Here is a 57,671-nt window from a genome sequence, read left to right on the forward strand (position 1 = left end):
CCGCGCCGGTGTCGCCCGTCCTGCGGCGCGCGGCGCGGCCCGGCTCCGACACCACCGGGGTCAGCTGGGTCGCCGCGTCGGCGAACGAGGCCGCCGCGACCGGGGTCCAGCCGGCCGAGACGGCCGCCCGCACGCCCGCCAGCAGCGCCGCCGTGACGGGCACCAGGGCCAACCCGGCCAGCAACCCCTCCGCGGGCACCAGTCCGTTCCACAACCCCGAGCAGCGCAGGCACTCGCGGGCGTGCCGGGCTATTCGCTTGCGCCACAGCGCCGAGGGGCGCCCGTCCCAGCCGGCCGTCATCGCGCGCAGCCCGTCGCACGGGGGCTGCGCCTCCAGTGCCCGCTCCACGACCCGGGCGGCCTCCAGCTGCGCCTTCATCCGCTGCACCCGGACGGCGGTGTGCTGCGGCGTCAGCTCCAGCGCCGAGGCGACGTCGGCCCGCGTCACCTCCCCGGCGCACTCCAGCCACCACAGGGACAGCAGCGCCCGGTCGTCGGGCTCCAGCCAGCGCGTCGCCCGGGCGGTCTCGCGACGCTGACCCGACAGGTGGAGGCGTACGACGGTCAGGTCGGCGAAGTCGGCGCCCGGGTCGGCGACGTCACCGGCCTCCTCCAGTCCGCTCTCGCCGGGGCCGTTGCTGCGGGCCTGCCAGTGGGCCCGGATCCGGTTCATCGTGATGGCGACGAGCCAGGAGCGGAAGCTCTCGTCCGACCGCAGGGCGCCCAGCCCGTCGAGCGCGCGCAGCATGGTGTCCTGCACCACGTCGTCCACGTCGCAGGACCCGTTCAGGGCCCGACCGACGATGTTGTAGACGAGCGGCAGGTGGGCGCTGACGAGCTCGTCCTGCGCGCGGGGATCGCCCGCGCGGGCCGCTGCCACCAGTGCTGCCGTGTGCTGTGTGCTCATGTGAAAGTCCCTGTCCGTACCGGCGGTCGATGATGCCCAATAACTGGGAGACCGTCGAGAGGGGCCCCGATAACACTTATCCGGAAGAAGTTTCCGGCGCCACTTCCGCGACCCCCGCCGGGGCGTCCCCGGCGGGCCTGGGCCGGTCACAGCAGGGGTGTCAACGCCTCCGCGGCGGCCCGCAGGGCCGGGGCGTACGCCTCGATCTCCTCGCGGGAGACCAGGAACGTGACGGTCGTCACCGAGACACCGCCGACCGGGCGACCGTCGGCGTCGAGTACGGCCGCGCCGATGCAGCGGATCGTCGGCTCGTTCTCCTCGTCGTCCACGGCGAAGCCGCGTTCCTGCACCGCCTCCAGTTCGGCGGCGAGGGCCCGCGCGGTCGTCAGCGTACGGGGCGTGCGCGCGGGCAGCCCGGTGGCGTCGAGCAGCTCCCGCAGCTCCTCCGGGGGGAGGTGGGCGAGGACGGCCTTGCCGATCGCCGTGGTGTGCAGCGGCACCCGCATGCCGATCCGGGAGGCGGTGCGGAAGGGCTGGCCGCTCTCCAGTTTGTGGATGTAGGTGATGGTCTCGCCGCTGTGCAGGGCCAGGTGCACCGTCTGGCCCGTCTCCCGCCGCAGCTCGTCCAGGATCTGCTGGACGCTCGCCGGCTCCCCGCCGCCAACCATGGCGGACAGCCCGCGCAGCCGCGGGCCCACCCCGTAGCGGCCGTCGCCGTCGGAGCGTACGAAGCCCTGCTCCACCAGCGCCGCCAGGATGCGGAAGGTGCTCGACTTCGGGACCGCCGCCGCCGTCATGACGTCCGTCAGCCGGTGCGGACCGCCGGGCGCCGCGACGGCCTCCAGGATCCGCAGCGACTTCTCCAACGCGGACCCGGCCGCCGACGTCCGGCCACCGGACCGGGGGGAGGGGCCGCTCGGGTCGCCGGGGCCGGCGGGCCCGCCCTCGTGTGCCGGGTCCGCCGACGGTGCTCGCTCCGTTGACACGCGGGCTCCCTGGGTGTGTAAGGTCTGGACCACTGAGTTCCATTACACGATATGCAGTTCCGCTACGTGGAACAAATCGGGGGGTCCGATGTCCTGCCATCCGTACGCGGTGATGGCCGCCCAGCGCCTGCTGCCGGTACTGCGCGACCCCGGCCCGGACGAGGCCGTCCGACGCACCGGCGCCCTGCTCGCCGCGGGATGCCGCGCGGTCGAGCTGACGACATCCACCCCCGGCTGGGCCGCGGCCGTCGCCCGTACCGCCCCGCTCGGCGACGCGCACGGCCGCCCCGCCCTCATCGGCGTCGGCACCGTCACCACCGCCGCCCAGGCGGAGGAGGCCCTCGCCGCGGGCGCCGGTTTCCTGGTCTCCCCCTACCCGGCCCCCGAGGTGCGCGAGTTCGCCGCACGACACGACGCCGTGTTCGTCGAGGGCGGCTTCACCCCCGGCGAGATCGCCGCCGCCGCCCGCCACGCGGGAGCGGCGAAGGTCTTCCCGGCGCACGTGGGCGGCCCCGGGTTCATCCGCTCCCTCAAGGCCGTCCTCCCCGACGCACTGCTCGTCCCGACCGGTGGCATCCGGCCGGGCGAGGTCCGGGAGTGGCTCGCCGCCGGAGCGAGCGCAGTCGGCATCGGCAACGGCCTGCCCGACGACCCGGACGAACTGGCGGCCGTCTTCGCGGAACTGGCCGGACCGTGCTGCGCCGACTGCTCCCCGGAGCGCTGACCGTGCCCCCCTCCCCGCACTACGACGTCCTCGTCCTCGGCGAGGTCCTGGTCGAGATCCACACCGACACCGCCCCGCGCGAGGCCGTCGACGGCACCCCGGCCCGCATCTCCTACTCCGGCGACGCGCTCAACGCCGCGGCCGCGGCGGCGGCCGCCGGAGCGCGCACCGCCCTGCTCGCCGTCGTCGGCGACGACGACCTCAGCGTCCCGCTGCTGCGCCGCGCCATCGAACTCGGAGTGGACGTCTCCCACGTCCGCCGGGCCCCACGGCCCAACGGCGCCTACCTTCTCTGCGCCGACACCGAGGGCGAGCGTGAGTTCGTCTACTGGCGCACCGCGGGCGCCGGCTCCACCCTCGCCCCGGCCCACGTCGACGGCTGGCGCACCCTGCTGACCGGTACCCGCTCCCTCATCACCAGCGGGATCACCGGAGCCCTCTCCCCGACCGCCCGCGAAGCCGTGCTGGACGCCGCCCGCACCGTCCACGCGGCCGGCGGGCACCTCACGTACGACCCCAACTACCGCGCCCGGCTCACCGGACGGGACGAGGCCCGGGAGCTGTTGGCCCGGATCGCCCCTCTGACGGGGCTGCTCAAGACGTCCTGCCCGGGGGACGCCCTCGCCCTGGTGGACACCGACGACCCGGCCACCGCGGCCGCCCGCTGCCGCGCCCTGGGTGCCCGTACCGTCGCCGTTACGGCGGGCGCGGGCCGGCTGCTCCTGGACGACGGCGGCGGGCCGACCCACCACCCCGTCCCCGTCAACCCGGATCCCGTCGACGCGACCGGTGCCGGGGACTGCTTCACCGGCACCACCACCGCCCGCCTCGCCCTCGGCGACACCCTCGCGGACGCGGTGGCCTACGGCACGGCCGCGGCCTCCCTGTCGGTGTCGGGCCGGGGCGGCACGGGCCACGTCCCGGCCTTCACCGAAACGGCGGCCCTGGCGGCGGCCCACCGGAGAGATCCGAAAGAGACGGCTCAGGGCATGTCGTGAGAGTCTCGCCCGGCCCGCGGTCAGGACCGGTCGGGACGTGCGGCGGACCGTGAGGAAGGCGCCGTGGGCCGGTTGACCGTCCGTGGCGGCGAGTTCCCCGTACGGGCGGGCCACGTGGTGGGCGCCGCCGGGCCGGTGCGATTTTCGCGGCCCGGCGGCGCCGGTAGGTGGGGCCCGGTCGGCTCGTGGACCCGGAGATCCGTCGGCCGGATCGAACCGTCAGCGGCCGCGCAGACCCCGGTCGACGGCCTTCGTCAGCTCGCCGTCGGCGGTGTCGCCGTCGAGGGACCAGAACATCGCGCCGCCCAGGCCCTCTTCGCGGACGTACTCGGCCTTCGCGCGCAGCACCTGCGGGTCGTCGTACGTCCACAGGGTGGTGCCGTCGAAGAGCCACGCGTGCCCGCCGCGCCGGTCACGGTGGACCTCGTAGGTCCCCGAATCCGCCAGCTTCTTCAGGGCCTTGTAGTCCTCGTACCCTGCCGCCCACGTCGCCGGCGCCGGCCCCGTCGCGGGCTGCCCGATGCCGTCCCCGCCGCCGCGGACCCCGGTCCAGCCCTGACCGTAGAACGGCATGCCGACCACCAGTTTGTGCGCCGGCGCGCCCCGGTCCCGCCAGGCCCGGACCGTGCCGTCCACGCTGAAGTCCTTCCGCGCGTAAAGCGCCGACTGCTGGGCGGTGTTCTTCTCGCCCGACACGTGGAAGTCGTAGCCCTGGAGATTGACGAAGTCCAGGTCGCGCATGATCCGGCGGCAGTCGAAGCCCGCGTCGATCTTCGCGGGCGCCGTCGGGACGAAGGCCGTCAGCTCGTACTTCCGCTTCTGCGCGCGCCCGTAGGCGTCGAGCTGCGTACGGAACTCCTTGACCAGCTCGGTGAAGTTGCGCTTGTCCTCGGGCCGGAACTTCGTGCCGGCGTTGGCCTCGGACCCGGGCCACTCCCAGTCCAGGTCGATGCCGTCGAAGACCCCTGCCGCGGCCCCGGCCCCGCCCCGCGCGCCGTCCTGCGGCAGGTTCCCCTTGATGTACAGGTCAATGCAGGACCGCACGAAGGCCTTGCGGGAGGCCGGGGTGAGGGAGGCGTCCGAGAAGTGGGTCGACCAGCTCCAACCGCCGAGCGAGATGAGCACCTTGAGGTTCGGGTGCTTGGCCTTCAGCTCCTTGAGCTGGTTGAAGTTGCCGGCGAGGGGCTGCTCGGCGGTGTCGGCGACCCCGTCGACGGAGTTCGCGGCGTCCAGGGGGCGCGCGTAGTCCGCCCAGGCGTCCGCCTGGCCGGCCACGTTGCCGGTGAAGCACTTCCCCTCGGCGCTGACGTTGCCGAAGGCGTAGTTGATGTGCGTGAGCTTGCCGGCCGTGCCGTTCGCGTCGAGGTCCTGGACCTGGAAGTCACGCCCGTAGACGCCCCATTGGGTGAAGTACCCGACCTTCTTGTACGTGCGACCGTGACCGGCGGCGTCGTCCGGCGCGCCGGTGGCGGCGGGCGCGAAGGCGGTCAGCAGGGAGAGGGAGCAGGCGGCGACGGCGAGTCTGCCGATCGTGCTGCGGCGCATGGGCTTCCTTTGCGGATCCGGGGAGTGGTGCTCATGGGCCGTGCGTAACGCGTGCGCTGTGCAATCCGGAAACTATTGGTCTGGACCATCTGGGTCAAGGGGGTGTCCACCTCGGATTACGCCCGTCGGGAGGTCCGTCCCAAATTCATCGTTCACGGCCCTGGGCACCTCATGAGCTCCTCGCTACCCTCCGCGCATGATTTCCACGGTGGTCTGGGGCACGGGCAACGTAGGCCGCGCGGCGATCCGCGCCGTCGAGGCCCACCCGGCGCTCGAACTCACGGCAGTGATCGTCCACAACCCCGACAAGGTCGGCCGCGACGCGGGCGAACTCGCCGGACTCGACAACCCGTTGGGGGTGGCGGCGACCGACGACGTCGAAGCGGTGCTCGCCGCCCGACCCGCCGCCGTCGTGTACGCGGCGTCCGGCGACGTCCGCCCCGACGACGCGCTCGCCGACCTGGTCCGCGCCGTGTCCGCCGGCGCGGCCGTCGTCAGCCCCGCCCTCTACCCGCTCTACGACCACCGCAACGCCCCGCCGGAGTTCCGCGACCCGCTGCTCGCCGCCGTCGAGGAGGGCGGAGGCTCCCTCTTCGCCTCCGGCGTCGACCCCGGCTGGGGGAACGACGTCCTGCCGCTGCTCCTCAGCGGCCTCGGCACCACCATCGACGTGATCCGCTGCCAGGAGATCTTCGACTACTCCACGTACGACCAACCGGACTCGGTCCGCTACCTGGTCGGCATGGGCCAACCGATGGACTTCGAGCCCATGATGCTCATGCCGTCGGTCCCCACCATGGTGTGGGGAGGGCAGGTCCGCATGATGGCCCGCGCCCTGGGCGTCGAACTCGACGAGATCCGCGAGACCTCGGACCGCCGGGCCCTCGACACCACCGTCACCACCCGCACCATGGGCGACTTCGAGGCGGGTACCCAGGGGGCCATCCGCTTCGAGGTGCAGGGCGTCGTCGAGGGCGAGCCCCGCATCGTCATCGAACACGTCACCCGCATCCACGCCTCCTGCGCCCCCGACTGGCCCACCCCGCCCGACGGCGCCGGCGCCCACCGCGTGGTCATCGAAGGACGCCCCCGCATCGAGGTCACCATCGAGGCGACCGACGAGGGCGAGAACCGCTCGGCGGGCGGCAACGCCACCGCCGTCGGCCGGCTGGTCGGAGCCATCGACTGGCTCGTGGCCGCCGAACCCGGACTCTACGACGCGCTCGACATCCCGCTGCGTCCCGCAGTCGGCAAACTCGGAAGGAAGCAGCCGTGAACATCGACATTCCCGAGGGCCAGCACCCCATCGAGTACGTCTGGGGGGACATGGTCCCCGGCATCGGCATGGCCGCCGCCAACTTCTCCCTCTCCGTGTACGCCCACACCACCCTGGGCCTGCGGGAGTTCGAGGCGGCTCGGCTGCGCATCGCGCAGATCAACGGGTGCGTCTTCTGCCTCGACTGGCGCACCGACCGGGACGGGGAGAAGGTCGAGGAGGAGTTCGCCGACGCCGTCACCGAGTGGCGCACCACCAAGGCGTTCGACGACCGCACCCGGCTGGCCGCCGAGTACGCGGAGCGCTACGCCCTGGACCACCACAACCTCGACGAGGACTTCTGGGAGCGGATGACCGCGCACTACAGCCAGTTGGAGATCGTCGAGCTGAGCATGAGCATCGGCTCCTGGCTCGCCTTCGGACGCCTCAACCACGTCCTGGGCCTCGACAGCGTCTGCATGCTGCCGGGCAGCTGAGACGGCACGGGGCGATCGACATGGTGCGGGGCCGGCCGGAGAGTCCGGTCGGCCCCGTCGTCGTCGGGCCCCCGCTAGAGGTCCGTGGCGATGATCTTCTCGATGTTGCGCTCCGCGAGCGCCGTGATCGTCACGAACGGATTGACGCTGGTGTTGCCGGGGATCAGCGCTCCGTCGATCACGTACAGGCCGGGGTGTCCGTGCAGACGGCCGTAGTTGTCCGTGGCCTTGTTCAGCACCGCACCGCCGAGCGGGTGGTACGTGAGGTGGTCGCCCCAGATCTTGTTCAGGCCGAAGAGGTCGGTCCGGTAGATCGTCCCCTCCTTCGAATTGATCTTGTCGAAGATGCTCTTCGCCATGTTGATGGACGGCTGCTTCCAGGAGGTCTGCCAGTTCAGGCCCACCTTCTGTGCGGCGGCGTCCCAGGTGAACTCGGCGCGGTGCGGGTTCTTCGTGATCGAGAGGTAGAACGAGGCGTACGTCTCGATCCCGGTCGGCAGCGGGGCCACTTCGGCGAAGGCGCCGCCGGCGTCCCAGTTGTCGATGCCCCCGCAGGGGATGGAGGCCTGGACCTTCCCGGTCGCGTCCCACATGTGGTTGGCGCGGCCGCACATGACGTTCCCGTTATCGCCCCAGCCCTTGCCGATCTCGTTGTTGAGGTTCGGCAGGGCTCCCGTGGCCTTCAGCTTCACGAGGAGCTTGCTCGTGCCGACGCTCCCGGCGGCGAAGAACACCTTGTCGGCGACGACGCTCTTGGTGGCGATCGTGGCGCCGGTGGTGTTCAGCTGCTCGATGACGACCGTGTAGCCGCCACCGGCCGAGGGGGAGACGGTGGTGACCCGGTGCAGGGGCGAGATGCTGACCTTGCCGGTGGCGCGGGCCGCGGCGATGTACGTCTGCTGGAGGGACTTCTTGCCGGCGTTGTTCCCGTAGAGGATCTCGCCCGCCACCGCGGACTTGGGGACGGTGCCGGCCACCTCCTTCTTCATGTAGTCCCAGTCGTAGACGTCCGGGACGAAGACGAAGGGGAAGCCGGAGCGCTGGGCGTGCTTGCGGCCGACGCGGGAGAACTGGTAACAGTCCACGGTCTCGAACCAGTTGGGGTCGATGAGGCCGACCCCCAGGCCGGCGTTGGCCCGCGGGTAGTAGGTGTCGTACATCTCGTCGGCGTTCACGGACGGCAGGATCGAGGCGAAGTTCTGCCGCTTGGGGGTCACCGCCATGCCACCGTTGACGAGCGAGCCGCCGCCGACGCCGCGCCCCTGGTAGACGATGATCCCGCCCATCTCCTCGGCGTCCAGGATGCCCGTGTACTTCGGGACGTCCTTGTCGATCGGGAAGCCGAGGAAGTTGCTGAGCGGGGCCTTCGTCCGCGTGCGCAGCCAGTAGGAACGGTAGTCCGGCTTGGTGGTGTTGGCGAAGATCTTCCCGTCGGTGCCCGGGGTGTCCCACGCCATGCCCATCTCGATCATGTGCACGTCGACACCCGCCTGGGCGAGGCGCAGCGCGGCGACGGAGCCGCCGTACCCGGTGCCGATCACGAGGGCCGGGACGTGGGCCCCGGACTCGATGGGTGTGTTCGCGACGGCGGTTCCCACGGCGGCCCTCGCGTGGGCCGGAGTGGCGTTGACCGCCAGGGCCATGGCCCCAAGAATAGAACCAGTTCCAGCGATAAATCCACGACGTGAGACACCGTTGGATACCTTGCTGTTCAGGCCTTTGTCACTCATGTGACGTTCCTCACTCTCGACGGAGTGAGAACAAGTTCTACTGCCGGGGGGCTGGTAAGTCACTACATACGTCGAGGTAACTTGTGACTGATTCCGGTTGCTGCGGCGTGCCGGGGCCGGGGAACCGGAGGCTCGGGGGTTCGAGGAGTCGGGGTCTCGGGGGCTCAGGGGAGACCCCAGTGGCCGACGTCGTCGGCGAGGCCGGCGTCGAGTGCGAACTGCACCGCGGCCGGGCGGGCGTCGGAGGGCAAGCGGAAGGTGACGGAGCCGTCGGCCGAGTCGCCCGGGGCGAGGACGAGGGGCGCGGGGAAGCCCGCGCCGGCCGGGGTCGGCTCGTCCGTACCGGTGAAACGGCGGCCGTCGGTGTCCAGCAGGTGGGTGGCGGGCGCGGGGGAGTCCTCGTAGGGAACCGTGCCGGTGTTCTCCAGGCGCAGCGTCACGGACACCAGGCGCTCGGCTCCGGTGCCGGTGCCGTCCGTCGCGGGCACGGCCGGGTCGACGACCCGGGTGAGGGTGACGTCGAGGCGCGCGCCCGACCGCTGCCCGTCGAGAGGGATCGTCTCGCCCGAGCCGCCGGGCTCGGCGGCCAGCAGGATGAGCGCGAACGGGGCGCAGAGGAGGCGCGGGAGGAGAGCGCGGCGACGGGGGCGAGGATGGTGGCGGCCGGGGCTGTGGTGGTGCACGGCGGGACCTCACTCCCTCCCCCCTCACGTCCCACGATCCTCCGCGCCCGCCCCTCCTGCCACCGCCGGCGCCCGCGCGGGAGCCCGTAGCCTGGACGGATGCTGCCACTCGAATCGGACGACCCACGGGCCATCGCCGTCACGGCCGCCATTCGCGGCGGAGACCTCCCGGCGCTGCGACGGCTGTTGGACGCCCATCCCGGGCTCGCGACCACCCGGATCGTCCGGCGCGGCGAGGCCGCGGGGGAGCGCGGCCTGTTGCACATCGCCACCGACTGGCCCGGCCACCACCCTCGCACCGCGGAGGTGATCCGGACCCTCGTGGCAGCCGGCGCGGACCCCGCGGCGCGTTTCGTGGGCGCCCACGAGGAGACCCCGCTGCACTGGGCCGCGAGCAACGACGACGTTCCCGCACTCGACGCCCTCGTCGCGGCCGGCGCCGACATCGAGGCCCGGGGCGGCGTCATCGGCGGCGGCACCCCGCTCGCCGACGCCCGGGCGTTCGGTCAGTGGCGGGCCGCCCATCGGCTCCTGGCCCACGGAGCCGAACCCGACCTGCACGACGCCGCGACCCTGGGGCTGCTCGACCGCGTCACCGCCCTCCTCGCGGCCTCCCCCGCACACCCGGACGACATCACGAGCGCCTTCTGGGGGGCCTGTCACGGTGGGCAGCTGTCCACGGCCCGGTACCTGCTGTCCCAAGGCGCGGACATCAACTGGATCGGCCACGACGACCTGACCCCCTTCGACGCGGCTCTGACCAGCGGGGACACCTCCCTGACCGACTGGCTCCGCACGCGTGGCGCTGTCACCCGGGCCGAAATTTCATCCGGTTGAACCCCCAAAACATGTGGATCTTCGGGCGGCGCCGTGTCATGGTTGGTCTCGCCGAAGGGGTGTAGCTCAGATGGCCAGAGCAACGGTCTCCAAAACCGTAGGTCGCAGGTTCGACTCCTGCCGCCCCTGCCAAGCGTGAACGACGCAGCAACAGGCAACACGAACGCCCGTGCGGGAGGTACTCCCGCACGGGCGTTCGTTGTTGGCCGTTCCGTGCCCATCGGGCACCTTCCGGTCCCGGACCGCCATGACCGGGCACACGGGGCCGTTCGCGGTCGCACGCGCCGATAGCCTGGCCGCACACCGAACCGGGGGATCACCATGAGCGACACCACCGCGCTGGGCGACCGCATGAAGCGGTACGAGGCCGCACACAGGACGGTCCTGCCGCGCTCCACCTACACGATCCTCCGCCTGGACGGGCGCGCCTTCCACACCTACCTGCGGGACGCCGACAAGCCGTTCGACATGGCGTTCGTGGCGGACATGGCCGCCGTCACCGAAGCACTGTGCGCGGAGGCGGCGGGTGCGGCGATCGCCTACACGCAGTCCGACGAGATCAGCCTGCTCCTCACCGACTTCGCGACACCCACCACCGAGCCGTGGTTCGGCGGGGTCGTGGCCAAGCAACTGTCCGTCTCGGCGTCCTTGGCCACGGCCGTTCTCAACGAGCGACGCCCGGGGCGTCGGGCGCTCTTCGACGCGCGCGTGTTCACCATGGCGGACCCGGTGGAGGTGGCGAACTACTTCCTGTGGCGCCAGCGGGACGCCGTCCGCAACAGCGTCGCCATGGCGGCGCAGGCCCACTTCCCGCACGAGCGCCTCCACCGGGTGTCCACCGGCGAGATGAAGGGGCTCCTGCGGTCGGAGAGGGGCGTGCACTGGAACGACTACCCGGACGCCTGCAAGCGCGGCCAGGTCGCGACCAGGTCCACCGGCGAGCGGACCGTCGAGTACGTCGACAAACGCACCCGGGAAACGATGCGGACCACCGCGGTCCGTTCGTGGTGGGAGGTGTCGGGGGCCCCGCGGTTCACGGCCGAGCCCACGGGGTGGTTGGCCGGGATGATCCCCGACCTGCCGGCCCTGTCGGTGACGGGCCGGTAGAGGCTGACGGGCCGGTGGTGCGGTGTCGGGCCGGTGGTGGTCGGTATCGGGCCGGTGGTGCGGACGGGCCTGTGGTGGTCGGTGTCCGGCCGGCCGGGCGCTGGTGGAAGGCCCGCCGCCGCCGGGTGCGGTGACGGGCACCGGCGGGCCGCCGCACTCCGTACGGCGGCCCGCCGGACTACCGGGGGGACGGGGTCTGCTGGGTCACCTCGTCACGGATGAGGTAACGGTGCTGCTCGTAGACGAGACGGGCGTCGTCGCTGGGAAGCGGATCGCTCCGCAGGCCGCAGGCGCAGGTCACGGTGGTGAGGCCGGACAAGGGCTGGTGTGCCTGACCGAGGCTCTCCGGGTAACTGTCACCCTGGTGGTTTTCGAGGCGGAGACGATGACGGGAGGCAGGGGGCTTGCTCATGGACCCATCATCGCTGCTGGGACGCCCGGGTACCGGCTGCGGCTCGGTCGTGCACGCCGAGCGGCGGCACCATCCCCCTCCGCGGACGGGGTCGGCGAGGCCCGCGCCGGGGAGGCCGGTCCCGGCGAACGGGAGGGTCGCGGGGGACCCTGACGGCGCGGGCTCGACCGAAATGGCTCGAAGACGACGGCTCAGCCGCCGTACGGGCGGGTGATGATTTCCATCCAGTGGCCGGAGGGGTCCGGGAAGTAGACGCCGCGGCCGCCGTCGTTGTGGTTGATCTCGCCCGGCCGCTTGCCGTGCGGGTCGGCGAAGAACGGAATTCCCGCCGCTCGGATCCTCTCGAACGCCGAGTCGAACTCCTCCTCCGGGATCAGGAACGCGTAGTGCTGCGCCGCGATGGACCCGGCGGGGATGGTCGCGAAGTCCAGGGTGACCCCGTTGCCGGTTTCCACCGCGATGAACGGGCCCCATTCGGCGCCGACTTCGAGACCGAGGATGTGCGCCAGGAAGGTGGCGGACTCCCGGTTGTCACGGGAGTGGATGATCGTGTGATTGAGCTGGACCGACATGAGTGAATGCCTCCGCAAGGCATGTCACGGACACCTCCATGCCTCACCCGGTCGGTGACCGACACGCGATGCCGTCGGACCGACCTTAGGCGGCACCTCCAGGTGAAGTCCAGGGATATCGATCCGTCGAACCCCTCCCCCCCCAGGGCCTCCGTGTCGCGCGGACATGATCCAAGCCGTCCGTGCGCAGGCCCCGACGTCGGAGCGACGCCTAAGCTGCCCTCCGTACGGATGATCGCCAACTGCCTTCGGGGGGACGCAAGATGACATCTGGAACGCCGCCGCACGAAGGGGCGCACACGCCGGCCACCATCCGACAGCTGTGGCAGCTGCTCGAACCGATCCATGCCCTCGTCTACTTCGCTCCAGAGTCCTACGACGAGGCGGGCTCCCTCGGCTACGACACCGCTGAACGGTGGCCCCTCTACTTCGCCTTTCGCGCCGCGCCCCTCGGGGAGGTGGCCCCCGCGTTGGTCACCTCCCTCTTCTACAGCTTCACCCCGTCCATGGTGGAGACCTACGTGGCTCAGGCATGGCACACCGCCCCGGCCGAGCGGGTCCTCACGGCTCGGGCGAGCGCCGTCGACAGGGCCTTGCGCTCCGTGCTCGGTGGCCGGATCGACTCCCCGGAGCTGGCGGAGGCCGCCCAGCTCGCCCGCGGAGCGGCCGAGGCCACCCCGACCGCGGGCTGGCCGCTGGCCGCGGCCAACGCCGCACTGCCCTGGCCGGAGACCCCGCACGGGGTGCTCTGGCACGCGGCGACGATCCTTCGCGAGCACCGCGGCGACGGCCACCTCGCCGCCCTGCAGGCGCACCACCTCGACGCGGTCGAATCGTTGGTGCTCCAGGCCGGCGTCGGTGCTGCCCCGGTGGCGGCCTTCGAGAACCGGCGCTGGTCCGCGCGGGAGTGGGGCGCGGCCCGGGACCGGCTCGCCGCCCGAGGGCTGCTGGCCGAGGACGCCTCGGCCACCGAGGCGGGTCTCGCCCTGCGCACCGCCGTCGAGCGGCTGACCGAGGAACTCGCCGCCGCTCCGTGGGCCGGGCTGACGGCGGGAGAGACGGCACGACTCGCGGAACTGCTCCTGCCTCCCGTACTCGATGTCGTGGGGACCGGACTGCTGCCGACCCAGGGCACCCTCGGCATCGGAATGAAGTACGACTACGCGAACTGACCCTCCGCACGGCCCTACCCGTCCCTTTCCCGCCTGAGCCGCGCCGTGACCGTTACCCCAGACGGACCACCACCTGCTGAGTGGACCCGGCTGTCGCGTTGAGGCTCCCGAACTCGATCCGCAGCCGGGTTCCCGTGACCGCCGAGACCACGCTCGGCGGCCGGGACAACACCGCCGCGACCGGCCGGTGCCACACGAGGGTCAGCGCCCCCAGTGTCCGGGTGGGGTCCGCGACGCACAGGGAGGCGGTGCCGTCGCCCCTCAGCCGCAGCACGACCGAACAAGGACCGTCGACCTCCAACGGGCCGACGGCGCCGGCCTGCCAGAAGTTGACGCCGGTGAAGCCGAGCGAGGCGACGGACACCCCCTGGCCCGCCGCGGAATTGGCGAGCGGCGTCAGCCATGCCGACGCGGCGGACCGTGCCGCCGTCTGCGCCGCGCTCGCCCCGGGCAGCAACTGGTACAGGTACCGGGCGTCGACCGGGTCCCTGCCGTGGTCGTACCAGAGGGTGGCGTAGCGCCGGGTCAGCGAGGTCGTCGACCCGCCCCGGTTGATGTCGCTCCACCGGCCGCCGCGGTCCTCCCGCAGGGCCTTGAAGGAACCCGGCCCGTGCAGGACGTACCCGCCGAAGCCGGCCAGATGGGCCCAGCCCGGGGCCGCGAAGGCCCCCGACCAACCGGACCGGGCCGGCTGGACGATGCCACCGATGGTCAGGGCGTGGGTGCCCGCCGCGCCCAGGTTGCGATTGTCGACCACCGACTCCACCGGGACACCGTCGGACGCGCGGATGCCCGCCCCCAGGCAGACGACCGTATCCGAGAGGAAGAACCAGGACTTGCGGGCTTCGAGCGTGCTGCCCAAGCCCCGCAGGTGCTGACCCACCGATGCGAACTCCCCGTCGGTGCTGCCGCCCACCCAGGTGGCGTCCGGCCGTGGGGAGCCCCAGTCACCTCCCGCCCCGTCGGCGAGGATCTTGCGGACCACCGTCGTGCCCGGCAGCCGGAGGGGATCGACCGTGGGCCAGAAGGCGTCGGAATACTGGCCGTTGCCGTACGTCGAACCCCACCAGGAGAGCATTCCGCTCCCGGTGTGCCAGCCTCGCAGGTGCTCACCGTTGCCCGTTTCGTAGTGGGCGATCCGCCGCGAGGCCATGGACAGGGAAGCGGCCCAGCCCGGCCGCCGGTGCGTCACCCGGTCCATCGAGGCGAAGATCCGGTGACCGACCGGCTCCGGCGCGGCCGGCACCGTGGCGTCGGCCTGGAGTTCGGCGAGCCGGGCGAGAGCGGACAGCCCGAGCGTCCTGTCCGCCAAGGGACGGCTGTAGTAGGCGCGGTCCGTCCATCCCTTCACCAGTCCCCGCCAGCGGATCCGCTCGGTTGCGCTCGCCCCCTCGGCGAGCAGCAGGATCCCGGCCAGCACGGCGTGGCCCCGGGTGTGGTCGTCCTGCTGGACCTGCCGGGCGTCCGCGACGAGCAGCCCCCGGCTCACGGCCCGCCCCGATACGGAGTCCATGACCAGCCCGTTGAAGAGGAAGGGCGCCCAGGCCCGTTCCACGGCATCCAGGACGGTCCGTGCCCCGGGATCCGTGATCTGCCACGGGGTGTCCTTCAGGAGGGCGAACAGCATGCCCAGCCCGCCGAGGAACACCGCACCGTACGTGCCCGTGTAGGGCACCCACGTGTGCTGGACGAAGGAACCGTCCCGGTACAGTCCGTCGCCCGTGGTGACGTACGGGAAGACGGGGGAGAGGGCATCCCGTGCCAGGGCCGTCTTCGCGTCGTCCGCGCCGACCACCCCGCGCAGGGCCAGCACCCGGCACAGGTCCACCCGGTTGGCGCCCGTGCTGGTACCGCTGTACGAGGCGACGGCGGAGTCCGGCACGAAATGGTCCACGGCCGCGCAGGACCGGGCGAGGCGGTCCGCGCCCAGCCGCTCGTACAGCAGGACGCACAGGTCCAGCAGCGCCTGAGGGGCGCCGATCTGCCAGCAGTACCAGTTGCCGTACCGCACCTGACCCGCGTGGTAGACCTCCGAGTGCAGGTGGTCCACTCCGGCCAGCAGAGACGACAGCAGCCCGCTGTCCCCGGTGAGACCGGTTCCGGGACGCAGGAAGGCCTCCGCCATCGTCCGGAGCCGGTAGTAGCTCTGCATCATCTTCTCGGGGTCGGTGGCGAATCCGAGATCCGGCCAGAGCGAGCCGGGCGAAGGCGCCATGGTGGCGGCCCACCCGCCCGCCTGTTCACCGAGCTCCGTGAGCCGTGACCGGAACGACTCCTCCGCGGCGGGGAATCCGCCACCCAGGAGGAGGCCGCGCCAGGTCGCACGCATCGTCTCGTGGACGTCACCCGCGGGCCCGGCACCCGCTCGTTCCACGGGCCCGCCGAACACCAGCGCACCCCCACCCGCCGCAGAAAGGAAGGAACGCCTGCTCCACACCCTGTTCACCGCAACCTCCTCGTCCTGTCCGTACCGTTCCCGGTGTCACCGCACGGTCCCGCTCGCCGCCTACTCGACGTGTCGCCGATAGCGCTCGACCACCTCCTTGAGCACCTCGGAGCCGTCCCGCGCCCACAGACCCGGATGGAAGATCTCCACCTCCACCGGTCCCCGGTAGCCCGCCGCGTCGGCCAGCTGCCGGAACCCGCGCAGGTCGACGCAGCCGTCGCCCAGCTGCCCCCGGCCGAGCAGTGCCCCCTCGGGGAGCGGGGTCACCCAGTCCGCCAACTGGACCGACGCGAGCCGTCCGCCGGCACCGGCCCGCCGCAGATCACCGGACAGCCGCTCGTCCCACCACAGGTGGTAGGAGTCGGCGACGACCCCCACCCGCTCCGCGGGGAACTCCTCGGCGATGTCGAGGGCCTGGCCGAGGGTGGAGACCACGCAGCGGTCGGAGGCGAACATCGGATGAAGCGGCTCGATCCCGAGCCGCACACCGAACCCGGCGGCCCACGGGGCCAGATCGCCGAGCACGTCGACGACCCGTCGGCGTGCTCCCACCAGGTCACCGTCCCCTGCGGGAAGACCCCCCGCGACCAGGACCAGGACGTCGGCCCCCAGCTCGGCGGCTTCCTCCACCGCGCGCCGGTTGTCCTGGAGCGCCGCTGCCCGGCCCGCCGGGTCGGCGGCGGTGAAGAAGCCGCCCCGGCACAGCGAACTGACGCGCAGCCCCGCCCCGGAGACGAGCTTCGCGGTCTCCCGCACGCCGAACCCGCGTACCGGCTCCCGCCACAACCCCACCGCGCCCACTCCCGCCGCCGTGCACCCGGCGACGAGATCGGGTAGCGACCACTGGCGGATCGTCTCCTGGTTGAGGCTGAGGCGGGCCGGAGCCTTCGCGCCGGTCACGAGGTCACCCCGTGCAGGTGGAGGAGTCGGCGCATCCGGGCCTCGGCGAGTCCGGGATCGGGGAACAGGCCGAGCCGATCGGCCAGTTCGTAAGCGGTTGCCAGGTGGGGGAGGGAGCGGGCCGAGTGGAGCCCGGCCACCATCGTGAAATGGTTTTGATGTCCCGCCAACCAGGCGAGCAGGACCACCCCCGTCTTGTAGTAGCGGGTGGGTGGTGCGAACAGGTGCCGGGCCAGGGGGACCGTCGGGTCCAGCAGTGCGCGGAAGCGCGCCGGGTTTCCCTGGTCGAGGGCCATCACGGCCCGGGCGGCGATCGGGGCGAGGGGATCGAAGACCCCCAGCAGAGCGTCGCTGGCCAGCTGTCCGTCCCCCGCGATGAGCTCGGGATAGTGGTGGTCGTCGCCGGTGTAGCAGCGGACCCCTGCCGGCAGTCGCCGCCTGATCTCCACCTCCCGTTCCGCGTCCAGCAGGGAGACCTTGATGCCGTCCACCTTCTCGGGAAACTCGGAGACGATCTTCAGGAAGACCTCCACGGCCGCGTCCTGGTCCTCGTGGCCCCAGTAACCCGCCAGCTCGGGGTCGAACATCGGCCCCAGCCAGTGCAACACGACCGGTTGGGCGCTCTGCCGGAGCAGTGAGCCGTACACCTCCAGGTAGTCCTCGGGGCCGCGGGCGGTCGCGGCCAGGGCCCGCGACGCCATCAGGACGGCCCGGGCGTCGCACGCCTCGGTGTGGGCGAGCTGTTCCTCGTACGCACCGGTGATGGCGGCGAGGGAATGCGGTTTCCCCGGGGGGAGCTGGTCCGTTCCCGCCCCGCACACGATCCGGCCTCCCACGGCGTGGGCCTCGGCGGCCGAGCGCCGGATCAACTCCGCCGCCACCGGCCAGTCGAGGCCCATTCCGCGCTGGGCGGTGTCCATGGCCTCCGCCACTCCGAGCCCCTGCTCCCACAGGCGGTGCCGGAACGCCAGTGTGCCCTCCCAGTCGATCACCGGGTGGCTGTCCGCCGACGCGGCGAGCGGGTCGGCCACGACATGGGCCGCCGCGTGGAACACACGGGTGCGGGCCGGGCCCGAGACCAGGGGTGGCAGCGGCGCGGTGTTGGGCCGGTGCAGCCGCAACGCACCATCCGCGGAGGGGAGCCGGATGCCGTTCACAAGATCACCTCGGGCACCGCGAGCCGCCGCCCTTCGGCAGAGGACCGTAGGCCGAGCCGGGCCAGCTGTACCCCGCGGGCTCCCGCGAGCAGGTCCCACCGCCAGGGCTCGTCCCGCACGACGTGACGCAGGAAGAGTTCCCACTGGGCCTTGAATCCGTTGTCCGGTGGGCTGTTGTCCGGAACCTCCTGCCACTGGGCTCGGAAGGGTTCGGCCTGTGGAAGATCCGGATTCCACACCGGCTTCGGCGTCGCGACGCGGTGCTGGATCCGGCAGCCCCGGAGGCCGGCGAGGGCCGATCCGTGCGTCCCGTCGACCTGGAACTCCACCAGCTCGTCGCGGTGCACCCGCACCGTCCAGGAGGAGTTGATCTGGGCGACGGCGCCGCCCTCCAACTCGAAGATGCCGTAGGCGGCGTCGTCCGCGGTGGCCTCGTACGGCTTGCCCTCCTCGTCCCAACGGCGGGCGATGTGGGTCCGGGCGAGAGCCTGCACCGTACGCACCCGGCCGAAGAGTTCGTGCAGCAGGTACTCCCAGTGCGGGAACATGTCGGCCACGATCCCCCCGCCGTCCTGCGACCGGTAGTTCCAGGACGGGCGCTGCGCGGTCTGCCAGTCCCCCTCGAACACCCAGTAGCCGAACTCCCCCCGCACGGAGAGGACCTCTCCGAAGAAGCCCCCCTCGATCAAGCGCTTGAGCTTCAGCAGGCCCGGCAGGAAGAGCTTGTCCTGCACCACGCCGTGCTTGACCCCGGCCGCCTCGGCGAGCCGGGCCAGCTCCAACGACGACTCGAAGGTGAGCGCGGTCGGCTTCTCGCAGTAGACGTGCTTCCCGGCGGCGATGGCCCGGCGGACCGCCGGCTCGCGGGCGCCGGTCACCTGGGCGTCGAAGTAGATCTCCACCGCGGGATCCGCCAGTACGGCCCCCAGGTCGGTGCTGAAGTGTTCCAGGCCGTGCCGCTCGGCGATGGCACGCAGCGCCGTTTCCCGGCGGCCGACCAGAACCGGCTCCGGCCAGATCACCGACCCGTCCCCGAGGGCGAGTCCGCCCTGCTCGCGCAGCGCGAGCAGGGACCGGACCAGATGCTGCCGGTATCCCATCCGTCCGGTCACGCCGTTCATGGCGATCTTGATCGTCCTGCGTTTCACGGGGCCCTCCGTCGGTTCGTCGCTGTTCCCATCGACATCCGCGCCACTGTAGAAAGCGCTTTCTCATCCACCAGGCTAGGACTCGCATCCATCTGCTGACAACCCTCGTTCGAGTGATAGAAAGCGCTTGCTGAATCCGTCATGATGGAGATCCACACCGGATGAGACGATGACCGGGGGCGGCCCGCGAGGGCAGAAGGAGAGGTTCGGCATGGCGGTCACTCTGGCCGAGGTCGCGGCGCACGCAGGTGTATCGCCGGCCACGGTCTCGCGCGTACTGAACGGCGGCTACCCGGTGGCGGGCGGCACCCGAACCAGGGTGGAGCAGGCCGTCGAGCAACTGGGCTACGTGGCCAACGGCCCCGCCCGGGCGCTCGCCGCGGCCACCTCGGACCTGGTCGGCGTACTCGTGCACGATGTCGCCGACAGCTTCTTCGGTGTTCTGGCGGGCTCCCTCCAACGGGCCCTGGACCCGGCCGGCCGCGCGGAGCCGCGCCGCCTGGCCGTCGTCTGCAATACCGAGGGTGCCCCCGCCGCCGAGATCGCCTACCTCACCCTGTTGGAAGGGCAGCGGGCCGGGGGCGTGGTCCTCACCGGCGGGGCCGTCGAGGATCCGGACCACATCGCCGCGCTCGCCGCCCGGGTCTCGCGGATAGCGGCCACCGGGGCGCCCGTGGTCCTCTGCGGCCGCCCGCCCCTGCCCGTCGACGCGGGGCTGCCCGTGGCCACCGTCGTGTTCGACGACCGGGGAGGAGCCTTCCGCCTCGCCGAGCACCTCCTGGCCCTCGGGCACCGTCGCATCGCCTACGTGGCAGGTCCGCCGGGTCTGAGCACCTCCCGTGAGCGCCTCGCCGGACACCGGGACGCGCTGGCGCGCCACGACCCGGCCCTGCCCGATACCTGCGCCCCGCTCACCGTGCACGCCGGATTCGAACGGTCCGCCGGCTATGACGCCGCCCGGGAGTTGCTCCGGCGCGCCGAGCCCTTCACCGCCGTCGCGTCCGCCAACGACGCGGTCGCGACGGGTGTCGTGGCCGCGCTGCGCGAAGCGGGCCTGCGCATCCCCGAGGACGTCTCCGTCGCCGGCTTCGACGATCTGCCGTTCTGTGTGGACACCTCTCCCGCGCTCACCACGGTGCGCGTGCCGCTTCGGGAAGCCGGGATACTCGCCGCGAACCTGGTGACCGGCCGCAGATCCCCACCCCCGGGCGGCATCACCACCCTGCCCACCGAGCTCATGGTGCGAGGCTCCACGGCCCCGCCACCCGAGGGGAGCAGGCCGTGAAGTACGCATTCTCGACGCTGGGGTTGCCCGGAACCCCACTGGCGCGGAGCGCGGCACTGGCAGCCGAGCACCGGTACGACGGCCTTGAGCTACGCGCCCACCCCGAGGAGCCGTTGCACGCGGGGAGCCCGCGCGGTGATCGGGCCACAGGGCTGCGGGCGGTGACCGCGGCGGGGGTGAGGGTCCTCGGGGTCGCCGGCTATGCCCGGGTGGCGGCGGCCGGTGAGGACGAACCCGTCCTCGATGAGGTGAGGGCCCTCGTGCGGCTGGCAGCCGATCTGGAGGCCCCGTTCGTACGGGTCTTTCCCGGCGGCGGGGGTCTGCCACCCGACCGGGCCGACGCCAACGCCGTGCGCCGTTTGCGCGAGGCGGCTCCGTTCGCCGATCGGCACGGTGTGCGGATCCTGCTGGAGACCCACGACTCCCATCGCGGCGCGGCGGCCACGGCCCGGGTGCTGCGCGAGGTGGGGCACCCCGCCGCGGGTGCCTTGTGGGACGTACTGCACACCTGGTTGGAAGGAGAACCGGCGCCGGAGTCACGAAGACACCTGGGCGAACACCTGGGCTACGTACAGGTCAAGGACGTGGCCTCCGCGCACGACCTCACCCCGATCGGTCTCGGCGACGGAGTCCTGCCCCTGGCCGAGGCGGTGGCCTCGGCGCCGACCGCGGGCTGGTTGTGCTGGGAGTACGAGAAGCGCTGGTACCCCGACGCCGCCGAGTTCGCCGGCCGGCTGGGTGAGGGCAGGGAGTACCTGGAGCGCCTAATGACCCACGGCCATCGGGCCGAGTAGGGGAGGGGAGGGGAGGGGAACGGATGGGGAGGGGAACGGAGGTGGAACGGGCCACGGCATGACGGATACCGAGGCTGGCGGGCGTGGCCGGCCGGCTCACCGCCCGAGGAGTGCGGTCCGACCAGGATCTCGGGCATGCGCCGCCTTGGGCCCACCGGGCGCGTCCCTGTGAAGGAGCCGTCCGGGTCGGGTCGTCGCTTTCGGATCCTGCCCGACCTGTGGGGGCCGGGCCGCGAGATGATCGTTTTGATCGGGTTGCGCACATGCCGGGCCGGGGTCGGTGGGGTGCTGGTCGTGCTGATCACGGGCGTCGTCGACACTCGGTAGGTCTCGAACATGGCGAAGACCTCCGGCGTGGGGGGAGCTGTCTAGGAACCCATGGCACAACGGAGGTCTTCGTCCGCCACCGTAACGCCCGCCTGACCCTCTTCGGAAGACACCCGCTGATCGAACGCGTCGCCTGGGGCCGTCCGGTCACACGTGTCGTGGCCGAGAAGGGCATATCGAGGGCCACCGCCCACAAATGGGTCCGCCACGGAGCCGGGCGCCGCGGTCCGGGCGGGACTTTCGCCACACGCCTCAGGCGCGGATGTTCAGACGGGGGAGGAGTTCCACGTGCTGGCGGGGGCTTTCGTGTGCACCGCCCGCGAGCCGTTCGAAAAGCAGGGTCGCGGCCCTCGCCCCGACCTCGTGTTTGGCCGGGGCCACCGCCGAGAGCGGTACGTCGGCCAGCCCGGCCACCTCGTCGTCGTAGGTGATCACGGCCAGGTCCTCCGGCACCCGCACGCCCCGGGCCTGGAGGCGCGGGATCAGCATGATGGCGTCGGTGTCGCTGTGGATCAGGGCCGCGGTCACGCCGCCGGAGGTCACCGCGTCGCACAAGTAGTCCAGGGTGCGGGCGAAGCGGTCGGCCACCGAGAGCCCGGCGATCTCGGATCCGGCCGTGCCCGCCCCGGACCCCGCCGCCCCGGACCCCGCCGCCGCGAACCCGGCGGCCCCGGACCCCGCCGCCCCGAACCATGCGGCCCCGGACCCCGCCGTCGTGGGCCACGGCGGAGCCGGTTCCAGTCCGAGGGCGTTCACGGCCGCCTCGAACCCGGAGCGCAGTCGCGCGGTCGTCGGGGTCTCCTGGCTGGCGAGGGCGATCCGCCTGTGCCCCTGTTCCACCAAGTGCTGGACGGCCCGCGCCGCTCCGTGGGCGTGGTCGGACACCACCCGGTCCAGCGCCGCCGCGGGGTGTCCCGGCGGGGCGGTGCGTTCGACCAGCACGGTCGGCACGTCCAGCTCCGCGGTCCAGGCGCCCTCGCCCGGAGCGGCGGAACCGGCGTCCCAGTTCGGGGTCAGGAGCAGCCCGTCCGCCCCGGTGGACAGCAGTCGGTCGGCCTGGGTGCGGTCCTCGCCCGGCAGGTAGCGCGTCAGCCCGACGGTGAGGCGCGCGCCCCGCGCCTCGACGACCTCGCGGGCTCCCCGTACGACCTCGGCGTAGTAGTACTCGGTGGTGGGGACCACCATCCCGATCACCAGACCCGCTCCGGGACCCGCTCCAGGACCCGCCTGTGCCTGCGCTCGGCCGGACCCGGCCGCTTCGGGGGAGACGTGCCTCATGGCCTCGACCCGGCTGATCACCCCGTGCATCCGGTGGATCTCGCCCCGGGCCGCCATCGCCTCGATGTCCCGGCGCAGGGTGACGGGCGAAACGCCGAGTTCATGGGCCAGGTCGGCCACCCGTACGCTGCCGCGGGCCCGTACGAGTGCGAGCACCTGCGCCTGACGCTGGTCCACATGTGGTCTCACGAGGTCCCCCTGGTTTCCGGCGGGTCCGGGCCGTGCCGGCCGGCGGCTCCCCGGACGGGCTCCGTACGATCCGTCCGCCCGGCCATCATAGGCAATCGAATCGATCGATTCGATTGATTCCGTTCAACCGGACATTGACTGTGCGGACGGGGCGTTCATATATTCGGCGTGATCCCCGCACCTCACGGCATCTCGACCTCTCCCGGGAGTCAGCGCATGCTCACGCACGACCAGGACGGATTCCGCCGGGCAGGGCGCCCCCACCGCATCGTCTCGGGTGCCCTGCACTACTTCCGGGTCCATCCCGACCTGTGGGAGGACCGGCTGCGGCGGCTGCGGGCCATGGGGGCCAACACCGTGGACACGTACGTCCCCTGGAACTTCCACGAGACCGGCCCGGGCAAGGCCGACTTCACCGGCCCGCGCGACCTCGGCCGGTTCCTGCGCGTCGCCCAGGACATCGGGCTCGACGTCATCGTCCGGCCCGGACCCTACATCTGCGCCGAATGGGACTTCGGCGGGCTGCCCGCCCGCCTCCTCGCCGTCGACGGGCTGCACCTGCGGTGCTCCGATCCCCGCTTCCAGGCCGAGGTGGACGGCTGGTTGGACCTCGTCGTCCCCGAGCTGCTGCCCCACCTCGCGAGCCGCGGGGGCCCCGTGGTCGCCGTGCAGATCGAGAACGAGTACGGCTCGTACGGCAACGACGCCCGCTACCGCGCCCACCTCGACGAGGCCCTGACGGAACGTGGAGTCGACTGCCTGCTGTTCACCGCGGACGGCGCCGAGGACGCCATGCTCCAGGGCGGCACGGTCCCCGGCCGGCTGGCGACGGCCACCTTCGGAGCCCGGCCCGCGGAACGCCTCGACGTCCTGAGGCGCTACCAGCGCACCGGCCCGCTGACCGCCATGGAGTTCTGGATCGGCTGGTTCGACCACTGGGGCGACGGCCATCACGTCCGCGACGTCCGGGAGTCCGCGGACTCCCTCGACGAACTCCTCGCCACCGGAGCCTCCGTCAACCTCTACATGGCCCACGGCGGAACCAACTTCGGTTTCTGGGCGGGCGCCAACCACACCGGGTCGCGCCCCACGGACCCCGGCTACCAGCCCACCGTCACCAGCTACGACTACGACGCCCCGATCGGCGAGGCCGGCGAACTCACCGACAAGTTCCACGCCTTCCGCGAGGTCATCGGCAAGTACCTCCCGCTCCCCGACGGCCCGCTGCCCGCCCCACCGCCGCGGATGACCCCCGCCCGTGCGACCCCGGCCGGCGCCGCCCAGCTCCTCGGGGCGCTCGGGATCCTCGGCGGCGCTCCCGTCCGCAGGCCGGCGCCCGAGTCCATGGAGAAGCTCGGCCAGGCCCACGGCCTGATCCACTACCGCACCACCATCACAGGGCCGCGCCCCGCCATGCCCGTCAGGATCGACGGACTCGGGGACCACGCCTACCTCTTCGCCGACGGTCGCCCCCTGGGCACCCTCGACCGCAACGCCCCCGACGAGGGCCTCGACCTGCCGGTCGGCGAGGCGGGCGTCGTACTCGACATCCTGGTGCGGGCCATGGGCCGGGTGAACTACGGGCCGTTGCTCGACGACCGCAAGGGCATCTGGCGCGGCGTGCGCCACGGCCATCAGCACCTGTTCGAGTGGGAGATCACCTCGTTGCCGCTCACCGACCTGACCGGCCTCGACTGGTCGACGCCGGCGGACACCAGGGCCGAGGCGGTCACCAGGGCCGAGGCGGTCACCAGGACGGACGCGGCCACCACGACCGACGCGGCCACCCCGACGGACCCCGCCGGACCCGCGGCGGCGACGGAGCCCACCTTCCACCGCTTCTCCCACACCCCGGACGAACCCCCGGCGGACTCCTTCATCGACCTCTCCGGCTGGGGAACCGGCCTGGTCTGGCTGAACGGGTTCCTCCTCGGCCACTACGACACCCCACGCGGCCCGCAGCGCACCCTGTACGCGCCCGCACCCCTGTGGCGCGCCGCCGGGAACGAGATCGTGGTCCTGGAAATGGAACGCCCCGGCGCGGAACTCCGGCTGAGCGACCGACCCGAGCTGGGCCGTCCCACCGCCGTCACTCCCCAGTGAGAGAAGATCGGTACGTGAAGCGCACGAGCACCCTCCTCGCCGACGGCCGCGAGATCTTCTACTACGACTCGGACTCGGACACGGACCCCGCCCCGGTCCGCACCGTTCCCGACACCCGCCCCCTCGAAGCCGGCGACACCGCCCCCACCTCCGAGGTACGCCGCGACCCGCTCCTCGGGGACGCCGTCGTCATCGCCTCCCACCGCCAGGGCCGCACCCACCTCCCGCCCGCCGCCGACTGCCCCCTGTGCCCCTCCACCGCCGTACGCGCGAGCGAGGTCCCGGCCCCGGACTACGAGGTGGCCGTCTTCGAGAACCGCTTCCCGTCCCTCGCCGGCGACACAGGGCGCTGCGAGGTCATCTGCTTCACCCCCGACCACCGGACCTCCTTCGCCGAACTCGACGAGGCCCGCGCCGCACTGGTCCTGGCCGCCTGGACCGACCGCACCGCCGAACTCGCCGCGCGCGAGGGCGTCCGGCAGGTCTACTGCTTCGAGAACCGAGGCACCGAGATCGGCGTCACCCTCGCCCACCCCCACGGCCAGATCTACGCCTTCCCGTTCGTCACCCCGCGCACCACCCGGATGCTCGCCACCGTCGCCGCGCACCGGGACCGCACCGGCGGCAACCTCTTCGAGGAGGTCCTCGCCGCCGAGCGCGCCGAAGGCACCCGCGTGGTGCTCGAAGGGGAGCACTGGACCGCCTTCGTCCCGTACGCCGCCCGCTGGCCGTACGAGGTCCACCTCCATCCGCACGACCGGGTACCGGACCTGCCCGCCCTCGGCGACGCGGCCCGCGCCGAACTCCCCGGGCTCTACCTGGAACTGCTGCGCCGCTTCGACCGACTGTTCGCGGTGCCCGACCCGACCCCCTACATCTCCGCCTGGCACCAGGCGCCGACCGGCGAGGGGCGCGAGGACTTCGCGCTCCACCTGGAGCTGTTCACCGTCCGGCGCACGGCGGACAAACTGAAGTACCTCGCGGGCACCGAGTCCGGGATGGAGGCCTACATGAACGACGTCCGGCCCGAGGACGCGGCCGTCCGGCTGCGGGAGGTGGCGAGCCCGTGAACCGAACGGAGCAGGAGTTCCGGGACCTGTACGGGCGCCCGCCCGAGGGGGTGTGGGCGGCGCCCGGCCGGGTCAACCTGATCGGCGAACACACCGACTACAACGACGGCTTCGCGCTGCCCTTCGCGCTCCCGCAGCGCACGGAGGTGGCCGCCGCCCGCCGCACCGACCGCAGGCTCGGGCTCCACTCCGCCGACGTGCCCTCCGGTGTGGTCACCCTGGACCTCACCGACCTCGACCCCGACCGCACCCCGCGCGGACCCGCCGGCTGGACGGCGTACCCGGCCGGGGTGGTGTGGGCGCTCCTGGAGGCGGGTCTGCCGGTCGGCGGGGTGGACCTGCACGTGCGGTCCGACGTACCGGCCGGCGCGGGCCTGTCCTCCTCCGCCGCCCTGGAGGTGGCCACCGCGCTCGCCCTGACCGAGTTGTACGGGATCCCGCTGCGCGGCCCGGAGCTGGCGGCCCTCGCCCGCCGCGCCGAGAACGCGTACGTCGGAGTGCCCTGCGGGGTCATGGACCAGACGGCCTCGGCCTGCGCCACCGAGGGGCACGCCCTGCGCCTCGACACCCGCAGCCTCGAACAACGTCACATCCCCTTCGACTGCGCCGCGTCCGGGCTGCGGCTGCTCGTCCTCGACACCCGGGTCAAGCACGACCTGGCCGACGGGGCCTACGCGGAGCGCCGCACATCCTGCCACCGGGCCGCAGACGCACTGGGACTGCCCGCCCTGCGCGACCTGCCGTACGCGGACCTGCCGGAGGCACTGTCCCGGCTCGCCGACCCGATCGGACGCCGCCGCGTCCGGCACGTCGTCACCGAGAACGAACGCGTCCTGCGGGTCGAGGAGGAGCTGCGCGCCGGACGGCTGCGCGCCGTCGGTCCGCTGCTCACGGAGGGACACGCCTCGCTGCGCGACGACTACGAGGTCTCCTGCCCGGAGCTCGACCTCGCGGTGGCCACCGCCAACGCGGCCGGCGCGTACGGTGCCCGGATGACGGGCGGCGGCTTCGGGGGCTCGGCCCTGGCCCTCATCGACGCGGACGCCGAGACCGAGATCACCCGCGCCGTCGTCGGGGCCTTCACGGCCGCCGGATTCGCCCCTCCGCACGTGAGCCGGGCCGTGCCCTCCGCGGGTGCGGGTCGGATCGTCTAGTGCTGTGGCCGGAAAGGTTCGCCGGGTCGCGGTGTCCGGTGCGGTGCGTCGCGAGGCGGAGGGCCTCGACCCGTACCCGGACGTACCGGCGTGGTCCGACAACGCGGCGAGGTGCCGTGCCGGGCGCCGTGACACGGCGAACCCGTCCGGTCACAGCACCAGGCGCGCCCGGGAGTTCCGAGCGTGCGGCCCCGCGGGCAGCGGGGCTCACGGCACGGCGGTCCGGCGCGCGGACGAGGGCCGGGCCATCGGCGAACGCCCCGCCGTCCCGTTCCGACCGGCCCGTCCCGTCCCGTCCCGTTCCGTTCCGACGTGCCCGCCCCGTTCCGGCCCGCCCCGTCAGTGCTCCACCCGATCCGACCCGACCCGTCCCTCCCGCGCCCGAAGGGCGTGACGAAGTGTTCACGGGAGTCCGTACCACCGCCCGACGGGGCGGCCTAGAGTGATCACCTGCCGTTCCGGCACCGGACGATCGCGGAGGAGCGAAGCACATGCACCACAAGCCCCTGGGCCGTTCAGGACTTCAGGTCTCCGCCGTCGGCCTGGGCTGCAACAACTTCGGCGGCCGGCTCGACGCCCGGGCCACCCGCGCCGTCGTCGACGCCGCCCTCGACGCCGGGATCACCCTCCTCGACACCGCCGACATCTACGGCGGCAGTGGCGGCTCCGAGAGCCACCTCGGCCAGGCCCTCAAGGGCCGCCGAGACCAGGTGGTCCTCGCCACCAAGTTCGGGTACGACGGCGTCGACATGGGGTACGGGGCCGCCGCCGGAGCCCGCGGAGGCCGCGCCTACATCCGGCGCGCCGTGGAGGCCTCGCTGCGCCGCTTGGAGACCGATCACATCGATCTCTACCAGCTGCACAGCCCCGACCCGGCCACCCCGATCGCCGAAACCCTCGCCGCGCTCGACGAGCTCGTCACCGAGGGCAAGATCCGCTACATCGGGCACTCCAACCTCAGCGGCTGGCAGCTCGCCGAAGCCGCCCACGTCGCCCGCGAGACGGGCGCGACGCCCTTCGTGTCGGCGCAGAACGAATGGTCGCTGCTCCAGAGGTCCGCCGAACGGGAACTCGTGCCCGCCGCCCTGCACTACGGAGTCGGCGTCCTGCCCTACTTCCCGCTCGCCAACGGCCTGCTCACCGGCAAGATCCGGCGCGGCGCGGCCGTCCCGGCCGGCTCCCGACTCGAAGGGCGCGACGCGTACCTCACCGAGGAGCGCCTCGACACCGTGGAAGCGCTCGCCGCCATCGCCGAGAAGTACGACCGCACGGTGCTGGAACTCGCCATCGGCTGGCTCTCGGCCCAGCCCGGCTGCGCCTCCGTCATCGCCGGCGCCACCTCCGCGGAGCAGGTGCGCGCCAACGCGGCCGTCGCCGACCGCCCGCTGGACGCGGAAATCCTGGCGGAGATCGACACCGCCGTGGGGAGCCCCGCATGACGGACGCCACCGCCGCGGCGGAGCCCCTGCGCTGCGCCGTCCTGGACGACCACCAGGGTGCGGCCACCACCCTCGCGGACTGGTCAGGAGTCACCGCCCGGGGCGTCGAGGTGGTCACGTACGCCGACCACCTCGACGACGAGGACGAACTGGCCGCCCGCCTGGCCGGGTTCGACTTCGTCGTCACGCTCCGCGAGCGGGTGCCGTTCCCGGCGAGCCTCCTGGAGCGGCTGCCCCGCCTCAAGTTGCTCGTCGCGAGCGGCATGCGCAACTCGGTCATCGACTACGAGGCCGCCGCGCGCACCGGCCTGACCGTGTGCGGCACCGCCAGTTCCTCCACCCCGCCCGTCGAGCTGACCTGGGCCCTGCTCCTCGGCCTGGCCCGGGGGATCGCGGTCGAGGCCGCGGCCCTGCGCTCGGGCGAGGGGCCCTGGCAGCGGACCGTCGGAGCCGACCTGCACGGTCGGCGCCTGGGCCTCCTCGGTCTCGGCAAGATCGGCAGCCGGGTCGCGCGGATCGGCCTCGCCTTCGGTATGGAGGTCTCGGCGTGGAGCGCCAACCTCACGAAGGAACGCGCCGACGAGGTGGGCGTGAGCCTCGCCGGGTCCCTGGAGGAACTCCTCGCGGACTCCGACTTCGTCTCCGTCCACCTGGCGCTCGGCGACCGGTCCCGGGGTCTGATCGGGGCGTCCGAACTGGCCCTGATGCGACCGCACACCCACCTGGTCAACACCTCCCGCAGCGCCATCGTCGACCAGGACGCGCTCCTCGACGCCCTGCGCGAGGGGCGCATCGCCGGCGCGGCCCTCGACGTCTTCGACACCGAGCCGCTGCCCGCCGCGGACCCGGTGCGGACCGCCCCGAACCTCCTCGCCACGCCGCACCTGGGCTACGTCACGCGGGCCAACTACGCGACTTACTACGGCGAGGCCGTCGAGGACGTCCTCGCCTTCCTCGACGGCTCACCCGTACGCGTCCTTCCGCTTCCGTAGCGGCCCGCCCCGCCCGGCGCGCCCGCCCGGCCCCGGCCCGTCTCCACCCGGCGCCGGGCGCGTCCTGAACGGCCGAGGGCCGCGTGCGGGCCGGGCGCCTCAGGACACGATGTCCTTGCGCGAGAACCCCCGGAAGGCCAGCGCGAACAGCACCACGGCGTACGACACCGAAACCGCCGCGCCCTTGATCATCCCGCCCCACTCCAGCTGCGGTTGCAAGGCGTCCGCCCAGGCGAACTGCCAGTGCGCGGGCAGGAACTCGCGCCACGACCCGAGGGCGGTGACGGCGTCCAGCACGTTCCCGACGATCGTCAGGCCGACCGCCCCGCCCACCGCGCCCAGCGGGGCGTCCGTCCGCGTCGACAACCAGAACGCGAGCCCGGCCGTGACCAGCTGCGAAACGAAGACGAACGCCACGGCCAGTGCGATCCGCGGCAGCGTGTCCGCGGCCGCCAGCGCCCCGCCCGTAGGCAGCTTCAGCGGCCCCCAGCCGTACGCGGCCGTGCCCACCACCAACGCCACCACCGGCAGCAACACGATCGCCGCCAGGCTGAACCCGAGGGCCGCGACCAGCTTGCTCCACAGCAGCCGGGCCCGGGGGACCGGCGAGGCCAGCAGGTAGCGCAGCGAGGACCAGCCGGCCTCGGAGGCCACCGTGTCCCCGCAGAACAGCGCGACGGGCACCACCAGAAGGAATCCGGCCGACACGAACAGGCAGGTGACCGCGAAGTTCGCGCCGGACTCCGTCGCCGTGTCGATGAGGCTGATCCGGCCGTTGCCGCCGCCCGGCCCGTCGTCGCCGCCACCCACCGCGAAGGCGATGATCATGACGAACGGCAGCGCGGCCAGCACTCCGGCCATCACCAGCGTCCGCCGCCGGCGCCACTGCCGCAGCGCCTCCACCCGCAGCGGCAGGGTGCGGTTCGCCCGGTAGCCCGGCGCGGTCTCCTGTACGGCGTTCACGCCGCACCTCCGATCAGGGTGAGGAACGCGTCTTCCAGCCGCCGGTGCGGCCCCACCGCGGACACCGGGACGTCCAGCCGTACGAGTTCGGCGATCAGCCCGGCGGCGCTCACGCCGTCGAGCCGGACCAGGAGCCCCTCGTCGGCGGGCAGCACGGAGCCGACCCCCTCCAGGGCCGCGACCTTCTCCAGGGTCATCCCGTCCACCGGCCCCTCCAACGTGACCAGCAGCGTGTCCCCGCCGCCCGTGATCTCGGCGACCTCACCCGCCTGCACGAGCCGTCCCCGGTCCATGACGACCAGGTGCGTGCAGGACTGCTCCACCTCCGACAGCAGGTGGCTGGAGACGATGACCGTCCGTCCGGCGGCGGCGTAGCGGATCATCACGTCCCGCATCTCGCGGATCTGCGGCGGGTCCAGGCCGTTGGTCGGTTCGTCGAGGATCAGCAGGTCCGGCATGCCGAGCATCGCCTGCGCGATGGCGAGCCGCTGGCGCATGCCCTGCGAGTACGTGCGCACCGCGCGTTCCAGTGCGTCGCCGAGCCCGGCGATCTCCAGCGCCTCCGCCAGGTGGGCGTCCTCGGCGGGACGGCCCGTGGCCTGCCAGTACAGCTCCAGGTTGGCCCGGCCCGTCAGGTGCGGCAGGAAACCGGCCCCTTCCACGAACGCCCCGACCCGCGACAGCACCGGCGCGCCGGGCCGGATGAGGTGCCCGAAGACCCGGATCTCCCCGGCGTCCGGCGAGATCAGCCCCATCAGCATCCGCAGCGTGGTGGTCTTCCCGGCGCCGTTGGGCCCGAGCAGACCGAGCACCTGCCCCTTCTCCACCCGGAAGGAAAGGTCCCGCACCGCGTACCGGTCCGCGGCCTTGGCGTAGCGCTTCGTCAGCCCGGTGATGTCCAGTGGTACGTCGGCCAGCGCGGGTTCGGGCTGCGCTTCTCCCATCCGGGTCCCGGCGCGGCCCCCGCCGGTGCGCCGGATCCCGAGGAGCCCCGCGGCCAGCGCCACCGCGCCGAGCGGCAGCCACCAGGTCCAGGCGGGCAGGTCGGTGGCGGCCGTGGCGACCCCGTCCGCGACGGGTACGGCCAGCGGGCCCTCCGCCGAGACGGTGTAACGGGCCGGGGCGGCCGGCGAGGCGTAGCCGAGGTCGGTGGCGGCGACCACCAGCCGCAGCCGGTGTCCGGCCCGCACGGCGTGGTCGATGGCCGGGAGCCGCAGCCGTACGGTCGCCGTCTCGCGGGCGTCCTCCACCCGCACCGGGGCGACCAACTGGTTCGGCAGCACCTGCTGCCGCCCGTCGGGGCCCACGTCGTACACCTTGCCGAACAGGACGGCCGAACCGTCGCCGGCTGTCGACCTCACCTTCAGGGTTACGGCCGGGGTTCCGGTGATCCGTACGTCCTCGGTCAGCGGCTCCGATTCGAAGCGGGCGTTCTGCCCGGGGAAGTCCAGGGCGACGCCCGTCCCGAGCGCGGCGAGCTGCCCGCCGATGCCGGGCAGCGCCGACAGCGCGGGCGGCGTGCCGCCGGCCGGGTTCGCGAAGGTCTGCTCACGGCCCGACAGGGCGAACTCGCGCGGTGTGGAGCCGAGCCCGGGGTAGGCGTCACCGGTCGCGCCGCGCAGTTTGACCTGCCCGTCGGTGGAGTCGATGCCGCCGGAGCGGGAGACCCGGAACGCCGGGCCGGTGTCCACGCCCTCGTCGCCCTTGAGGTAGCGGTCGAACCAGGCCGTGATCCGCCCCTCGACGCGGGCGGATTCGCGCATGCCGCCGTCGTGACCGCCCGCCGCCCAGTCCACGGAGACGGGCGCGCCGTTCCCCGCGATGGCCTTCGCCATGGCGTCGGCCTGGTCGAGGGGGAAGAGGGAGTCGTCCTGGCCCTGCACGATCAGCGCCGGAACCTTGATCCGGTCGCCCACGGCGGACGGGCTGCGCCGCTCCAGCAGCTCCCGGGCCTCGGCGTCGGGCTTGCCCGCCACCGCGACCCGCTCGTACATGGCGCACAACTGCGGCTCGAACCGTCCGCAGCCCGAATCGGTGGGCGGCCCGGCGGGCGCGGCCGCAGGCGCCTGAGCGCCGCCCTGGAGGCCGCCCGCCGCGCCGGTGGTGAAGAAGATGCCGGTCCACAGCTTCTTGAACACGCCCTGCGGGAAGAGGGCGTCGGCCAGGTTCCAGTACGTGATCTGCGGGGCGATCGCGTCGACCCGCCGGTCGTACCCCGCGGCCAGCAGCGAGACGGCCCCGCCGTACGACGCGCCCGCGACGCCCACCCGGGGGTCACCGGCGGCGTCCAGCCGCACCTCGGGGCGCTTCGCCAGCCAGTCGACGAGCGCGGAGACGTCCTTGACCTCGTGCTCCGGATCGTTCAACCCGATCAGCCCGCCGGATCGGCCGAACCCGCGCGCCGACCAGGTCAGGACGGCGTACCCGTCGCGCGCCAGCCGCTCGGCCTGCGCCCGGACGTCGTCCTTGCTCCCGCCGAAGCCGTGGCCCAGCAGCACCGCGGGCCGTTTCCCGTCCCCGCCGCCGGCCGTGAAGTAGGAGGTGTCGATCCCGGCACCGGGCAGGTTCAGGACCTGGTCCTGGCGGTGCACGGCCGGCGCGTCCCCGGACGCGGCGGCCGCCGTCCAGGTTCCGGCGCCGGCCAGGACGGCGAACGCGGCGACACCGGAGAGCAGGCGGTCTCGGCGGCGCCGTGGCAGTCGGAGCTTCATACCGAAACCCTAAAGCCCCTGGTCTCCCGACCCGAGCTCCTTCAGGCGTAGCCCCGCACCTTCTCCAGGACTACACCGGGTCACCGGTGTACCGCACCTGCGGTACCCGGCCGCGGTACACGGCCCCGGGCCGCGCCCCGGGCTGCGGCGCCGGCACGTCGGCGGCAGGATGGACCGCATGCTGCTCTCCGAGGTCGCGCGGGTGTCCCGGGAGGTGGCCGAGACCTCCGCCCGGTCCCGGAAGAAGGCCCTGCTGGCAGGCCTGTTCGCCGCCGCTCCGCCCGAGGAGGCGGCCCTGGTCGTCTCCTACCTCTCCGGGCGCCTCCCGCAGGGCCGGCCGGGCGTCGGATGGCGCACGCTCGGCCGCGCGAGCGAGCCCGCCGCCGTTGCCTCCCTCACCGTGGCCGGCGTCGACGCCGCCGTCTCCGCCCTCGCCGCCGTCGCCGGGCCCGGCGCGCAGGCCGAGCGCGCCCGCCTCGTCGACACCCTGATGGGCTCCGCGACCGAGCCCGAACAGCGGTTCCTGCGCGGCCTGCTGTCCGGGGAGGTCCGGCAGGGGGCCCTGGACGCCGTGGCCCTGGACGGGGTGGCCGCGGCGGCCGGGGTGCCCGCGGCCGCCCTGCGCCGGGCCGTGATGCTCGACGGATCGCTGCCCCGGGTCGCCGCCGCCGTCCTGGCCGAGGGCGCCGCCGCGCTGGACCGGGTGACGCTGCGGGTCGGCCGGCCCGTCCAGCCCATGCTGGCCGGCACCGCCCCGTCGGTGGCCGCGGCCCTGATCGCGCTCGGCCCGTGCGCGGTCGAGGAGAAGCTCGACGGCATCCGCGTCCAGGTGCACCGCGACGGGGACGACGTACGCATCCACACGCGCTCCCTCGACGAGATCACCGACCGGCTCCCCGAGGTGACCGAACTGGTCCGCGACTTCCCCGGGGAGCGGTTCATCCTGGACGGCGAGGTCATCGGGCAGACCCTCGAAGGCCGTCCCGTGCCCTTCCAGGAGATCGCTGGGCGGGTGGGCTCCCGGCTGGACGTGGCCGCCGCGCGCCGGACGCTGCCCGTGACCGCGTACTTCTTCGACCTGCTCCTGTCCGGCGACCGGGTCCTGCTCGACCTGCCCGTGCGCGAGCGGTACGCGGAGCTCGCCGCGCTGGTGCCCGAGGCCCACCGGGTGCGCCGCCTGGTGACGGAGGACCCGGGGACGGGGACGGCCGGAGCCGAGGAGTTCTGGACGCGAACCCTGGGCCGGGGCCACGAGGGGGTCGTGGTCAAGGCGCTCGACTCCGCCTACGCGGCCGGCCGGCGCGGCAAGCAGTGGCTCAAGGTGAAGCCGGTGCACACCCTCGACCTGGTCGTGCTCGCCGTGGAACGGGGCAACGGCCGCCGTACCGGCCTCCTGTCGAACCTGCACCTCGGCGCCCGGGCGGCCGACGGCACGTACGCCATGCTCGGCAAGACCTTCAAGGGCCTCACCGACGCCATGCTGGCCTGGCAGACGGAGCGGCTGACCGAACTGGCGGTGGAGGACGACGGGTACACCGTCCGCGTCCGACCGGAACTCGTCGTCGAGATCGCGTACGACGGCCTGCAGCGCTCCACCCGCTACCCGGCGGGCGTGGCGCTGCGCTTCGCCCGCGTACTGCGCCACCGCCCGGACAAGACGGCCGAGGAGGCGGATACGGTGGAGACCGTGCTCGCGCAGGGCGTCGCCGCGGGGACGGGCGCGGACGGTACCCCGGAGGGCACCCCGGACGACACCGCGCAGGCGGGAGCAGCCCCGGAGGTCGGGTGATTTTGCCTGGGAGGCAAGGAGATTGCCAGGAAGGCAAGTCTCTGGCTCAATCGGGGTATGACTCCCGCCCCCGGTGACGGTCCCGATGACGCGGCCGGTCCCGAGACCGACCCGGACCCCGACACCCCCGACGGCGTCGCCGACGAGCTGCCCACCGTGGCTCCGCAACTGCGTGACCTGCGCCGACGCGCGGGCCTGACGTTGGAGGCGGCCGCCGCGCGGGCCCGGCTCTCGCCCGCGCACCTGTCCCGCCTGGAGACCGGGCGCCGCCGGCCCTCGCTCCCGCTGCTGCTCGGACTCGCCCGCACCTACGGGACGACCGTCTCCGAGTTGCTCGGCGAAACCCCGGCCACGGCCGATCCCATCGTACGGGCCGGTGGTCCGGGCGCCCGCGAGGCCGACGGGTGGACGTACTGGCAGGCCGGTGGCTCCGGCCGGGGCATGCAGGCGCTGCGGGTGCACGTGCCCGCCCCTGCGGGGTCCGGGGCCGGGAAGGGGCCGCGGGAACGCGGGCAGGGCGAGTTGGTGCGGGTCCACCCCGGGGAGGAGTGGCTGTACGTCCTCGGCGGGCGGCTGCGGCTGCACCTGGGGGAGAGCGAGCACCTGCTGGAGCCGGGGGACAGCGCGCACTTCGACTCGCTCACCCCGCACCGGATCGCCGCGGCCACGCCCGGCGGAACCGACCTGCTGTTCGTCCACACCCTGCTGCAGAGCAGCCTCGCGGGGCTGTGCCTCGGCGGCGCCGAGCACCACCCCCGCTGACCGAGGAGCCCACCCGTGTCGCAGTCGCAGCCCCACTCACAGGCCCAGGCCCCGTCGCACACCCAGCCGCAGTCCGAGGGAGAGAACGTGCCGCACGTCACCGAGAACACCGGGCGGACCGAGAACACCGCGCCGACGGGGGCCGGCGCGGAGCCGGACGGCACCGTGGCGCCCGACGGCGCGTCCGTGCCGACCCTGATGAGCCGCATCGAGTCCAAGTTCCCGCGCGGCCTGATCATCCGACTGATCGCCTACCTCTTCGTCGGCCACCTCTTCGCCTTCTTCGTCTACCTCCTCTTCGTGCTGGGCGCCGAGAACCAGTAGGCCCCGCCCCCTGCCCCCCGCCCCCGGGCCGCCGGGTCGGCGACCCGCCGGCCCGCGCACGTAGCCGGCGGTCACTTCGCCGCCGTTCCCGGGGGCTCCAGCGGCGGCGCGGTGACCCCGCACTGGGTGCGGCACTGCGGGTGGGGCGCCCCGGGCGCGGGGGAGCGGACGGTGGCCCAGGCCAGCGCGGATCCGGCCACCAACACCCCCGCGCACCAGGGCATGGCCCGCCGGAACGCGGCGTCGAAGGCTTCCGCGGACAGGTAGGCGTCCGGGCTCATCCCCGCCAGCAGCGGCAGCGCGGCGACGGCCAGGAGACCGGCGGCGCGGGCGGCGGCGTTGTTGATGCCGCTGGCCAGGCCCGCCCGCCCGGGGTCCACCGAGGCCAGGACGGTCGCGGTCAGCGGGGCCACCAGGGTCACCATGCCGGCGCCCAGGACGAGCAGGGCGGGCAACACGTCCCGTACGTAGGACGCGTCGGGTCCGGCGCGCATCGTGAGCAGCATGCCGGCCGCGCACAGCAGCGGACCGACGGTCAGCGGGATCCGGGGCCCGATGCGCTCGCCGAGCTCCCCGGAGCGGGCGGACAGCAGCAGCATCAGGGCGGTGGTCGGCAGCAGGGCGGCGCCCGCGGCCAGCGCCGAGTACCCGGAGACGACCTGGAGCTGGAGCACGATGAGGAAGAAGAAGCCGCCGAAGGCCGCGTACACGCATACGGTGACCAGGTTGACGGCCTTGAACTGGCGGGACGCGAAGATGTCGGGCGGCACCATCGGGTCGGCCCGCCGCCGTTCGACGGCCACGAACGCGCCGGCCAGTACGAGCCCGCACACGGCCGCCGGGACGACGAACGGGGATCCGGACCGGGCCTCGATCAGCGCGTAGGTGATCAGGGCCAGTGAGGCCGCCCCCAGCACGGCGCCGAGCACGTCGAAGCGCCCGTGCGCCTGCGGGTCCCTCGACTCCGGTACGTGTTTCAGGGCGACGGGCACGCACAGCGCGGCCAGCGGCACGTTCAGCAGGAACACCCACCGCCAGCCCGGTCCGTCCACCAGCCAGCCGCCGAGGAAGGGCCCCACCGCCGCGCCGACACCGCCCAGGCCCGACCACAGGCCGACGGCCCGGCCCCGGTCCTCCGCCCGGATCGAGCCCTGGATGAGCGCGAGGGAGCCGGGGGTCAGCAGCGCGCCCCCGACCCCCTGCAGGGCGCGGGCCGCGATGAGCACCCCGGCGTTCGGCGCCAGCCCGCACAGCAGGGAACCGGCCGCGAACCACACCACGCCGAGCACGAAGATCCGGCGTCGCCCGTAGCGGTCACCGAGCGCCCCGCCGACCAGGATCAGCCCCGCCAGGGTCAGCAGGTAGGCGTTCACCGTCCACTGGAGGACGGCCAGGTCGGCGTCGAGATCCTGCCCGATGCGGGGGAGCGCCACGTTCACCACGGTCGAGTCCAGCATGGCCATGGCCGACCCGAGGACGGTGGTGAACAGGATCCACCGGCCCCGGGCGGATTCGAGGGCAACGCCGGGCGCGGGTGAGGTCATGACCCCAGGCTGGCCCGCGCCGTGGCCGAAGGCCACCCGGAGGAGGCTCCGATCCGGGCCGCGCGGACATCCGGGTCGGCTCATAAGGCCCTCTTGTAATGAGCATGGCACCTCGTTCACCATGACCCGCGCACGTCACATGCGCACTTTCCGCACAACCTGTCCACGGCGTACGAGGAGACCCCACGTGGCCCAACGCAACAGACGATCCTTACGCGCGGCGCTCGCCGCGCTCACCTCGGTCCTGCTCCTGCCCGTCGGCGCGGGTGTCGCCGCGGCCGCGCCGGAACCCGGCCCTGCCCCGAGCGCGGCCGAGCGCAAGATCGAACCCAAGCTCCGCACGCAGCTCGACGAGTCGGCCAAGGCCGTCTTCTGGGTGTATCTCGACAGCGCCGCCGACCTGACCGCCGCGGGGAAACAGCAGACCCGCGCCGCCAAGGCCGAAACGGTTCTGCGGCTGAAGAAGGATCATGCCGCCCGTAGCCAGGCGGAGGTCGTCAAGGCCCTGGACGGAGCGAAGGCCGAGTACACCTCGTACTGGATCGTCAACGCGGTGCGCGTCGTCGGCAGCCAGAAGCTCGCCGGATCGCTCGCACAGCGCCCCGAGGTCTCCCGCATCGACGCCGACGACAAGGTCACGCTCCCCAAGCCCGCCGAGGGCAACCGGGAGAAGGCCCTCGCCGACGCCGTCGAGTGGAACATCGACCGGATCAAGGCACCCCAGGTGTGGGACCGGCTCGGAGTCCGGGGCGAGGGCATCGTCGTCGCGAACATCGACAGCGGCGTCGACCACACGCACCCGGCGGTGAACAACCAGTACCGCGGCAAGAACGCGGACGGGTCGTACGACCACGCCTACAACTGGTTCGACCCGGCAGGCGTCTGCGACACCGCCGCGCCCTGCGACAACAACGACCACGGCACCCACACGATGGGCACCATGGTCGGCGACGACGGCGGCGCCAACAAGATCGGCGTCGCCCCGGGGGCCAAGTGGATCGCCGCCAAGGGCTGCGAGTCCAACTCCTGCTCCGAGGCGTCCCTGCTGGCCTCCGGCCAGTGGATCGTCGCCCCGACCGACCTGAACGGCCGGAACCCGCGTCCCGACCTGGCCCCGCACATCGTCAACAACTCCTGGGGCGGCTCGGGCGGCGACACCTGGTACCAGGAGATCGTCAACACCTGGCGCGCCGCCGGCATCTTCCCGGCCTTCTCCAACGGCAACGCCGGCCCGGGCTGCTCCACCAGCGGCTCCCCGGGCGACTACGCGAACTCCTACAGCTCCGGCGCCTTCGACATCAACAACACCATCGCGCCCTTCTCCTCGCGCGGCGCCGGCCCCGGCGGCATCGTCAAGCCGAACATCGCCGCGCCCGGCGTGAACGTCCGCTCCTCCGTACCCGGCGGCGGCTACGAGGCGTTCTCCGGGACCTCCATGGCCTCGCCGCACACCGCGGCCGCCGTGGCACTGCTCTGGTCCGCCGCACCCGCCCTCGAAGGCGACGTCGCGCAGACCGAGTCCCTCCTGGACGGCACCGCCGAGGACACCGACAGCAGCCAGTGCGGCGGCACCCCGGCCGACAACAACGTCTTCGGCGAGGGCCGGCTCGACGTCCTCGCCGCCGTGAACGCCGCCCCGCGCGGCGCCATCGGCGCGCTCGGCGGCACCGTCCGCACCGCGGGCGGCGAGCCCGTCGCCGGCGTCAAGGTCACCGCCGACGGTCCGATCGACCGTACCGCCACCACGGCCGCCGACGGCGGCTACCGGTTCGCCGCCCTCTCGGTCGGTGACTACGCGCTGACCGCGGCCAAGTTCGGCTACGGACAGCAGACCCTGACCGCGACGGTGACCGAGAACGCCACCGCCACCGGGGACTTCACCCTCGTCCAGGCCGCCTCCGGCAAGCTCACCGGCACCGTCTCCTCGGCCGCCGGGCCCGCCGCGGGCGCGACCGTCTCCATCGCGGACACCCCCGTGACCGCCACCACCGACGCGCAGGGCCGCTTCGAGGTCCCCCTGCCGCACGGCACGTACGACGTGAACGCGACGCACTCCTCCCGTTGCGTCACCGGCGGCACCGCGAGGGTCACCGTCGGCGGGGACGCCACCACCGCCATCAACCTCCCCGAGCGCACCGACGGCTACGGCTACGCCTGCGCCGCCGGCGACCGCCCGTACTCCGCGGGGAACCGGCAGCTCGCGCTGACCGGCGACAACACCACCGAGCGCGTCGACCTCCCGTTCCCGCTGCCGCTGTACGGAAAGACGTACGCCCAGGCCTGGATCGGGACGAACGGCACCGTCAGCTTCGGCGGCAACCACACCGGTGACATCAACGGCGACCTACCGAGCACGGCCACGCCCAACGCGGCCCTGTACCCCTTCTGGGACGACCTCGTCGTCGGCGCGGCGGGCAGCGGCTCGGGCGTCTTCACCGCCGTCACCGGCACCGCCCCGCACCGCAGCTACGTGATCGAATGGCGCGAGGTGTCCCACTGGTCGGCGCAGGCGGAGAAGTTCTCCTTCGCGGCGGCCATCGGTGAGGACGGCACCGTGACCTACTCCTACAAGGGCACGGGCGGCACCGGCATCAAGGGCGGCTCGACCGCCACCGTCGGCCTGGAGAACGCCACCGGCACAGACGCCTTCAAGTACTCCTTCAACACCCCGGTGATCACCGACGGCCTGTCCATCGGCTTCCGGACCACCAAGAGCGGTGTGGTGGCCGGCCGGGTCCTCGACGCCAACGACGGCAACGGCGTCGGCGGCGCCACCGTGACCGTCGGCAGCGGCGACACCGCCGTCTCCGCCGTCACCGCCGCGGACGGCGGCTACGTCGTCCAGAGCCCCTCGGGGAACCGCCCGGTCTCCCTGACGGCCCCGTCCTACGAGTCCGCCCAGGCGGCCGTCGACGTCAAGCCGGCCGACGTCACGACCGTGACGCAGTCCCTGCGCACCGGCAAGGTCACCGCCGCCAAGTCCGCGGTGGAGATCGTCCTGCCCGCCGGCCAGAAGCGCACCCGCACCCTCGACCTCACCAACCCCGGCCTCGGCACGGCGTTCACGGTGACCGAGGACGCCGCGTGGCTCACCGCCACCCCGGCCGAGGGGAACCTCCCGACCGGCGGCAGGGCGGCGCTCACCCTCGCGGTGGACACCGCGGGCCTGGCTCCCGGGACGGTACTGACCGCGGACCTGAAGATCACCTCGGCCAGTGGCCGGAGCCCGGTCCTCGCCATCCCGGTCAAGATCGTGATCCCGCGCTACCAGCTCGCCCTGGACGCGGGCTCCGACTACCCCGCCACCGACGCCGCGGGTGACGCCTGGTCCCCGGACCGCAAGTACACCCCCGGGTCCTACGGCTACCAGGGCAACGCCACGGTCCAGTCCACCGGCCGCACCATCGCCGGCACGGACGACCAGCGGCTGTTCCGCAACGCCCGCGAGGGCATGTACGAATACCGCTTCGACAACGTGCCGAACGGCACCTACACGGTGGAACTGGGCTTCGCCGAGCTCTCCTCCGCCAAGCCGAACAAGCGCGTCTTCGACGTCCTGGCGGAGGGCGCACAGGTCCTGCCCTCCCTGGACATCTCGCTGGAGGCGGGCACCTACACCGCCCTGACGAAGAGCTACACGGTCACCGTCACGGACGGGGTGCTCAACCTCCGCTTCGTCACGCACAACGGGTTCGGCAAGCCCCTGCTGAACACCCTGCGGGTGACCGACCGCCCCGACCGGAGCTGACGCCCACCTCCTGACGGGTCAGGAACGGAAACGGGCGGGGCGCCCGGGCGGTTGCCCGGGCGTCCCGCCCCCCGGCATTCGGGTGGCGGACGCCGACTCCGCCACGACCTGCCCGGCGGGCCGCGCGGGGCGACGTAGCGTGGCCGACCATGACCACCCCGCACAACGAGCAGGGCGCCCGGATCGACGCCCTCGTGCGCCGCGCCGACCCGGACGCGCTCTGGGCGGTGGGTTCGGCGGACTCCGTCCACGCGGCCTCGGGCGGCGACGACGAGAGCCCCTTCGACGCCGGTGCCCTGACCGCCGTACTGACGGTGTGGCCCGTGCTCGGCAGCCTCGTCACCAGCGGCGAACTGGCCCTCCACACCCCCCTCGCCGCCTACGGCGGACCTGCCGCCGACGGCCTGCCCGGCGGAACCACCGCCCACCACCTGCTCACCCACGCCGACGGACCGGCCGCGCTGACGGCGCTCACCCGCCTCGCCGAGCACCTGTGCGGCGCCCCGCCGACCGAATTCGCCGCCACCCGGATCTGGGCCCCCCTCGGCATGACCCGAACCCGCCCCGCCGACGCGACCCTGCACACCACCGGCGCGGACCTCGGCCGCTTCCTGCGGCACCTGCTGTCCACCGCCGACCACCCCATCGCCCACGCCTGGACGGCCGAATCGCTGCGCATCCGCACCGGCGAACTCACCCCCGCCCGCGGCCTGCTCTGGCACCCCGCGCCCGCCGGCGTGTGGGCCCACCACGCGCCGTCCGGGGCCGGCCCGGCCCTGTGGATCTCACCCCGCCACGGCCGCTGGGCCACCCTCCGCACCACTGCGGGACCCGGCCGCGGCAGCACCCTGCGCACTGCCTTCCGGGAAGCCGCGTTCGCGGCAACTCCCCTTGCTTGAGCTGCTGTTGTACGATCCAAAAGCATGACGAAGACCAGCCGGAAGCCCTCCGACGTGCCCGACCCCCGAACCCGCTGGGACGAGATCACACCCGGTCTCTGGATGGGCGGGCACATCTGGGCCGACGACACCGGGGGCTTGCGCACCGCCGTCGTCACGGACGAGTTCGACCTCGTCATCAGTCTGTTCACCGTCCCCGGCCACGGCCCGGGACCGGACACCGAACACATCGTCGGCGAGATGCCGGACGCGGCGCTCACCACCGTCCAGCTCCGCGATGTCCAGCAACTCGCCCGCACCGCCGGCCAGGCCGTGGAATCGGGCCGCCGCACCCTCGTGCGCTGCTACTCCGGATACAACCGCTCGGGGCTCGTCGTGGCCCAGTGCCTCGTCGACCGGGGCATGCCCGCCGGCGGTGCCATCGACCTGATCCGCGGCCGCCGCTCCCCCTGGGCCCTGCACAACCCCGTCTTCACGGAATACCTCACCGCCGGCCTCGACACCGCCGCCCTGCTCGGGGGCCTCGACCCACTCCCGTAGCGCAGTCGGAGCGCGCACCCCGGGAGGGCGACGTACGGTGATCCCGAAGTCACCGTCCGTGGACCGCCGGCGTTGCGGGGGGTCCACGGTTGCCCCCGCCCCCTGCGCACGACGCGAGGAACCCCATGTCCGACGCCGTGACCGCCCCGGCCGCCGACCCGGATGCCGAGACGCTCGACGCCCTGTGTCGGGAGCTGGCCGAAGCCGCCGACGCCGTCGGCGAGGCCGCCCGGTACGCATCCGGACTCGCCCTCGGAGCCCGGCTGCCGGCCGCCGCGCTGCTGGGCCGGGGAGGGCGCCGCCGGGCCTGGCGCACCCTGCTGCACACCCTCACCGACCCCGCCGGGCTCGGCTGGGCCCCGCGCGGGCGGGGCGTGGCGAGCGCGGGCTGGCTCGCCGGGATCCTGGCCCGCCGGGAGAACCTCGCCGTGAGCACCGCCGTGTGCGGTCTGAAGGCCCGGATCCGGGTCGCGGGCCTGGACCGGCCCGAGCTGTACGCCGACCCGGACTGCGCGGCCGTCCTGCGGGCGGTGGCGCAGGACCGGCAGGCCGAGGCCACCCGGGCGTTCCGGGCCGTGGTCCGTGAGCGCGGCACCCGGCACGCCTTCACGGCGCTGGCGCCGTCCTTCGCCGACATCCTGGCCTGGCACGCCCTGACCGACGAGAACCCCTTCAACGACCACGCGGGCTGGCAGGTCGCCACCGGCCGGGCCGTGACCGCCCGCCCGCTCCTCGGTCTGGGCGCCGCCCTGCGCGCCTTCTTCGACCCGGGGCCGGTGCGCGAGGATCCCCCGGCCCCCGGCGAGGGGGCCCCGGGTCGCGCCGACACCACCGCCACCCTCGCGGGCTACGTACGCAACACCGGGCTGATCGCCGGGACCGACGCCGTGCTCGTCCAGGAACTGACCGGCACGGACGGAGCGCTGCGGCACGTCGTCCACCTGCCGGACCGGGCCTGCGCGACGGTCCGGGCGGTGGCGCGGGCCGTGCGCGGCGAGATCCCCTCGGGGTCCGAACTGGCCCTGGTCGGACGGGGCCTTGGCGCCGCCGCCGCGTTGGAACTGGCCCGGGACCGGGACTTCACCGCCGTCTACGCGGTCACGCACGTCGTGGTCGTCGGCGTGCCCGCCGATGCCGGGGCGCACGCGGGGCCCCGTACCAGGCTTTTGTGCGTGCCGGGGGCGGGCGCCGCCGACGCGGCGCCCCTGGGCGGCAGGATCTCGGGCTCGCGCCTCGTCCCGCTGCCGGGCCGTGACTGACCCGGCGCGGCGCCCCGGCGCCTCCGGCGGGCCGGCGACGTCACGTCGGGCCTGCGGCACGGCCGTTCGCGCGACCGGCGGCCCCGCGACGACACTCCCATGGAGGAGCCCGTGAGCGACTGCCCCCGGCCGATTCCGGGTCCGCCCGGCCCGGCCGACGGTCTGCGCGGCCATTGCGCCGCCCTGCGCTCGCACGCCCGACGGCTGCGCGAGGGCGCCGCCGCGCTGGAGTGGCGGGGGCCGCAGGGTGACGCGTTCCGGGCGGAGATCACCGCGCTCGCGGACCGTTGTGCGACGGCCGCCGACGGTTTCGCGCTCGCCGCCGCGCAGCTGGACGGCGGTCGGCGCCGCCCGCGCGGCTGAATCCCGCGGGCGGCGCCGACCCGGGGGCCGTCGCAGCGGTCAGAGGACGAGCGAGAGCAGGAGCACGAAGCCGAGGCCGACCACCGAGATGATGGTCTCCATCACCGACCAGGTCTTCAGGGTCTGTCCGACGGTCATCCCGAAGTACTCCTTGACCAGCCAGAACCCGGCGTCGTTGACGTGGCTGAAGAACAGCGAGCCCGCGCCGATGGCCAGCACCAGCAGGGCGGTCTCCGTCGTGCCCATGCCGGCGGCGAGGGGCGCCACCAGACCCGCGGCGGAAATGGTGGCCACGGTCGCCGATCCCGTCGCGAGCCTGATGGTCACGGCGATGAGCCAGGCGAGCAGCAGGGTCGGGACGGCCCAGTTCTCGGACAGCTCCAGGATCATCTGCCCGACGCCCGCGTCGATCAGGGTCTGCTTGAAGCCGCCGCCGGCGCCCACGATCAGCAGGATGCCCGCGATGGGGGCCAGCGACTTCTCGACGGTGGTCGACAGGCGCTCCTTGGTGAAGCCGGCGGCACGACCGAGGGTGAACATTCCGACGAGCACCGCCGCGAGGAGGGCGATCAGCGGGGAACCGGCGACGTCGGTGACACGCTGGAGCCCGTTCGCGGGATCGTTCACGACGATGTCGACCAGGGCCTTGAACAGCATCAGGGCCACCGGCAGCAGCACGGTGAAGACGGTGGCCCCGAAGCGCGGCCGGTGCTCGGGGTCCACGGACGGGCTCTGCGGGATCATGTGCTCGGGCGCGGGGATGTCCACCCAGCGGGCCGCGTACCGGGCGAACAGCGGGCCCGCGATGATCACGGTCGGGATCGCGACGAGCACGCCGAGGGCGAGGGTGACACCGAGGTTCGCGTGCAGGGCGTCGATGGCGACCAGCGGCCCCGGGTGCGGCGGGATCAACCCGTGCATCACCGAGAGCCCGGCCAGTGCCGGGATGCCGATCCGCATCAGGGAGTAGTTGCCGCGCTTGGCGACCAGCAGGACGACGGGGATCAGCAGGACGATGCCGACCTCGAAGAACAGCGGCAGGCCGATCACGGAGGCGATCAGGACCATGGCCCACGGCATGGCCCGGCCCTTCGCCCGGGCCAGGATGGTGTCCACGATCTCGTCGGCGCCGCCGGAGTCCGCCAGCAGTTTGCCCAGGATCGCGCCGAGCGCGATCAGCACGCCGACGCCCGCGACCGTGGCGCCGAGTCCGGCGGTGAAGCTGGTGACGGTCTTGGCGAGCGGTGCGCCCGCGAACACGCCGAGGGCGAGCGAGCCGATGGTCAGGGCGAGGAAGGCGTGCAGCTTGAGGCGGGATATGAGCAGGACGATGACGGCGATACCTGCGAGGACGGCGAGGCCCAGCTGGGTGTTCCCGGCCGAGGTGATCGGTCCGGTGGTGGCCGCTGCCAGTGTCTCGACGCTGAGACCGGTCACGGTGACGGATCCTCGAATCTCTAGGGGCGGTGGGGCAGGGGGAGCGCGGCGAGCGCGGCCAGCGCCCGGGCGGTGATCTCTTCGGGGGACCCGGACACGTCGACGACGACGCCGAGTTCGTCCGCCCGGAGCGGTTCCAGCGTGGTGAACTGCGAATCGAGCAGGGCGGTGGGCATGAAGTGGCCCTTGCGCGCGGCCATGCGCCGCTCGATCAAAGGACGGTCCCCGGTCAGGTGGACGAACACCGCCCCGGGCGCGGCGGCCCGCAGTCGGTCGCGGTAGGCGCGCTTGAGCGCGGACGCCGCGACCACCCCGCCGCGGGTCGCGGCCCGGTCGCGGATCCACTCCCCGATGGCGTCCAGCCACGGCCACCGGTCGGCGTCGTCCAGTGGGGTGCCGGCGGACATCTTGGCGACGTTGGCCGCCGGGTGGAAGGCGTCGCCCTCGGCGTACGGAAGTTCGAGCGCGGTGGCGAGCAGCCGCCCCACGGTCGTCTTGCCCGTACCGGCGACGCCCATCACCACAATGACGCGCTGGGAGCTCACGTCGTACCTCGCTGTCCTCGTCGACATCGGTTCGTGTGGCACCACTGAAGCCTATTAAGTAGTACTTATTCAAGGGTCGGGCGGCATACATCACATCATTCGTTCGCCCGGCCGTCACCGTACGCTTACGCCATGACCACCGACGGCAGCCCGGCGCAAGGCCTCCACTCCCTGGTGCTGGACACCCTCGGCCTCGCCATCACGGCAGGTGAGCACCCCTCGGGCAGCGTCCTGCGCACCGACGAGATCGCCGAGCGCTTCGACGCCTCCCGCACGGTCGTCCGCGAGGTCGTCCGGGTCCTGGAATCCATGCAACTCGTCGAATCCCGCCGCCGGGTCGGCGTCACCGTCCGGCCCGCCGACGAATGGAACGTCTACGACCCCCGCGTCATCCGCTGGCGCCTCGCCGGCACCGACCGGCCCCGCCAGCTCCGCTCCCTGACCGTGCTGCGCTCCGCCGTCGAACCGGTCGCCGCCGGACTCGCCGCCGACCGGGCCACCCCGGAACAGTGCGCACGGCTCACCGAGGCCGCCCTCGGCATGGTCCGCACCTCCCGCGGCCACCAGCTGGAGGGCTACCTCCACCACGACATCGCCTTCCACCGCATCGTGCTGAACGCCTCCGGCAACGAGATGTTCGCCCGGCTGGGCGACGTCGTCGCCGAGGTACTCACCGGCCGCACACAGCACTCCGTGATGTTCCACGACCCCGACCCCGCCGCCGTCACCCTGCACGTCCGCGTCGCCGAGGCCGTCCGCGAGGGGGACGCCGTCGCCGCCGAGACCCTGACCCGGCGGATCGCCCTCGGAGCCCTCGACGAGCTCGACGTCCTCGCACCCTGACACCGACGGCCGACGGCCGACGGCCGACGGAAGGCGCCGACGCCCATCGCGCGCCCACGGGCGCCCGATTCACGGCACCGTCCGGGACATCGCGTGCCCGAGGACGGTACGAGGAACCCGCGCCGTACGACAGACTGGGCGCGTGCTGGGACATGATGCCGAGGACGCCGACGGCGGACCCGCCTCCTTCGTCGGGCGGAACGATGAACTGGACGCGCTGCGAACGGCCTTGGCCGAATGCCGACTGATCACCCTGACGGGGCCGGGCGGGGTCGGCAAGACCCGGCTGGCCCGGCGGGCCCTGCGACGCACCTCCACCGCACGGGCCCCCTTCGCCGACGGGATCCACTGGGCCGAGCTGTCCCCGCTGCCCGACGACCGGCTCCTCCTCGACACCGTCGCCGACGCGCTCGACCTCGCCGACCACACCTCCCGCACGCTCGCCGAAGCCGTGCGCACCTGGATCGGCGAGCGCCGGCTGCTCCTCGTGCTGGACTGCTGCGAGCACTTGACCGCCGCGGTCCGGGAGCTCGTACGGGACCTGCTGGAAGCGGCCCCGCACCTCGTCGTGCTCGTGACCGGCCGGGAGCCCCTCGGGCTCGCCGACGAACACGTCCTGCTGATCGGCCCCCTGCCCCACACCGACGGCGCGGACGAGGCCCTCGTCCTGTTCACCGCCCGCGCCGACGCCGCCCTTCCCGGCCAGGCGCCGCCGTGGACACCGGAGCGGCTCGCGGCCGCCCGCGCCATCTGCGCCCGCCTCGAAGGGATCCCCCTCGCGCTGGAACTGGCCGCCGCCCAGTTGACGGACCACACCGTCGAGGAACTCGCCCTACGCCTCGCCCGCCGCATCGGCCTGCTCCCCGCCGCCGGCGGGCAGGACGTACTGCCGCCGCGCCACCGCGCCCTGCGCACGGCCATCGGCTGGAGCCACGAGTGGTGCACCCCGCGCGAACGCCTGCTGTGGCTGCGGCTGTCCGTCTTCGGAGGCGGCTTCGACGCGTCCGCCGCGACGGCCGTCTGCTCCGCGCCCCCACTGCGGCCCGGCGACGTACCGCCGCTGCTGGCGGCGCTGACCGCCAAGTCCGTCGTACGCCGCACACCGGACGGCGGCCACCGGATGCTCGACACCATCCGCGAGTACGGGGCCATGTGGCTCGACGGCGTCGGCGAACACGACGCCCTGCGCGCCCGGCACGCCGCGTACTTCCTCGACCTGGTGCGCACGGCCGAACGGCAATGGCTGGGCCCGGGGCAGCGGGACGCGTACCGCAGGATCGCCACCGGACACCAGGACCTCTGCGCCGCCCTGGACCACTACCTGGCCACCGAACCGGCCGTCGCAGTGGAACTGGCGGGCCGCGTCGGCTTCTTCTGGGCCTGCTGCGGCCACCTGCACGCCGCCCGGAGCTACCTGGAACGGTCCCTGGGCGCCGCCCGCCCCGAGGACGTCGACCTCGCCTGCCGGATCCGAGCCCTGTGGGCCCTCGGCGTCACCCTGCTGCTCCAGGGGGAGCAGGAGGAGGCCCACCGGCTGGCGGTGACCTGCGAGGCCCTCGCCGTCGGTGACGGGGCCGGCCCGCCCGCCGCCCTCGACGCCGCCTACCTGCTGGGCCTGAGTCACCTGCTGGCCGGCCGGCCGCTGGCCGCGCGGATCGTCGCGGACAACGCCCTGGAGGCCCACCCCGGCACTGCGTTCGACTCGCCGCCACGGCTGCGCTGCCACCTCGTCCGGGTGTTCGCCCTCACCGGGATGGGTCTCTTCGGCGACGCGCGGGACCACGCGGAGCGGCTACGGGCCGGCTGCGTCGCACGCGAGGAGCACTGGACCCGGGCCTACGCCGACTACCAACTCGCCCTGATCTCACTCTTCGAGGGCCGGCCCGTCGACTCCGCCGCTCACGCCCGCGCCATGCTGGACGGCAAGCGGGAACTGGGCGACAGCTTCGGCACGGCACTCGGACTCGACCTGCTGGCCGCCGCCCGGGCCGCCGCCGGCGACGAAGCGGGCGCCGCGCACGCCTACGGCGCCGGCCACGCCTACTGGCAGGCGGTCGGCCACCCCCAACGGGGCACCCCGGAACTCGGTCCGGTGCGCGCGGAGTTCGAACGCACCGCCCGGAGCGCCCTCGGTGACCAGGCCTACGAGGCGGCCTTCCAGGAAGGCGTCCGCCACGGGCACGCCCAACGCGCCCGCTCCCACGTCACGTAGGCCGTCCCTTCGGACCCCGAGCGGCGGTGGCGCTCGGCCGCCGGGAGGCGATGACGTCGGCGAGCGCGGTCAGGTCCGGCTCGGGAAGCCGGCGTTCGGCGTGGAGCATGCACAGGGCCGTGGTCAGACGCTCCTCGTCCTCGGGCCCGTGGAGGTTCGCGAGGTACGGGGGCAGCAGCAGGGCGAGCGAGGCGAGATCGGCGCGGGCGCACAGCCGATCCAGCAGCGGTCGCAGCGGATCGGGGGCGGCGGCCGGCCGGGGATCCGTCGCGCGCAGCCCGTCGGCGACGCGCAGGCGCAGCCAGTCGGCGTAGGGGCCCGGAGGCAGGTCGGCGAGACGGGCGGCGCCCGCTTCGAAGTGGGCGCGGGCTTCGCCCCGTTCCCCGCGTTCGAGGAGGGCGCGGCCCAGCGCGCCGTGCAGCGACGGGTAGAAGGGGCGGACACGCTCGTCGCCCACCCGGTCGGCGAGCTCCAGGCAGGTGCGGTTCCAGCGCAGGGTGTCCTCGGGGGTCGGCTGGTGCCGGGCCAGGTAGTGGGCCGCGACGCAGGCCTCGTAGTCGTCGGAGGCCGCGTCCCAGGCCCGACGGAAGAGGGCGTGCGCCGCTTCGCCCCGGCCGGCGGCCTCGGCGGCAATGCCCTCGGTGCACAGGCGTACGACGGTGTTGCGGGGGTCCATGGGATCTCCTTCGGGTGCGGCGACGGGGCTCGGGCGGTCCCGGCGACGGGCGGCGGCGGGGGCAGGCGTCGGGCGGGGGCGGCTACCGGGCGGGGTCGGGCGTCCGGCCGGGGCAGGCGCCGGGCGGGGGTGGGCGTCCGGCCGGGTCAGGCGTCGGGGAGGGCGACGGGCATCACCAGGGTGGTGAAACTGCCCTGGTCGGCGGAGCGCACCAGCACGGGCAGGGCCGGACCCGACACCTCCAGCAGCACGTCCGGCCCGACCCCGGATTCCAGCGCGGCCCCAAGTACCTCGGGGTCGAAGGCGAGCCGTACCGGCTCGGACTCCTCGCGTACGGCGGGCAGCGCGGCCCGCCCCACCCACAGCCGGTCCCGCCCCAGCTCGACGGGGACCGCCACCCCGTCGGGGCGGCTCTCCAGGGCGGCGAGCAGCGCCGCCCGGTCCACGACCACCCGGTGGGCGGGCGCCTCCAGCGCCGCGAGCACCTCCCGGTAGGCGGGGTAGGCCCCGCCCTCGACGGCCACCTCGCCGGCGCCGCCCGGATGCCGCACGAGCAGCGGGCTCCCGGCGGGCCCCGCCGACAGGACCACCTCGCCGGCGCGGGCGGCCCACGCCCCGAGCTCCACCAGGTTCCGCGCCCCGATCAGCACCTGCCCCGGCGGGCCGCTCACGCCGGTGGGCCGCAGCGTGCGCACCGAGAGCCGGTAGCGGTCGGTGGCCACGAAGCGGACCTCGTCCTCGTCGAACTCCACCAGCACGCAGCCGAGCACCGGGAACGCGGGATCCCGTCCGGCGGCCGGGGCCACCTGTCGAGCGGCACTGGCCAGTTCGGCCCCGCCCAGGGTGAACCCGGTCCGGCCGGAACCGCCGGGGAGGCCGTCCAGGACGGCGCGGATCGCCGCGTCGGCGGCCCGCCCGTGCTCCCGTACAGCCGTCCGGTGCCGCTCCAGCACCTCCCGGGCCCCGTCGGCCGGCCCGTCGAGCACCGTCACCACGTCCGGCAGCGCCAGTCCGGCCGCGCGCAGGGACCTCAGGAGCACGGCCCGGTCCTGCTGCGCGGCGGAGTAGGAGCGGTATCCGGTGACCGCGTCGACCCGGTTCGGGGGCAGGACGCCGCAGTCGTCGTAGAAGCGCAGGGCGCTCGGCGCGAGCCCGACCCGCCGGGCGAACGCGCTGATGCTCATCAGTTCAGGGGTGCCGTCCATGACGTCGATTGTCGACTTTCATCCCACTTGAAGGTCAAACGACGCCCGGCGGGGTGGTGGCCGGTCAGGCCGCCGGGCATCCACGCCCCGGCCGGATCCACCGTCCGCTCCCGTGCCGGGGCACCCCGTATCCGGGATTCGCCCGGAATGCGACCGGCCGCGCCCACCGCACGCCCCGTCCGCGACCGGCCCGCCCCCCACCATGGAAGGAGAGGGCCGGAACCGGCTTGTAGGCGTGCGCGCGGCGGTGCGATCCTTCCGCCATGTCGCACACACAACTGCCGGACTACGGGGCGGTCCTCGCGGAGGTGAGGGAAGTGCGGCGCGCCGGCATCGTCCGATTGCGTGAGCTCGGCATACCCGTGCTCACGGACCTGTCGGCCGGGCCGGGGGAGGGGAGCCCCGGAGGGCCGCACTTCCCCGCTGTCGAACGGCTCCTGCGCACCGCCGTCGCCTCGATGGGCGGGGGCACGCTCCAGGAGGCCGCCGAATACAGCCTCGGCCTGGCCCGCGGCACCAGGGACTGGCCGCCGGCCGACCGGCGCAGGCGTGCCGCCCAGGTCTACGGGGTCAGCGTCGAACGCTTCCGCAAGCACCACGAGCTGATGGTCCTCGGGCAGGTCGCCGAGCAGGTCGTCCGGCACGCGGGCGGAGCCCGACCGTCCGCGGAACCGACCACGGAGGAAAGGGGCCGGCAGCGGCCGGACATCGCCTCCGCGACCGGGAGCGCGGGCCGTCAACTACCCGCCGGACACCACCGGATACCCGTCCGCATCGGCGGCCGGGATCACCGGATCACCCTCCACGTGCACGCCGTGGACCTGCTGCGCGACATCGACGTGGTGGTGTCCCCGTCGAACACCCACTTCGCGCTCCCCGAGCCCTACAAGTCCTCCGTGGCGGCCTCGCTGCGCCGCACCGCGGCCCTGCGCGACCCCGCCGGACGGATCGTCGCGGAGCCCGTGCGCGACGAACTCCGGGCCTGGACGGACCGGTACGCGCCGCAGGGCCTGCCGGTGGCGCCCGGCACGGTGGCCGTGACCGGTGCGGGGGCCCTCGAACGCCAGGGCGTCCGGTACATCCACCACGCCGCGGTGGCCGTCCCGCGGCCCGGCACCAACGACTACGACGTCCAGCCCGTGGACGTGACGCGCGCGGTCACCCGAGTCTTCGCCCTGCTCGGCGAGGCCCGCGCCGGCAACGAGGATCGTGCGCGGACCGGGCATGGCGAACGGGTCGAGACCCGTGCGGAGGCCGAAGCCCGTGCGGAGGTCGAGGTCCGGGTCTCCGGCGGGGTCGCAGCCGGGGCCCGGTCCGCCCTCGGCGCCGGAACCGTTGCCACCCCCGCGCCCCCCACCTCCGTCTGTCTGCCGCTGCTCGGCGCCGGCCGGGGCGGCCTCGGGCCGGCCGAGAGCCTGGCCGCCGTGTGGGCCGCGGTCGAGGCGGAGCTGGCCCGGGGGGCCGGCTGGGACATCCATCTCGTGGTCCGCAGCCACGAACGGGCGCAACTGGTAAGGGAGTTACTCGGCCCGCCCGCCGCCGACACGGCAGCGGGCGGCCCCACGAGAGGAGCGCGACCGCAATGACCGACGCCTACACCCGCCTGGCCGCCGCGGCCTCCGAATGGGACGAACTCGGACCCCGGTTGACCCCGGACGACCTGCACCGGCTCACGCTCCGGCTCCGCGCCTGGCGCACCTCGACCGGAGCCGCCGCCCGGGACGCCGCCCTCGGCGCGGCCCGGCTGCTGGGCGAGCTGCTGCCCGACCGGTTCCCCGGCGGGAACCGGCTCGTCACCACCCCGGACGCTCCGGCCGGGGAACACCTCGGTTTCCGCGCCGAGGACCTGGCCGTGCTGCTCCTCGACGGCCACCGGATGGTCGGCCCCGTGCTCGGGGAGGTACGGGACCGGTTGCTGGCCGCGCCCTCCCTCGGAGACGAGGAGGTCCTCCGGACCGGCTGCGACCCGTACGCCCCGGCACTGATCCGGCTGCGCGCGACGGGCGGCCCCACCCGTCTGCCCTCCTTCCAGTTCACCCCGGACGGCCGCCTCAGGAACACGGTCCGCGAAGTCAACCTGCTGCTCGACGCCGACGGCGACCCCTGGGGCGCCGCCGACTGGTGGCTCTCGCCGAACGCCTGGCTGGACGCGGAGCCCGCGCTCCTGCTCGGCACCGCCGACGAACCGCGCCTGCCCGAAACCGCCCGGCTCCTCACGGAAGGGGAGTAGAGGACGTGCCGCACTACCGTCCGCCCGCCGAACCGCGGGCCACCCCCGCCAAGGCAACCCTTCCCGCGGGCACCCCGCTCTACCGGGTGCACTCGGCGCGCCGCGACGGCGGCACCTTCAACCCCGTGCCCTCCCACTGCCTCTACGGCGGAGGCCGTTTCGACTCCACCTCCTGCGACCCGTACGGCTACCTCTACGCCGGCCTCACCCCGTCCGCCGCCATCGGCGAGAGCGTCCTGCACTCCCTGCCCTTCGACCCCTCGGGCGCGGCCCGGCTCGTGCCCCGGGTGGCCGTCACCGGACGCCGCCTCTCCGCGCTGCGACTGACGACCTCCGTGGACGTGGTCGCGCTGGTCACCGGGCAGGACCTGGCCGCCGTCCACCAGGACAGCTGGCTGGTCCAGACGGAGGCCCGCGACTACCCGTACACCAGGGACTGGGCGCACTGGATCCGCCGCCACACCGACCCGTGGGCGCAGGGCTTCCTGTGGTCCTCAAAACGAGACCCCGGCGAACGGGCACTCGTCCTGTTCGCGGACCGCTGCCCGCCCGGGCTGCTCGCCCCCACCGGGGAGGACCCGATCGACTTCGCCACCCCCGAGGGCCGGCACTGGCTCGACCGGATCCTGCAGCCGTACCACGCGCGCCTCGCGCCCTGACTCCTGGAGCCGTCGTGTCCGCAGCAGCGACCAACGCCCGCGCCGAACGCGAGGAGATCATGGCCGAACTCGCCGACCTACCGGCGGGTGACCCGAGGGCGCCCGAGTTGTGCGGGCGGACCGGCGAACTGAGCTACCTCGCCCACAACGAGCTCGGCGACCCCGAGGACCGAGACCTCGCGGCCGAGGCCTTCGCGCACGCCTTCCGCCGTCCCGTACCCGGAACGCGGTGGGCGCTGTGGCGGATCATGTACGGCCACGTCCTGGCCCTGCACTACGACGAACGGCCCGACGCGGAACTCGCCGCGCGCGCCCACGCCCTGCTCGCGGAGGGGCTCGCGGAACTGCCCGACGAACCGGACCCGTGGGGCGCGGCCGTCCTGGCCCGCCGGCTCCTCGCCAACCTCACCAAGATCCGGGTTCAGGAGGGGGACCCCGATCCCACCCTCCTCGACGAGGCCCTGCGGCGCGGCCTCGCCGCCCTCGACGACCAGGACGGGCAGGAAGCAGACCTCCAGGAGGCACTCGGCTACCTGTGGCAACAGCACGGACTCCGCACCGACCGGTCGGACTCGTACGCCCGCTCCGCCGCCTACTACGCCCAGGTGCTGGAGGGCGGCGAACCGGACCGGGACCTGCCGCTGGTCCGTCAGTCCCGCGGCATGTCGCTCACCCTCCAGGGCTACCACACGGCGGACCGGGCCCTCCTGGAGGAGGCCCGCGACGAGACCCTGCGCGCCCTCGCCGAAGCCCCCGGCCGACCCCCGTGGGAACGCGAGGCCCGGTTGCGCGTGGCCTTCGTCCGGGTCGTGATCGCCGGCACGTGGGAGGACGAGGAGCAGGGCGCGCGGGCCGAGGCGGAACTGACCGCGCTCCTGGGCGGCGAGGCGGACATCGACGCGCTGCACCCCTTCTATCTGGACGTCTTCGGCCGGCTGCTGTTCACGCGCGGCCGGCTCCCGCTGGACGTGGAACTCCTCCACCTGTCCGCCGCCCTGCTCACCCGGGCCGTCGACCGCTGGGCATCGGAGGGAACCGGCCGGGTCACCCTGGCCGCCTGGGCCCTTGCCATGGCCCAGCACACCCTTCACGAGACGGACGGGGACCGCGACCGCCTACCGGTCGTGGAGCGCGCCGTGCTGCTGGCCCTGGCGGACCCGGACCTGGCGCCCGAGCTGAGGCAGCCCGCGCGGCTGATGCTGGCCGACGTGCAGCACCAGCTGGGACCCCACCACCCGCAGACGGTCCCGGTGGAGGAACTGCAGCGTCTCCACCAGGAGTTCCTGGAGAAGGCCGGGGACGAGATCCCCCTCGACTTCGGCTTCGATCACATCCTTCTCGCCGACACCGACGAGGCCCGCACCCGCTGGGAGCGTCGCTTCTCCCGGGTCTTCGAGGAATGGTCGACCGGCGATCCCGGCAGCCGCAGGCACGCCGAGGCGGCCGCGATGCTCGTCTCCCTGCTCCCCGCCCTCGATCCGCACGGGGACAGGGCCGGCCGGCAGCGGGAGGAAGCGTTGGTGGCGGCGATCCTCGCCCATGCCGAGCAGCATCCCGGCTGGTGGCCCTCGGCCCACTTGGCGATCGGAAAGTTGCGGCTGCAGCAGGGTCTGAGAGGCAGGCCGGACCTGCTGGCCGAGGCGCTGGAACACTTCGACGGAGCCCGACGAGCGGGCGTCGACAGCCCTTGGCTGCCCGTCGCCACCGTGCTGGCCTCCACCATGCTGGCGCAGCAGAGGGGCGTCACCGCGGACATCGCCCCCGACGCGGCCGAGTGGGACCGGATGACGACAACCCTCGGGTTGTCGCCCAAGCTGGCCGTGCTGATGCGATCCCAACAGGCGGTGAGCGAGGGGCTGCTCGCGGCCAAGCGCGGGGACCTCGCGGCCGTCGACCGGGCGGTGGCCGAGGTGGCAGGTGCCTTCGCGGGCTCCACCGCCGACGACACCAGCCGCATCGAGTTCCTCACACTGCTGGAGTCCCTCCGGTCGGCCCGGGAGGACCTGGCGCACCGCCTCGGCGTGCCGCCGATGCCTCCGCCGGCCAACCGGCCGTCCTTCGCCGAACTGCGACGTCAGGCAGCCGAGTTGCCCCGTGACCACCGGGCCGGGGTCCTCGGGAACATGGCTCTGGCGTGGATGCGCGAGCCTGCGCTGGCCGCTGACGAGCGCCGTGTCCGCGAGATCCTCACCTTGATCGAGGAGGCCGTCTCCCTTTCCGAGGAGGGCAGCGAGAACTGGATACGGTTCGCCTCCAGCGCCGGCTCCTTCTACCACGGGCTCGCACAGTCGCACGCCGACCCGCGCCACCCGGACCGGGCCCGTGACCTGGAGCGCGCCATCACCCTCCTCGAAGGCGCAGCCGCGGCCACGGGCGGGCCCGAGCACCGACTGTGGGCGTACACCGCGCACAGCCTCGCCGCCGCATACCGGGCCCGCGGCGGCCGGGCCCGCCGGGACCGCGAGCGCGGCCGACGGCTCGGCCTGGAGGCGATGCGCGGCTTCGTATGGTCGACGCTCCTCCAGTCCGGTACCCAGGACATCGCCGAGGCCGCCCGGCTGGCCGACCAGCTCTCCGAGGACCTCGTCGGCTGGTGCCTCGCCGACCGGGCCCCGGCGGACGCCGTACGGGCACTCGACGCCTGCCGGGGCCTGATCCTGCACGCGGCCACCACCAGCCGTTCCGTCCCCGAACTCCTCGCCGCCGCCGGACACCCGACACTGGCGGCCGAGTGGGGTGCGGCCGGCGGCGACCCCGACAACGTGCCGAGCGCCCTGCGCCGCCGCGTGGTGCAGGCGCTGACCGGGGACGGCACCCGGCTGCTCGACCCGCCCGAACCCGCCGAGATCGGCGCGGCCCTGCGCGCCCAGAACAAGGACGCCCTCGTCTACCTGGTGCCCACCACCGAATCCTGCCCCGGCACCGCCCTCCTGGTCACCGCCACCGGGCAGGTGCACGCGGTCCCACTGCCCCGACTGCGCGAGGACGCGGCCCCGCTACGGGACTACCGCCCGGCCGGCGGGGGTGGGCCACGCAACATGGAACCCGCCCCGGACCACGCGACCTCCCGTCCGGCCCCCGCACCGCCGCTGCGCGACCAGCTCGACCGGCTCTGCTCCTGGGCCTGGCGGGCCGCCGTCCAGCCGCTCCTGGAGGTGTTGGACGTACCCGCGCGGCCGGGCCGGGTCCCCCGCCTCGTCCTCGTCCCGATGGGTGCCCTCGGCCTCGTCCCCTGGCACGCGGCCTTCGCCGCGC

The 57,671-nt window shown here is 73.6% G+C and carries 47 protein-coding genes, 1 tRNA gene and 1 pseudogene (1 of these 49 running past the window's edge); 30 read left to right on the forward strand and 19 right to left on the reverse strand.

What is annotated here, in order from left to right; translation table 11 throughout:
- Both NOD94_RS09280 and NOD94_RS09285 read right to left on the reverse strand, forming a co-directional pair.
- Positions 1-907, reverse strand: a 907-nt coding sequence (locus NOD94_RS09280; protein ID WP_281205299.1) for a sigma-70 family RNA polymerase sigma factor, incomplete at its 3' end; no start/stop codon positions are given.
- Between the two features lie 146 nt (positions 908-1,053).
- Positions 1,054-1,893 (reverse strand): IclR family transcriptional regulator, encoded by an 840-nt coding sequence (locus tag NOD94_RS09285; protein ID WP_281205300.1) that lies wholly within the window; start codon positions 1,891-1,893, stop codon positions 1,054-1,056.
- An 88-nt stretch (positions 1,894-1,981) separates the two neighbouring features.
- Between NOD94_RS09285 and NOD94_RS09290 the strand changes: the two genes are divergently transcribed.
- Positions 1,982-2,617 carry a bifunctional 4-hydroxy-2-oxoglutarate aldolase/2-dehydro-3-deoxy-phosphogluconate aldolase gene (locus NOD94_RS09290; RefSeq protein WP_281205301.1) on the forward strand — a complete coding sequence of 212 codons (636 nt, stop codon included), beginning with the start codon at positions 1,982-1,984 and terminating at the stop codon, positions 2,615-2,617.
- On the forward strand, positions 2,587-3,615 hold the full coding sequence (locus tag NOD94_RS09295; RefSeq protein ID WP_281205302.1) for a PfkB family carbohydrate kinase: 1,029 nt from the start codon (positions 2,587-2,589) through the stop codon (positions 3,613-3,615). Before NOD94_RS09290 ends, NOD94_RS09295 begins: the two co-directional genes overlap by 31 nt.
- Positions 3,616-3,834: 219 nt before the next feature.
- On the opposite strand, the gene NOD94_RS09300 is transcribed toward NOD94_RS09295, so the two are convergent.
- Entirely contained in the window at positions 3,835-5,160 is a 1,326-nt protein-coding gene (locus NOD94_RS09300) for a glycoside hydrolase family 18 protein (RefSeq protein ID WP_281205303.1), read from the reverse strand.
- A gap of 196 nt (positions 5,161-5,356) precedes the next feature.
- On the opposite strand from NOD94_RS09300, the gene NOD94_RS09305 reads away from it, so the two are divergent.
- Both NOD94_RS09305 and NOD94_RS09310 read left to right on the forward strand, forming a co-directional pair.
- The gene (locus NOD94_RS09305; RefSeq protein ID WP_281205304.1) at positions 5,357-6,436 is read left to right on the forward strand and encodes a dihydrodipicolinate reductase; all 1,080 of its coding nucleotides are present in this window, start codon (positions 5,357-5,359) and stop codon (positions 6,434-6,436) included.
- Positions 6,433-6,912, forward strand: a complete 480-nt coding sequence (locus NOD94_RS09310; RefSeq protein ID WP_281205305.1) for a carboxymuconolactone decarboxylase family protein — start codon at positions 6,433-6,435, stop codon at positions 6,910-6,912. The genes NOD94_RS09305 and NOD94_RS09310 overlap by 4 nt, the downstream gene beginning before the upstream one ends.
- Positions 6,913-6,986: 74 nt before the next feature.
- Here the strand turns inward: NOD94_RS09310 and NOD94_RS09315 are convergent, their stop codons facing one another.
- Positions 6,987-8,642 carry a GMC oxidoreductase gene (locus NOD94_RS09315; protein ID WP_281205306.1) on the reverse strand — a complete coding sequence of 552 codons (1,656 nt, stop codon included), beginning with the start codon at positions 8,640-8,642 and terminating at the stop codon, positions 6,987-6,989.
- A gap of 164 nt (positions 8,643-8,806) precedes the next feature.
- Entirely contained in the window at positions 8,807-9,325 is a 519-nt protein-coding gene (locus tag NOD94_RS09320) for a hypothetical protein (protein WP_281205307.1), read from the reverse strand.
- A 99-nt stretch (positions 9,326-9,424) separates the two neighbouring features.
- Here NOD94_RS09320 and NOD94_RS09325 point away from each other — a divergent pair, with 99 nt between their 5' ends.
- The 3 genes from NOD94_RS09325 to NOD94_RS09335 all read left to right on the forward strand — a co-directional run bounded on the left by NOD94_RS09325 (position 9,425) and on the right by NOD94_RS09335 (position 11,269).
- On the forward strand, positions 9,425-10,162 hold the full coding sequence (locus NOD94_RS09325) for an ankyrin repeat domain-containing protein (RefSeq protein WP_281205308.1): 738 nt from the start codon (positions 9,425-9,427) through the stop codon (positions 10,160-10,162).
- A gap of 55 nt (positions 10,163-10,217) precedes the next feature.
- Positions 10,218-10,294, forward strand: a tRNA-Trp gene (locus NOD94_RS09330).
- Positions 10,295-10,483: 189 nt separating this feature from the next.
- Positions 10,484-11,269, forward strand: coding sequence for a tRNA(His) guanylyltransferase Thg1 family protein (locus tag NOD94_RS09335; protein WP_281205309.1), 786 nt, complete (start codon positions 10,484-10,486; stop codon positions 11,267-11,269).
- A 178-nt stretch (positions 11,270-11,447) separates the two neighbouring features.
- Here NOD94_RS09335 and NOD94_RS09340 read toward each other — a convergent pair whose 3' ends face one another.
- Together NOD94_RS09340 and NOD94_RS09345 are read right to left on the reverse strand one after the other, a co-directional pair.
- Positions 11,448-11,681 (reverse strand): hypothetical protein, encoded by a 234-nt coding sequence (locus tag NOD94_RS09340; RefSeq protein ID WP_281205310.1) that lies wholly within the window; start codon positions 11,679-11,681, stop codon positions 11,448-11,450.
- Positions 11,682-11,872: 191 nt separating this feature from the next.
- Entirely contained in the window at positions 11,873-12,253 is a 381-nt protein-coding gene (locus NOD94_RS09345) for a VOC family protein (protein WP_281205311.1), read from the reverse strand.
- Positions 12,254-12,516: 263 nt separating this feature from the next.
- On the opposite strand from NOD94_RS09345, the gene NOD94_RS09350 reads away from it, so the two are divergent.
- Positions 12,517-13,425 carry a hypothetical protein gene (locus tag NOD94_RS09350; RefSeq protein WP_281205312.1) on the forward strand — a complete coding sequence of 303 codons (909 nt, stop codon included), beginning with the start codon at positions 12,517-12,519 and terminating at the stop codon, positions 13,423-13,425.
- Between the two features lie 52 nt (positions 13,426-13,477).
- On the opposite strand, the gene NOD94_RS09355 is transcribed toward NOD94_RS09350, so the two are convergent.
- The 4 genes from NOD94_RS09355 to NOD94_RS09370 are packed head-to-tail and all read right to left on the reverse strand — an operon-like array spanning position 13,478 to position 19,076.
- Positions 13,478-15,871, reverse strand: coding sequence for a polysaccharide lyase 8 family protein (locus NOD94_RS09355; protein ID WP_281205313.1), 2,394 nt, complete (start codon positions 15,869-15,871; stop codon positions 13,478-13,480).
- 60 nt (positions 15,872-15,931) lie between these two features.
- Complete coding sequence (locus NOD94_RS09360; protein ID WP_281205314.1) at positions 15,932-16,771, reverse strand: sugar phosphate isomerase/epimerase family protein; 840 nt, start codon at positions 16,769-16,771, stop codon at positions 15,932-15,934.
- Complete coding sequence (locus NOD94_RS09365) at positions 16,768-17,928, reverse strand: dihydrodipicolinate synthase family protein (protein WP_281205315.1); 1,161 nt, start codon at positions 17,926-17,928, stop codon at positions 16,768-16,770. Before NOD94_RS09365 ends, NOD94_RS09360 begins: the two co-directional genes overlap by 4 nt.
- Entirely contained in the window at positions 17,925-19,076 is a 1,152-nt protein-coding gene (locus NOD94_RS09370) for a Gfo/Idh/MocA family oxidoreductase (protein ID WP_281205316.1), read from the reverse strand. Before NOD94_RS09370 ends, NOD94_RS09365 begins: the two co-directional genes overlap by 4 nt.
- 211 nt (positions 19,077-19,287) lie before the next feature.
- On the opposite strand from NOD94_RS09370, the gene NOD94_RS09375 reads away from it, so the two are divergent.
- The 3 genes and pseudogenes from NOD94_RS09375 to NOD94_RS09385 all read left to right on the forward strand — a co-directional run.
- Positions 19,288-20,361 (forward strand): LacI family DNA-binding transcriptional regulator, encoded by a 1,074-nt coding sequence (locus NOD94_RS09375; RefSeq protein ID WP_281205317.1) that lies wholly within the window; start codon positions 19,288-19,290, stop codon positions 20,359-20,361.
- A complete protein-coding gene (locus tag NOD94_RS09380) occupies positions 20,358-21,155 on the forward strand; it encodes a sugar phosphate isomerase/epimerase family protein (protein WP_281205318.1) in 798 nt (265 codons plus the stop codon). The genes NOD94_RS09375 and NOD94_RS09380 overlap by 4 nt, the downstream gene beginning before the upstream one ends.
- A gap of 398 nt (positions 21,156-21,553) precedes the next feature.
- Positions 21,554-21,688, forward strand: a pseudogene (locus NOD94_RS09385) (leucine zipper domain-containing protein); the annotation flags it as partial.
- 46 nt (positions 21,689-21,734) lie between these two features.
- Here the strand turns inward: NOD94_RS09385 and NOD94_RS09390 are convergent.
- On the reverse strand, positions 21,735-22,949 hold the full coding sequence (locus NOD94_RS09390) for a substrate-binding domain-containing protein (RefSeq protein ID WP_281205319.1): 1,215 nt from the start codon (positions 22,947-22,949) through the stop codon (positions 21,735-21,737).
- Between the two features lie 216 nt (positions 22,950-23,165).
- Between NOD94_RS09390 and NOD94_RS09395 the strand changes: the two genes are divergently transcribed.
- The 5 genes from NOD94_RS09395 to NOD94_RS09415 all read left to right on the forward strand — a co-directional run bounded on the left by NOD94_RS09395 (position 23,166) and on the right by NOD94_RS09415 (position 29,707).
- Complete coding sequence (locus NOD94_RS09395) at positions 23,166-25,052, forward strand: beta-galactosidase family protein (protein ID WP_281205321.1); 1,887 nt, start codon at positions 23,166-23,168, stop codon at positions 25,050-25,052.
- A 14-nt stretch (positions 25,053-25,066) separates the two neighbouring features.
- On the forward strand, positions 25,067-26,122 hold the full coding sequence (gene galT / locus NOD94_RS09400; RefSeq protein WP_281205322.1) for a galactose-1-phosphate uridylyltransferase: 1,056 nt from the start codon (positions 25,067-25,069) through the stop codon (positions 26,120-26,122).
- Positions 26,119-27,276: a galactokinase gene (gene galK / locus NOD94_RS09405; RefSeq protein ID WP_281205323.1), complete on the forward strand. Its 1,158-nt coding sequence runs from the start codon at positions 26,119-26,121 to the stop codon at positions 27,274-27,276. The genes galT and galK overlap by 4 nt, the downstream gene beginning before the upstream one ends.
- Positions 27,277-27,767: 491 nt before the next feature.
- On the forward strand, positions 27,768-28,715 hold the full coding sequence (locus NOD94_RS09410) for an aldo/keto reductase (RefSeq protein WP_281205324.1): 948 nt from the start codon (positions 27,768-27,770) through the stop codon (positions 28,713-28,715).
- Positions 28,712-29,707, forward strand: a complete 996-nt coding sequence (locus tag NOD94_RS09415) for a D-2-hydroxyacid dehydrogenase family protein (protein ID WP_281205326.1) — start codon at positions 28,712-28,714, stop codon at positions 29,705-29,707. The genes NOD94_RS09410 and NOD94_RS09415 overlap by 4 nt, the downstream gene beginning before the upstream one ends.
- A gap of 99 nt (positions 29,708-29,806) precedes the next feature.
- Here the strand turns inward: NOD94_RS09415 and NOD94_RS09420 are convergent, their stop codons facing one another.
- On the reverse strand, positions 29,807-30,670 hold the full coding sequence (locus tag NOD94_RS09420) for an ABC transporter permease (RefSeq protein WP_281205327.1): 864 nt from the start codon (positions 30,668-30,670) through the stop codon (positions 29,807-29,809).
- Entirely contained in the window at positions 30,667-33,381 is a 2,715-nt protein-coding gene (locus tag NOD94_RS09425) for an alpha/beta fold hydrolase (protein ID WP_281205328.1), read from the reverse strand. Before NOD94_RS09425 ends, NOD94_RS09420 begins: the two co-directional genes overlap by 4 nt.
- 178 nt (positions 33,382-33,559) lie before the next feature.
- Here NOD94_RS09425 and NOD94_RS09430 point away from each other — a divergent pair, with 178 nt between their 5' ends.
- Genes NOD94_RS09430 through NOD94_RS41395 form a run of 3 tightly spaced genes read left to right on the forward strand, consistent with a single transcriptional unit; the run spans position 33,560 to position 36,256 of the window.
- Positions 33,560-35,170, forward strand: a complete 1,611-nt coding sequence (locus NOD94_RS09430) for an ATP-dependent DNA ligase (protein ID WP_281205329.1) — start codon at positions 33,560-33,562, stop codon at positions 35,168-35,170.
- 57 nt (positions 35,171-35,227) lie between these two features.
- Positions 35,228-35,932: an XRE family transcriptional regulator gene (locus NOD94_RS09435; RefSeq protein WP_281205330.1), complete on the forward strand. Its 705-nt coding sequence runs from the start codon at positions 35,228-35,230 to the stop codon at positions 35,930-35,932.
- A 15-nt stretch (positions 35,933-35,947) separates the two neighbouring features.
- A complete protein-coding gene (locus NOD94_RS41395) occupies positions 35,948-36,256 on the forward strand; it encodes a DUF6126 family protein (RefSeq protein WP_348652324.1) in 309 nt (102 codons plus the stop codon).
- A 71-nt stretch (positions 36,257-36,327) separates the two neighbouring features.
- On the opposite strand, the gene NOD94_RS09445 is transcribed toward NOD94_RS41395, so the two are convergent.
- Positions 36,328-37,800 (reverse strand): MFS transporter, encoded by a 1,473-nt coding sequence (locus NOD94_RS09445; RefSeq protein WP_281205331.1) that lies wholly within the window; start codon positions 37,798-37,800, stop codon positions 36,328-36,330.
- Positions 37,801-37,987: 187 nt separating this feature from the next.
- Here NOD94_RS09445 and NOD94_RS09450 point away from each other — a divergent pair, with 187 nt between their 5' ends.
- The 5 genes from NOD94_RS09450 (at position 37,988) to NOD94_RS09470 (ending at position 44,609) form a co-directional block, all read left to right on the forward strand.
- Positions 37,988-41,548 (forward strand): S8 family serine peptidase, encoded by a 3,561-nt coding sequence (locus tag NOD94_RS09450; protein ID WP_281205332.1) that lies wholly within the window; start codon positions 37,988-37,990, stop codon positions 41,546-41,548.
- A 149-nt stretch (positions 41,549-41,697) separates the two neighbouring features.
- Positions 41,698-42,447, forward strand: coding sequence for a hypothetical protein (locus tag NOD94_RS09455; RefSeq protein WP_281205333.1), 750 nt, complete (start codon positions 41,698-41,700; stop codon positions 42,445-42,447).
- A gap of 24 nt (positions 42,448-42,471) precedes the next feature.
- Positions 42,472-42,987, forward strand: coding sequence for a protein phosphatase (locus tag NOD94_RS09460; RefSeq protein WP_281205334.1), 516 nt, complete (start codon positions 42,472-42,474; stop codon positions 42,985-42,987).
- 125 nt (positions 42,988-43,112) lie between these two features.
- A complete protein-coding gene (locus tag NOD94_RS09465) occupies positions 43,113-44,246 on the forward strand; it encodes a hypothetical protein (RefSeq protein WP_281205335.1) in 1,134 nt (377 codons plus the stop codon).
- Positions 44,247-44,357: 111 nt separating this feature from the next.
- Entirely contained in the window at positions 44,358-44,609 is a 252-nt protein-coding gene (locus tag NOD94_RS09470; protein WP_281205336.1) for a hypothetical protein, read from the forward strand.
- A 39-nt stretch (positions 44,610-44,648) separates the two neighbouring features.
- Here NOD94_RS09470 and NOD94_RS09475 read toward each other — a convergent pair whose 3' ends face one another.
- Together NOD94_RS09475 and NOD94_RS09480 are read right to left on the reverse strand one after the other, a co-directional pair.
- Positions 44,649-46,046, reverse strand: a complete 1,398-nt coding sequence (locus NOD94_RS09475; protein ID WP_281205337.1) for a gluconate:H+ symporter — start codon at positions 46,044-46,046, stop codon at positions 44,649-44,651.
- A 20-nt stretch (positions 46,047-46,066) separates the two neighbouring features.
- Positions 46,067-46,591, reverse strand: a complete 525-nt coding sequence (locus tag NOD94_RS09480) for a gluconokinase (RefSeq protein ID WP_281205338.1) — start codon at positions 46,589-46,591, stop codon at positions 46,067-46,069.
- Positions 46,592-46,723: 132 nt separating this feature from the next.
- Between NOD94_RS09480 and NOD94_RS09485 the strand changes: the two genes are divergently transcribed.
- Positions 46,724-47,434 carry an FCD domain-containing protein gene (locus NOD94_RS09485; protein WP_281205340.1) on the forward strand — a complete coding sequence of 237 codons (711 nt, stop codon included), beginning with the start codon at positions 46,724-46,726 and terminating at the stop codon, positions 47,432-47,434.
- A gap of 142 nt (positions 47,435-47,576) precedes the next feature.
- Entirely contained in the window at positions 47,577-49,646 is a 2,070-nt protein-coding gene (locus tag NOD94_RS09490) for an NB-ARC domain-containing protein (RefSeq protein ID WP_281205341.1), read from the forward strand.
- Here NOD94_RS09490 and NOD94_RS09495 read toward each other — a convergent pair.
- Both NOD94_RS09495 and NOD94_RS09500 read right to left on the reverse strand, forming a co-directional pair.
- A complete protein-coding gene (locus tag NOD94_RS09495) occupies positions 49,639-50,322 on the reverse strand; it encodes a hypothetical protein (RefSeq protein ID WP_281205342.1) in 684 nt (227 codons plus the stop codon). The genes NOD94_RS09490 and NOD94_RS09495 overlap by 8 nt on opposite strands.
- A gap of 146 nt (positions 50,323-50,468) precedes the next feature.
- The gene (locus tag NOD94_RS09500) at positions 50,469-51,527 is read right to left on the reverse strand and encodes a MerR family transcriptional regulator (protein WP_281205343.1); all 1,059 of its coding nucleotides are present in this window, start codon (positions 51,525-51,527) and stop codon (positions 50,469-50,471) included.
- Between the two features lie 263 nt (positions 51,528-51,790).
- Here NOD94_RS09500 and NOD94_RS09505 point away from each other — a divergent pair, with 263 nt between their 5' ends.
- The 4 genes in view from NOD94_RS09505 to NOD94_RS09520 are tightly spaced (at most 14 nt apart) and all read left to right on the forward strand, a layout consistent with a single transcriptional unit that may run on beyond the window.
- A complete protein-coding gene (locus NOD94_RS09505) occupies positions 51,791-53,113 on the forward strand; it encodes a hypothetical protein (protein ID WP_281205344.1) in 1,323 nt (440 codons plus the stop codon).
- Positions 53,110-53,757 carry a hypothetical protein gene (locus NOD94_RS09510; RefSeq protein WP_281205345.1) on the forward strand — a complete coding sequence of 216 codons (648 nt, stop codon included), beginning with the start codon at positions 53,110-53,112 and terminating at the stop codon, positions 53,755-53,757. The genes NOD94_RS09505 and NOD94_RS09510 overlap by 4 nt, the downstream gene beginning before the upstream one ends.
- A gap of 5 nt (positions 53,758-53,762) precedes the next feature.
- Positions 53,763-54,416, forward strand: a complete 654-nt coding sequence (locus NOD94_RS09515) for an RES family NAD+ phosphorylase (RefSeq protein ID WP_281205346.1) — start codon at positions 53,763-53,765, stop codon at positions 54,414-54,416.
- Positions 54,417-54,430: 14 nt separating this feature from the next.
- Positions 54,431-57,671: the 5' portion of a CHAT domain-containing protein gene (locus tag NOD94_RS09520; RefSeq protein WP_281205347.1), read on the forward strand. Its footprint extends 743 nt past the window's final position; 3,241 of the gene's 3,984 nt are visible here — the first part of the coding sequence; the start codon lies at positions 54,431-54,433; its stop codon lies off the right edge, out of view.

This window comes from Streptomyces sp. Isolate_45, assembly GCF_024721315.2.
Classification (GTDB): domain Bacteria; phylum Actinomycetota; class Actinomycetes; order Streptomycetales; family Streptomycetaceae; genus Streptomyces.

Excerpts from the sequence above, each read along its gene's own strand:
- NOD94_RS09290 (WP_281205301.1), top strand. The coding sequence starts at position 1,982 with ATGTCCTGCCATCCGTACGCGGTGATGGCCGCCCAGCGCCTGCTGCCG.
- NOD94_RS09300 (WP_281205303.1), bottom strand. The coding sequence starts at position 5,160 with ATGCGCCGCAGCACGATCGGCAGACTCGCCGTCGCCGCCTGCTCCCTC.
- NOD94_RS09305 (WP_281205304.1), top strand. The coding sequence starts at position 5,357 with ATGATTTCCACGGTGGTCTGGGGCACGGGCAACGTAGGCCGCGCGGCG.
- NOD94_RS09315 (WP_281205306.1), bottom strand. The coding sequence starts at position 8,642 with ATGAGTGACAAAGGCCTGAACAGCAAGGTATCCAACGGTGTCTCACGT.
- NOD94_RS09325 (WP_281205308.1), top strand. The coding sequence starts at position 9,425 with ATGCTGCCACTCGAATCGGACGACCCACGGGCCATCGCCGTCACGGCC.
- NOD94_RS09335 (WP_281205309.1), top strand. The coding sequence starts at position 10,484 with ATGAGCGACACCACCGCGCTGGGCGACCGCATGAAGCGGTACGAGGCC.
- NOD94_RS09340 (WP_281205310.1), bottom strand. The coding sequence starts at position 11,681 with ATGAGCAAGCCCCCTGCCTCCCGTCATCGTCTCCGCCTCGAAAACCAC.
- NOD94_RS09345 (WP_281205311.1), bottom strand. The coding sequence starts at position 12,253 with ATGTCGGTCCAGCTCAATCACACGATCATCCACTCCCGTGACAACCGG.
- NOD94_RS09350 (WP_281205312.1), top strand. The coding sequence starts at position 12,517 with ATGACATCTGGAACGCCGCCGCACGAAGGGGCGCACACGCCGGCCACC.
- NOD94_RS09375 (WP_281205317.1), top strand. The coding sequence starts at position 19,288 with ATGGCGGTCACTCTGGCCGAGGTCGCGGCGCACGCAGGTGTATCGCCG.
- NOD94_RS09395 (WP_281205321.1), top strand. The coding sequence starts at position 23,166 with ATGCTCACGCACGACCAGGACGGATTCCGCCGGGCAGGGCGCCCCCAC.
- NOD94_RS09410 (WP_281205324.1), top strand. The coding sequence starts at position 27,768 with ATGCACCACAAGCCCCTGGGCCGTTCAGGACTTCAGGTCTCCGCCGTC.
- NOD94_RS09415 (WP_281205326.1), top strand. The coding sequence starts at position 28,712 with ATGACGGACGCCACCGCCGCGGCGGAGCCCCTGCGCTGCGCCGTCCTG.
- NOD94_RS09425 (WP_281205328.1), bottom strand. The coding sequence starts at position 33,381 with ATGAAGCTCCGACTGCCACGGCGCCGCCGAGACCGCCTGCTCTCCGGT.
- NOD94_RS09430 (WP_281205329.1), top strand. The coding sequence starts at position 33,560 with ATGCTGCTCTCCGAGGTCGCGCGGGTGTCCCGGGAGGTGGCCGAGACC.
- NOD94_RS09435 (WP_281205330.1), top strand. The coding sequence starts at position 35,228 with ATGACTCCCGCCCCCGGTGACGGTCCCGATGACGCGGCCGGTCCCGAG.
- NOD94_RS09445 (WP_281205331.1), bottom strand. The coding sequence starts at position 37,800 with ATGACCTCACCCGCGCCCGGCGTTGCCCTCGAATCCGCCCGGGGCCGG.
- NOD94_RS09455 (WP_281205333.1), top strand. The coding sequence starts at position 41,698 with ATGACCACCCCGCACAACGAGCAGGGCGCCCGGATCGACGCCCTCGTG.
- NOD94_RS09460 (WP_281205334.1), top strand. The coding sequence starts at position 42,472 with ATGACGAAGACCAGCCGGAAGCCCTCCGACGTGCCCGACCCCCGAACC.
- NOD94_RS09465 (WP_281205335.1), top strand. The coding sequence starts at position 43,113 with ATGTCCGACGCCGTGACCGCCCCGGCCGCCGACCCGGATGCCGAGACG.
- NOD94_RS09485 (WP_281205340.1), top strand. The coding sequence starts at position 46,724 with ATGACCACCGACGGCAGCCCGGCGCAAGGCCTCCACTCCCTGGTGCTG.
- NOD94_RS09495 (WP_281205342.1), bottom strand. The coding sequence starts at position 50,322 with ATGGACCCCCGCAACACCGTCGTACGCCTGTGCACCGAGGGCATTGCC.
- NOD94_RS09500 (WP_281205343.1), bottom strand. The coding sequence starts at position 51,527 with ATGGACGGCACCCCTGAACTGATGAGCATCAGCGCGTTCGCCCGGCGG.
- NOD94_RS09505 (WP_281205344.1), top strand. The coding sequence starts at position 51,791 with ATGTCGCACACACAACTGCCGGACTACGGGGCGGTCCTCGCGGAGGTG.
- NOD94_RS09510 (WP_281205345.1), top strand. The coding sequence starts at position 53,110 with ATGACCGACGCCTACACCCGCCTGGCCGCCGCGGCCTCCGAATGGGAC.